This is a genomic window from Bilifractor sp. LCP21S3_A7 (genome assembly GCF_052118825.1).
In the GTDB taxonomy this organism is placed as follows: Bacteria; Bacillota; Clostridia; order Lachnospirales; family Lachnospiraceae; genus Bilifractor.
This window is the reverse complement of sequence record NZ_JBQKGL010000007.1, coordinates 115,343-173,013: the sequence shown is the minus strand read 5'-3', so window position 1 is coordinate 173,013 and position 57,671 is coordinate 115,343. Positions and strand designations below refer to the sequence as shown.

Annotated in this window: 47 protein-coding genes, 1 tRNA gene and 1 riboswitch (2 of these 49 running past the window's edge); of the genes, 6 read left to right on the top strand and 42 right to left on the bottom strand. The window is 52.1% G+C overall.

All coding sequences use genetic code 11. The features are described 5' to 3' along the window. Positions 1-44: transfer RNA gene (locus ACTQ1O_RS08380), tRNA-Ser, on the top strand (it extends 44 nt beyond the left edge of the window). A 294-nt stretch (positions 45-338) separates the two neighbouring features. On the opposite strand, the gene ACTQ1O_RS08375 is transcribed toward ACTQ1O_RS08380, so the two are convergent. The 4 genes from ACTQ1O_RS08375 to ACTQ1O_RS08360 all read right to left on the bottom strand — a co-directional run bounded on the left by ACTQ1O_RS08375 (position 339) and on the right by ACTQ1O_RS08360 (position 5,432). Then, positions 339-1,535 carry a substrate-binding domain-containing protein gene (locus tag ACTQ1O_RS08375; protein ID WP_441475750.1) on the bottom strand — a complete coding sequence of 399 codons (1,197 nt, stop codon included), beginning with the start codon at positions 1,533-1,535 and terminating at the stop codon, positions 339-341. A 371-nt stretch (positions 1,536-1,906) separates the two neighbouring features. Next, positions 1,907-2,917: an ABC transporter permease gene (locus tag ACTQ1O_RS08370; protein WP_441486885.1), complete on the bottom strand. Its 1,011-nt coding sequence runs from the start codon at positions 2,915-2,917 to the stop codon at positions 1,907-1,909. A 2-nt stretch (positions 2,918-2,919) separates the two neighbouring features. Beyond that, complete coding sequence (locus ACTQ1O_RS08365; RefSeq protein WP_441486884.1) at positions 2,920-3,906, bottom strand: ABC transporter permease; 987 nt, start codon at positions 3,904-3,906, stop codon at positions 2,920-2,922. Continuing rightward, positions 3,906-5,432 (bottom strand): sugar ABC transporter ATP-binding protein, encoded by a 1,527-nt coding sequence (locus ACTQ1O_RS08360; protein WP_441486883.1) that lies wholly within the window; start codon positions 5,430-5,432, stop codon positions 3,906-3,908. The genes ACTQ1O_RS08365 and ACTQ1O_RS08360 overlap by 1 nt, the downstream gene beginning before the upstream one ends. A 70-nt stretch (positions 5,433-5,502) precedes the next feature. Between ACTQ1O_RS08360 and ACTQ1O_RS08355 the strand changes: the two genes are divergently transcribed. Continuing rightward, entirely contained in the window at positions 5,503-7,194 is a 1,692-nt protein-coding gene (locus ACTQ1O_RS08355) for a response regulator transcription factor (RefSeq protein WP_441486882.1), read from the top strand. Further along, positions 7,191-9,044: a sensor histidine kinase gene (locus tag ACTQ1O_RS08350; RefSeq protein WP_441486881.1), complete on the top strand. Its 1,854-nt coding sequence runs from the start codon at positions 7,191-7,193 to the stop codon at positions 9,042-9,044. Before ACTQ1O_RS08355 ends, ACTQ1O_RS08350 begins: the two co-directional genes overlap by 4 nt. 93 nt (positions 9,045-9,137) lie before the next feature. Here the strand turns inward: ACTQ1O_RS08350 and ACTQ1O_RS08345 are convergent, their stop codons facing one another. From ACTQ1O_RS08345 to ACTQ1O_RS08320, 6 genes are all read right to left on the bottom strand, one after another. Then, positions 9,138-11,369, bottom strand: coding sequence for a hydantoinase/oxoprolinase family protein (locus ACTQ1O_RS08345; RefSeq protein ID WP_441486880.1), 2,232 nt, complete (start codon positions 11,367-11,369; stop codon positions 9,138-9,140). Between the two features lie 36 nt (positions 11,370-11,405). Continuing rightward, positions 11,406-13,190, bottom strand: coding sequence for an ASKHA domain-containing protein (locus tag ACTQ1O_RS08340; protein WP_441486879.1), 1,785 nt, complete (start codon positions 13,188-13,190; stop codon positions 11,406-11,408). A 253-nt stretch (positions 13,191-13,443) separates the two neighbouring features. Next, positions 13,444-14,085, bottom strand: coding sequence for a corrinoid protein (locus ACTQ1O_RS08335; RefSeq protein ID WP_441475743.1), 642 nt, complete (start codon positions 14,083-14,085; stop codon positions 13,444-13,446). A 206-nt stretch (positions 14,086-14,291) separates the two neighbouring features. Further along, a complete protein-coding gene (locus ACTQ1O_RS08330; RefSeq protein ID WP_441099635.1) occupies positions 14,292-15,101 on the bottom strand; it encodes a methyltetrahydrofolate cobalamin methyltransferase in 810 nt (269 codons plus the stop codon). A gap of 209 nt (positions 15,102-15,310) precedes the next feature. Then, positions 15,311-16,171, bottom strand: a complete 861-nt coding sequence (gene hisA, locus ACTQ1O_RS08325; RefSeq protein WP_441486878.1) for a phosphoribosylformimino-5-aminoimidazole carboxamide ribotide isomerase — start codon at positions 16,169-16,171, stop codon at positions 15,311-15,313. Beyond that, positions 16,129-16,434 (bottom strand): hypothetical protein, encoded by a 306-nt coding sequence (locus tag ACTQ1O_RS08320; protein ID WP_441486877.1) that lies wholly within the window; start codon positions 16,432-16,434, stop codon positions 16,129-16,131. The genes hisA and ACTQ1O_RS08320 overlap by 43 nt, the downstream gene beginning before the upstream one ends. An 85-nt stretch (positions 16,435-16,519) precedes the next feature. Here ACTQ1O_RS08320 and rd point away from each other — a divergent pair, with 85 nt between their 5' ends. Continuing rightward, complete coding sequence (rd, locus tag ACTQ1O_RS08315) at positions 16,520-16,681, top strand: rubredoxin (RefSeq protein WP_441099633.1); 162 nt, start codon at positions 16,520-16,522, stop codon at positions 16,679-16,681. Between the two features lie 543 nt (positions 16,682-17,224). Here the strand turns inward: rd and ACTQ1O_RS08310 are convergent. The 9 genes from ACTQ1O_RS08310 to ACTQ1O_RS08270 form a co-directional block, all read right to left on the bottom strand. Further along, positions 17,225-19,693, bottom strand: coding sequence for a hypothetical protein (locus ACTQ1O_RS08310; protein ID WP_441486876.1), 2,469 nt, complete (start codon positions 19,691-19,693; stop codon positions 17,225-17,227). Positions 19,694-19,752: 59 nt separating this feature from the next. Beyond that, a complete protein-coding gene (locus ACTQ1O_RS08305) occupies positions 19,753-20,919 on the bottom strand; it encodes a pseudouridine synthase (RefSeq protein ID WP_441486875.1) in 1,167 nt (388 codons plus the stop codon). 361 nt (positions 20,920-21,280) lie between these two features. Continuing rightward, positions 21,281-21,928: a rubrerythrin gene (gene rbr, locus ACTQ1O_RS08300; RefSeq protein WP_441099470.1), complete on the bottom strand. Its 648-nt coding sequence runs from the start codon at positions 21,926-21,928 to the stop codon at positions 21,281-21,283. A gap of 297 nt (positions 21,929-22,225) precedes the next feature. Continuing rightward, complete coding sequence (gene bsh, locus ACTQ1O_RS08295) at positions 22,226-23,215, bottom strand: choloylglycine hydrolase (protein ID WP_441486874.1); 990 nt, start codon at positions 23,213-23,215, stop codon at positions 22,226-22,228. A gap of 158 nt (positions 23,216-23,373) precedes the next feature. Then, on the bottom strand, positions 23,374-24,105 hold the full coding sequence (locus ACTQ1O_RS08290) for a response regulator (RefSeq protein WP_441486873.1): 732 nt from the start codon (positions 24,103-24,105) through the stop codon (positions 23,374-23,376). After that, positions 24,098-25,708, bottom strand: coding sequence for a sensor histidine kinase (locus ACTQ1O_RS08285; protein WP_441486872.1), 1,611 nt, complete (start codon positions 25,706-25,708; stop codon positions 24,098-24,100). The genes ACTQ1O_RS08290 and ACTQ1O_RS08285 overlap by 8 nt, the downstream gene beginning before the upstream one ends. 30 nt (positions 25,709-25,738) lie before the next feature. Next, the gene (locus ACTQ1O_RS08280; protein ID WP_441486871.1) at positions 25,739-25,861 is read right to left on the bottom strand and encodes a hypothetical protein; all 123 of its coding nucleotides are present in this window, start codon (positions 25,859-25,861) and stop codon (positions 25,739-25,741) included. A 215-nt stretch (positions 25,862-26,076) separates the two neighbouring features. Next, positions 26,077-26,724 (bottom strand): potassium channel family protein, encoded by a 648-nt coding sequence (locus tag ACTQ1O_RS08275; RefSeq protein WP_441486870.1) that lies wholly within the window; start codon positions 26,722-26,724, stop codon positions 26,077-26,079. A 39-nt stretch (positions 26,725-26,763) separates the two neighbouring features. After that, positions 26,764-28,101: a TrkH family potassium uptake protein gene (locus ACTQ1O_RS08270; RefSeq protein ID WP_441486905.1), complete on the bottom strand. Its 1,338-nt coding sequence runs from the start codon at positions 28,099-28,101 to the stop codon at positions 26,764-26,766. Positions 28,102-28,523: 422 nt separating this feature from the next. On the opposite strand from ACTQ1O_RS08270, the gene ACTQ1O_RS08265 reads away from it, so the two are divergent. Continuing rightward, entirely contained in the window at positions 28,524-29,726 is a 1,203-nt protein-coding gene (locus ACTQ1O_RS08265) for a cation:proton antiporter (protein WP_441486869.1), read from the top strand. Between the two features lie 253 nt (positions 29,727-29,979). Here the strand turns inward: ACTQ1O_RS08265 and ACTQ1O_RS08260 are convergent, their stop codons facing one another. From ACTQ1O_RS08260 to eutH, 6 genes are all read right to left on the bottom strand, one after another. After that, a complete protein-coding gene (locus ACTQ1O_RS08260; protein ID WP_441099463.1) occupies positions 29,980-30,216 on the bottom strand; it encodes a glutaredoxin family protein in 237 nt (78 codons plus the stop codon). 253 nt (positions 30,217-30,469) lie between these two features. Then, positions 30,470-31,909 (bottom strand): hypothetical protein, encoded by a 1,440-nt coding sequence (locus ACTQ1O_RS08255; RefSeq protein ID WP_441486868.1) that lies wholly within the window; start codon positions 31,907-31,909, stop codon positions 30,470-30,472. A 367-nt stretch (positions 31,910-32,276) separates the two neighbouring features. Further along, entirely contained in the window at positions 32,277-32,768 is a 492-nt protein-coding gene (locus ACTQ1O_RS08250; protein ID WP_441486867.1) for a EutP/PduV family microcompartment system protein, read from the bottom strand. Positions 32,769-32,772: 4 nt separating this feature from the next. Further along, positions 32,773-33,201, bottom strand: a complete 429-nt coding sequence (locus ACTQ1O_RS08245) for a BMC domain-containing protein (RefSeq protein ID WP_441486866.1) — start codon at positions 33,199-33,201, stop codon at positions 32,773-32,775. Between the two features lie 8 nt (positions 33,202-33,209). After that, positions 33,210-33,572, bottom strand: coding sequence for a BMC domain-containing protein (locus ACTQ1O_RS08240; protein ID WP_441099459.1), 363 nt, complete (start codon positions 33,570-33,572; stop codon positions 33,210-33,212). A 47-nt stretch (positions 33,573-33,619) separates the two neighbouring features. Then, positions 33,620-34,102: an ethanolamine utilization protein EutH gene (gene eutH / locus ACTQ1O_RS08235; RefSeq protein WP_441486865.1), complete on the bottom strand. Its 483-nt coding sequence runs from the start codon at positions 34,100-34,102 to the stop codon at positions 33,620-33,622. Positions 34,103-34,475: 373 nt separating this feature from the next. Between eutH and ACTQ1O_RS08230 the strand changes: the two genes are divergently transcribed. Further along, positions 34,476-35,858 (top strand): MATE family efflux transporter, encoded by a 1,383-nt coding sequence (locus tag ACTQ1O_RS08230; RefSeq protein WP_441486864.1) that lies wholly within the window; start codon positions 34,476-34,478, stop codon positions 35,856-35,858. A gap of 49 nt (positions 35,859-35,907) precedes the next feature. On the opposite strand, the gene ACTQ1O_RS08225 is transcribed toward ACTQ1O_RS08230, so the two are convergent. The 17 genes from ACTQ1O_RS08225 to ACTQ1O_RS08145 all read right to left on the bottom strand — a co-directional run. Continuing rightward, positions 35,908-36,816, bottom strand: a complete 909-nt coding sequence (locus ACTQ1O_RS08225; protein WP_441486863.1) for an aminotransferase class IV — start codon at positions 36,814-36,816, stop codon at positions 35,908-35,910. 417 nt (positions 36,817-37,233) lie between these two features. After that, entirely contained in the window at positions 37,234-38,898 is a 1,665-nt protein-coding gene (gene pabB, locus ACTQ1O_RS08220; protein WP_441486862.1) for an aminodeoxychorismate synthase component I, read from the bottom strand. 175 nt (positions 38,899-39,073) lie between these two features. Further along, the gene (locus ACTQ1O_RS08215) at positions 39,074-39,667 is read right to left on the bottom strand and encodes an anthranilate synthase component II (protein ID WP_441486861.1); all 594 of its coding nucleotides are present in this window, start codon (positions 39,665-39,667) and stop codon (positions 39,074-39,076) included. A 610-nt stretch (positions 39,668-40,277) separates the two neighbouring features. Beyond that, positions 40,278-42,458, bottom strand: coding sequence for an anaerobic carbon-monoxide dehydrogenase catalytic subunit (gene cooS, locus ACTQ1O_RS08210; RefSeq protein WP_441486860.1), 2,181 nt, complete (start codon positions 42,456-42,458; stop codon positions 40,278-40,280). Continuing rightward, positions 42,430-43,491, bottom strand: coding sequence for a TDT family transporter (locus ACTQ1O_RS08205; protein WP_441486859.1), 1,062 nt, complete (start codon positions 43,489-43,491; stop codon positions 42,430-42,432). The genes cooS and ACTQ1O_RS08205 overlap by 29 nt, the downstream gene beginning before the upstream one ends. A 598-nt stretch (positions 43,492-44,089) precedes the next feature. Further along, a complete protein-coding gene (locus ACTQ1O_RS08200) occupies positions 44,090-44,410 on the bottom strand; it encodes a DMT family transporter (RefSeq protein WP_441099433.1) in 321 nt (106 codons plus the stop codon). A gap of 168 nt (positions 44,411-44,578) precedes the next feature. Beyond that, positions 44,579-45,271: an energy-coupled thiamine transporter ThiT gene (locus ACTQ1O_RS08195; RefSeq protein WP_441486858.1), complete on the bottom strand. Its 693-nt coding sequence runs from the start codon at positions 45,269-45,271 to the stop codon at positions 44,579-44,581. A gap of 92 nt (positions 45,272-45,363) precedes the next feature. Next, a riboswitch (TPP riboswitch) is annotated at positions 45,364-45,465 on the bottom strand. 161 nt (positions 45,466-45,626) lie between these two features. Continuing rightward, complete coding sequence (locus ACTQ1O_RS08190; RefSeq protein WP_441486857.1) at positions 45,627-47,405, bottom strand: DUF438 domain-containing protein; 1,779 nt, start codon at positions 47,403-47,405, stop codon at positions 45,627-45,629. Between the two features lie 65 nt (positions 47,406-47,470). Beyond that, positions 47,471-48,124 (bottom strand): cupin domain-containing protein, encoded by a 654-nt coding sequence (locus tag ACTQ1O_RS08185; RefSeq protein ID WP_441486856.1) that lies wholly within the window; start codon positions 48,122-48,124, stop codon positions 47,471-47,473. Between the two features lie 288 nt (positions 48,125-48,412). Next, a complete protein-coding gene (locus ACTQ1O_RS08180) occupies positions 48,413-50,161 on the bottom strand; it encodes a hypothetical protein (RefSeq protein WP_441486855.1) in 1,749 nt (582 codons plus the stop codon). A 281-nt stretch (positions 50,162-50,442) separates the two neighbouring features. Beyond that, on the bottom strand, positions 50,443-51,372 hold the full coding sequence (locus tag ACTQ1O_RS08175) for an AAA family ATPase (RefSeq protein WP_441486854.1): 930 nt from the start codon (positions 51,370-51,372) through the stop codon (positions 50,443-50,445). A 321-nt stretch (positions 51,373-51,693) separates the two neighbouring features. Then, positions 51,694-53,241: a carbon starvation CstA family protein gene (locus ACTQ1O_RS08170; protein WP_441486853.1), complete on the bottom strand. Its 1,548-nt coding sequence runs from the start codon at positions 53,239-53,241 to the stop codon at positions 51,694-51,696. A gap of 420 nt (positions 53,242-53,661) precedes the next feature. Then, the gene (locus tag ACTQ1O_RS08165; protein ID WP_441486852.1) at positions 53,662-54,666 is read right to left on the bottom strand and encodes a hypothetical protein; all 1,005 of its coding nucleotides are present in this window, start codon (positions 54,664-54,666) and stop codon (positions 53,662-53,664) included. A gap of 268 nt (positions 54,667-54,934) precedes the next feature. Next, the gene (locus tag ACTQ1O_RS08160; RefSeq protein WP_441486851.1) at positions 54,935-55,912 is read right to left on the bottom strand and encodes an aldo/keto reductase; all 978 of its coding nucleotides are present in this window, start codon (positions 55,910-55,912) and stop codon (positions 54,935-54,937) included. Positions 55,913-56,176: 264 nt separating this feature from the next. Continuing rightward, positions 56,177-56,818: a trimeric intracellular cation channel family protein gene (locus ACTQ1O_RS08155; protein ID WP_441486850.1), complete on the bottom strand. Its 642-nt coding sequence runs from the start codon at positions 56,816-56,818 to the stop codon at positions 56,177-56,179. Between the two features lie 12 nt (positions 56,819-56,830). After that, entirely contained in the window at positions 56,831-57,226 is a 396-nt protein-coding gene (locus ACTQ1O_RS08150; protein ID WP_441099423.1) for a pyridoxamine 5'-phosphate oxidase family protein, read from the bottom strand. A 58-nt stretch (positions 57,227-57,284) separates the two neighbouring features. Continuing rightward, on the bottom strand, positions 57,285-57,671 hold the 3' end of the coding sequence (locus ACTQ1O_RS08145; RefSeq protein ID WP_441486849.1) for a flavin reductase. 1,404 nt of this gene lie beyond the right edge of the window; 387 of the gene's 1,791 nt are visible here — the last part of the coding sequence; its start codon lies beyond the right edge, outside the window; the stop codon is at positions 57,285-57,287.

Here is a 57,671-nt window from a genome sequence, read left to right as displayed (position 1 = left end):
TAGGTCGGGTAACCGGCGCAAGGGTTCAACTCCCTTCATCTCCGCTTCTTAAAAAGACCTGTCCGGTGATCCGGGCAGGTCTTTTTCATGTTCTGACAAACGCTTTCTCTTACTCTTCTTTTTTAACGTATTCGTGCTTTCGCCTGCTCTTCTTTGATATTCTTTTTAATGCTTACTTTTCCCATGCTGCTTCATTTTATTTGCTTTGCAAGAAGGTCACATACTTTTTCCGTTATGCCAGTGTTTCTGATCACCAAAAAACCGGCATCCTTTCGGATGCCGGTTACGTTTCTATGCCCTCTGTGCCGCGATTTGAATGCGACGCATCAGATTATGATTTAGTAAACCTCTGCCCACTCTTCGATGTTGCTCGGATCGAACTTGAACGGCTGTCCAAGGATAACCTCAGAAGCACCGTCAGCGTTTGCGGTAATCTCATACGGATTGCCGTCGTTCAGATCTCCTGCGGAGAAGGTGTCGCCTACAGCGCCGGTCATGGAGCCGTTAACCAGAGCTACGGATGCATATGCTGCCAGAGCGCCGAGGTCAATCGGGTTCCACAGGAACATGTACGGGCAGGAATGAGAATCATCGTCACCGATGTACTCTTTCATCTCAGACGGGAGTCCAAGTCCGGTAAGCTTTACCGAAGACTTCTGGTCCTGAAGAACCTTTGCTGCTGCAGCGATACCTACGGTTGTCGGGGAGCAGATAACCTTCAGATCCGGATATTTGGTCAGAAGAGCCTGTGTCTGGTCTGTGGACTTCTGAGCCTCATCATCGCCGTATGCGATCTCGTCAAGCTTCAGATCCGCATATTTGTCATCGGACTCAGCGATCTCTTTCATCGCGTCGATCCATGCGTTCTGGTTCGTAGCCTGGGAGGTAGCGGAAAGAATCGCGTACTCGCCGGATCCGCCGGAGATATCATAAACCGCGTCCATAAGAGCCTGCGCGATTTCCTTAACGCCGGCCTGGTTGCAGAATACAGAACGATAATCAGCGTCAACATCGGAGTCGAGGGTGCATACCTTGATTCCAGCGTCAGATGCCTGCTTCAGTGCCGCGTCAAGAGCGCTTGCGTCATTTGCCGCAACCGCGATGGAGCTTACGCCCTGTGAAATCAGAGACTGAATCACTGTGATCTGCGCATCAGCAGTGGCACTATCCGGATAAGATACGATGATCTGGTCATCAGAGCATCCCAGTGCCTTCAGTGCATCCTGGAATCCGGAAGCCTCTCTCTCGTTGAACGGGTTTCCTGCTGACTTCGGAACGAGTGCATAGGTGCCGGATACATCACCGACTCCGCCGGCTGCCCCGGATGTGGAGGCAACAGCCTCAGCACTGCCGGAGGAAGCAGCTGTGCTGCTTGCGGATGAAGTGCCTGCCGCAGATGATGTGCTTGCCGAGGAAGCAGAACTGCTTGAGGATGACTTGCTGCTGGTGGAAGTAGATGTGCTGCTTCCGCATCCCGCTAACAGTCCGGCTGCCATAGCGGCCGTCAGTACTACGCTAACTACCTGTTTTTTCATTGTTAAACCCTCCTGAATCATTCTGGTCTCATCGACCATTTGCTGTTTCCGGTCTCGCTGACCGGTTACCCCCATCAGAAACCTTCTGTGATTTCTGACTGTAGATTAAGTGTAACATCACCATTTTTTTCGTGAAATGGTAATATTTTTAGAAAAAAGGTACAATCTAACGATGCAGACTCCTTGAAATCGCAAACAGACCGCCTGTCGCAAAGCACCCGTATGAGACTTGTGCTGGAGCCCGCGAAAATAATCTGCCTTTGTGGCAGCCTGTCACGAAGCCCCGTATGAAACCGTCCTGTTGGTCCATATCATTCGGGCGCGGCTCCGGAGCTTGTCGCGAAGCGCGCATATGGGACCCGATACGATTCTCATTTCGCCGCAATCGTTTTTCTTTTGTTCTTTACCGACTGATTAATTCCCGGAACAAGGGCGGACACAATCAGCAGGATACCGATGATGACCAGAATCGTCTGGCCGCTCATGTTCAGCTGTCCGAGGGCGATACGGAGACATACGATAGTGAATCCCGCAATCGTCGCGCCGACGAGATTTCCCTTGCCTCCGGTGGTGGCGATGCCGCCGAATACGCACATTGCGATTACGTCCATCTCAAAGCCCTGTCCGGTTGTGGTATTGGCTCCGAAGGAGGTCGCAAGGAGGAACAGCGCACAGATACCTGCCATGGTACCTACCAGTGTAAAGCAGATCTGACGGATCTTCTGAACCGGAATTCCCGCGTACAGAGCCGCCGTGCGGTTGGATCCGACCGCGTACATCTTCCGTCCGAATGTTGTCCTGGACAGGATGAAGATAAAGATGACCGCCGTGATGATAATAAGGAAGAAGGCAATCGGGAACGGCCCGACCATGCCTCCGATTTTTGAGAATCCCATCGGATCTGACAGGGATACCGATCCGCCGCTGCCCATGGATACCTCAGCGATTCCGCGGAAGATGATCTGGGTGCCGAGCGTGATGATCATGGTCGGCAGCTCCTGGAAATGTGTCGCGATCACTCCGTTCAGGCTGCCGCAGAGGAATCCGACGCCGATGCAGACGATGATCTGCACGATCAGAGGCGCTCCCGCGCGGTTTGCGAAGCAGGCCATCGTTCCGGCCAGACACACGATGGCTCCGACGGAAATATCGATTTCAGCGATGACAAGGATGAATCCCATCGCGTACATCATAAACAGTTCCGACAGATATTTCGGCATCTCACGGAGAACATTGGAAAAAGTAAAGCTCTTGGAGACAATCGATCCGAAAATCAATACTGCGATAAAAATAACGATCAGGCCACTCTCCCAGCTTAAGACTTTGCTCTTAATACTGGTCTTCGGGGTGGCATCTATGGTTCTTCCTGATTTTCCTGCCATGATTACATCTCCCTTCTTTCCAGTGCGGCTCTGTCCATCGTGCGCTGTGTCAGTACGTTAATGAGAACAACGGCCAGTACCACGACACCCTTGATCAGGTTCTGCCAGATGGAATCCAGGCCGACCAGCGGAAGTGCCTTTGCGAGCACCGCGTAGAACAGGGCTCCGAGGAAGGTTCCCACGACTGACCCGCGGCCGCCGTTCATGGATGTGCCGCCGATGACGCAGGCCGCGATAACATCCATTTCTTTTCCGTACTGCATGTTCGGCTGTGCGGAAGCATAGATGGATACCGAGAGGGCACCGGCAATTCCTGCCAGAAGACCCATCATCGTGTAGACCTGAATCAGAACGCGGTCTACATTAATACCGGACACCCGCGCGGCATCGGCATTGGAGCCGACCGCATAGATGCGGCGCCCAAAGGTCGTCCATTTCATGACGACGAAGAAGATAACATAGGCGATAATCAGAACAATGTACGGGCCGACCGATCCATCCTTTCCGAACTCGGCGAATTTTGCCACGTCCGCTCCGGATGCCCACTGGTTGTTGGATACCACATAAGCGAGTCCGCGCCAGATATACATGAAGCCCATCGTACAGATAATCGGTGCCAGATGTCCCTTTGAAATGATCAGTCCGTTCAGGAAACCACAGGCAATGCCGATCAGTGCGGCCAGCAGGAACAGAACGAATGTATTGGTGAATCCCGCTCTCTTCTGCAGCATTCCGATGATCATTCCGGTGAAGGCAAGCGTTGAAGTAATCGAGATATCGATGCCGGCGGTAAGCATGACACACAGCATACCGAGCGCCATCAGCATGGTCAGCGCATTATTTCGGAAGATCTGTCCGATGTTCGTCGGCGTCAGGAATGTGCCCCGGCTGAGAATCTGAACAATAACCAGCATCACAATGAGGATCAGCAGCAGGCTGACTTCACGGGAACCGGTGATGATTTTCCATAATGATTTTTTCTGATTCATTATTTAACTGCCTCCTTCCCGGTAGTCCTGCTGTTTTCCATGGAGAGTTCCAGAAGGCTTTCCTGAGAAGCCTCATTGATATCCAGGCATCCGGTAATCCGTCCCTTGCACATCGTGTAGATCCGGTCGCTCATACCCAGAATCTCCGCCATCTCGGAGGAGATCAGAAGAATCGCATATCCCTTCTTCGCCAGATCTCCCATGATGCTGTAAATCTCTGCCTTCGCGCCGACATCCACGCCCTTGGTCGGCTCATCCATGATCAGCACCTTCATATTATCCTGAACAAGTGCCTTCGCAACCACGACCTTCTGCTGATTTCCGCCGGACAGGCTGCTGCCCGGATCAAAGATCGTCACTGCCTTTGTATCAACCTCTTCCAGGTACTTCTTCGCGAGCTCCCGCTCCTTCGATTCGTTCTTTACCTTGAACGGTCCCTTTGCAAGCTCATCCTGCACTGGAAGAATGACGTTGTCCCCAAGCCCCCAGCTGAGGATCAGACCCTGTTTCTGGCGATCCTCCGGGAGAAGGACGATTCCTTCCTTCATCGCATCCGCAGGATTCTTGATATGGACCTCTTTTCCATTGACAAATACCTTGCCGGCATCCGGCTTTGTGATGCCGCATACCGCTTCCATGGTCTCTGTACGTCCCGCGCCGACCAGACCGGTCAGTCCCACAATCTCTCCGGCATGAATATTCAGAGATACATCCTTGAAATATCCCGTACGGCTCATTCCCTCAATGCGGAATACCTCGTCACCGATTTTTACCTCCGGCTTCGGATACATATCAGAAATCTCACGTCCGACCATCGCCTTGATCAGATCCGCCTCGGTGATCTTGTCTACATCATAGGTTCCGATGTACTGGGAATCACGGAATACGGTAACTCTTGAAGCGAGACGGTACATGTCCTCCATGCGGTGCGAGATGAAGATAATGGAAACTCCTTCTTCTCTGAGCTGGTCCACGATCCGGTACAGCTTCTCGGACTCGTTCGCAGTCAGTGCCGCCGTCGGCTCATCGAGAATGATGATCTTGGCGTTTGTGGAAAGTGCCTTGGCAATCTCAACCATCTGCTGCTGAGCTACCGAAAGCGTGCCCATCTCATCGCTCGGCTTAAAATCTGCATCGAGACGGTCGAGAAGCCTTTTCGCCTCCTGATTCATCTGCCTCCACTGGATCATCCCGTGCTTGATAAATTCATGACCGATAAAAATGTTCTCAGTAACACTCAGCGTCGGGTAAGTCGTCGGATGCTGATAAACAGCAGCAATACCCGCCGACAAAGCATCCTTCGGTCCTTTGAAATGTACCTCCTTGCCGTTCAGGTACATGTGGCCCTCTTCTGCCGCGTGAACACCTGTGATAACCTTGATGAACGTAGATTTGCCCGCTCCGTTCTCTCCCATCAGAGCATGTACTTCTCCGCGGCGCAGCTGAAACTGCACGTTATTCAGCGCTTTCACACCGGGGAAAATCTTGGTAATACCTTTAAGTTCCAGAATCAAATCCTCTGACACGCTCTTGTCCTCCTTTCCATATGAAAGAAGTATAGCATCGGACCAGTGTACGCTTTAAGAGGAATTTTTTATGGAATCGGGTAATATTTTTTCCGAATCTGATTCATTCCGTGCTATCATATGTTTGTATATTGTTGATTTAAACGAAAACACGAACAAAAAACCACACTCTTGCGTTTTTCAGGGAGGTATCACCATTAAACTTCTGATTGTAGACGACGAAAATCTGACCCGCACGGGACTGACCTCCTCCATCGACTGGATCCGGCTCGGCATCGACGAGGTCTATGTCGCCGGAGACGGTCTGGAGGGGCTCCATCAGGCCTCAATTCACAAACCGGAAATCATCCTGAGTGATGTGCGGATGCCCCGGATGTCCGGAATTGAAATGATGGAACGAATTCATACGCTCATGCCGGACACGGTCTTCATTTTCATGAGCGGTTATACCGACAAGGAATATCTGAAGGCAGCCATTCGCCTTCAGGCTGTGAATTATGTGGAAAAACCGCTGGATATCAGCGAGGTGGAAGAGACGGTCAGGGCCTCCATCGAGCGCTATCACATCATTGAGCAGACCAAAAACGCTGAGAGCATCACAGATTCCATTTCCGCCGCCCATCTGGCGCTCTGCCTGACGATGCCATACCCTTCTTCGCGCAAATCCGTGGAGGATCTGAGCCGGAAGTACTGTATGCGCTACGGGTCTGTTGATCTCTTTCACGCGGCCTTTACCGTCCTTCTGCAGACAGACGAACAGGTTGACCTGAGTCCCGATTTTTTCTCCCGTCTTCAGAGACTGCTCCATGATTTCGCGCGGCAGCTTCATCTTCATGTGATCGCCGCCGAGAAGAAGCCGAACCTGTTCGTCTTCCATCTGTTCCGTAAAAACTCATTCACCCAGAATACGGTCCGGACGGTCACAGATTTCCTCTCCTGCCATATCGAAACGGACAACTGGTATCTGTCTGCCGGACAGATCGTAGGCGGAATTCAGAAGCTTTACAATTCCTACAGTTCCGCCGCCATCCGTCTCCAGAGCAGTTTCTTCTATAATAATAGGACCGTTCTCTGCAGCGATCCGGAATCAGTTTTCCCCTCCCGGGAAAACCCGGAGACAATCTACGAGGAGCTGACCACGGCTCTGAGGAATCCCTCCCGCGTCACTCTGGAGGAACTCATGGATAAGCTGTACCAGGCAATCTACGAAAATCCCTCCCTGATCCGGGGAAATATCCAGACCCTGTACTACCGGCTTCTTGATGCTGTCTTCACACAGAGAAGGCAGCGCCAGCTCCCGGGCTCCGGCACCCAGAACAGCTTTGACAACACCCTGGATTCCCTCAACCGCTGTTTTTCATATCCGGAACTCCACGACATGCTGAAGAAGACCATCAACGATTTTCTGAACGATGTGGAGAACTATGTGCCGATGAATTCCTCGGTCTATCTGATCAAGGAATATATCAGCCGCCACTACAGCAACCCGATGCTTTCCACAAAGGAAATCAGCGGGTATGCGTCTCTGTCCGCATCCTACGCATGCACAGTGTTCAAGAACGAGACCGGGCAGACCCTCAACCAGTATCTTACGGAATTCCGTCTGGAGAGGGCGAAGGAGCTTCTCGCAGATCCCCGGAACAATATATCCGACATTGCCACGCGCGTCGGATATAACGACAGCAACTACTTTGGAAAGGCTTTCAAGAAATATTCCGGTCAGTCCCCATCTGAGTACCGGGAGAGCAGGTGTTCCCTTTGAAGAAAGAGCGCAAAAAAAATACCAGATTTTCTCATCTCTACGGAGATCTGAAAATCCAGTACAAATTATTTCTGACGATTATGCTTGCGGTGGCGATTCCGATGATCGTCGCGGGGATTTTTTTCTCCACGAGGCTGTATCAGCTGATCACCTCCGACACTCTCCGTCAGGAGCAGATTGAGACCGCCGCGTCCGCCCCTCTGCTTCAGCAGCGGATACGCAGCGTCATTGATGTCTACGATCAGATCAAAACCAACCGGTTCTACACCAGTGTATTTTCAGAGACGATCGATACCTCTGTCCCGGATGCCCTGACCTCGGAGGATGCCGCCGCCTTCTCGAGCGGTCTCTCCAGATATCTCTCTTCAAACGGTGTGTCGGCAATCCGGATCTATGTCGATCTCCCGAAGGACAGCCGCGTTTTCTCTGCGGGAAACAGTGTCTTCGCCTCTATGCACGACATAACGGCAACCTACTGGTACGGAATTTTCTACAGCACACACCCATCGGAGCTGTTCTGCCCACCGCTGTACCTTGGTGTCTCTGAGAAAAACGACCTGGGAGACTGCGCCTATATTCACCCGGCCTCTGTCAGGGATTCTTCCGGAACCATTACAAAGTGCTATGTTGCCTGCTATTTCCACTCCGATACCCTCCGGAAGATTCTGAGCGGGCATCCGACACCGGAGGGAGGCGTCTCCTATATCACAAATGAAAGAGACGCCATGGTCACAACCACGAATTCCAGGCTTTCCGGCATCTATTATATGAATTACAGCAGCATCCAGAATAATCTGATGAGTTCAAATGGGTTCCTGGAAAAAAAGGTTCTCGGCGAGACAGTCTATGTCTCATACTATTATCTTCCCGCGGCGGACTGGTTTCTGGTGAACATCACGCCATCCGCACCTCTCCGCCGGACGACCATGATGTACTGGCTGAAGCTTGTCACAATCTGGTCCGCGACTGCCGTCATCGCTATTTTTCTCGCCTACTTCCTGTCCCGCTCCTTCACGGACCGGATCAGTGCCGTCAGCCGGCAGATGAGCCGGGTTAAGAACGGGCTGCCAGTCCCTATGAATTCTCCGACCGAGAATGACGAAATCGGTGACCTGGTCGACTCCTACAACTACATGGCAAGGCAGATCAACAATCTGATGGAGAAACAGCAGAAGCAGTCCGAGGAACTCCGGATCGCCGAGTTCCGCTCTCTGCAGGCGCAGATCAATCCACATTTTCTGTACAACACCATGGAAATGATCAACTGGATGGCGCAGCAGGGCCGCACAAAGGAAATCAATCAGGCTGTCCGCGATCTTTCCAGATTTTACCGCCTTACGCTCAGCCGCAAGGATTCCATCGGCATCCTGGAGGAGGAGATCGAACATGCTTCGATCTATGTGCGCCTTCAGAACATGCGCTTCGACAACGGCATCGACTTCGTCGTGGACGTGCCGGATTCCATGATGGAAAATCGGATTCCCCGGCTGACCCTTCAGCCGATTGTCGAGAACAGCATCCTGCACGGCATTCTCGAAAAGGAAAGCCGGAAGGGAACGATCGTACTGACCGGATGGATCGAAAACGGAACCCTGATTCTGCTCCTCTCGGATGACGGCATCGGCATCCCGCCGGAGAAGATCGGTGATCTGCTCACTGGAAAAATACAATCCTCCGGTAAGGGAAACCAGATCGCCATCTTCAACACACACCGCCGTCTGCAGATTCTCTACGGCGAGGACTACGGCCTCCGCTATTCCAGTACTCTGGGCCAGGGAACCGAGGTTGAAATCCGGATCCCCGCATACACCGACCCGGATCAGCTGCCTCCCAAGACCGGAAAAAGCTGATCTGTAGTTTTTAAATGCTCCTGCCTGTACCACACCTGGCAGACTCACTATTTATCTGCTTTAATCCATTAAAGCCAGGTAACGCGACATAATTTACGATCTCCCTGAAACCCGGAACCGCCCGGAGGCGACGGCCTCCACCACCGTTTCAAAAAAAACTTCCGGGCCGACCGCCGATGACGTCCGTATCTGCCGCTTCAGAATCCGGATCTCCGGATTCTCTCCGGCTCCCTGACGGCGCGCATCCTCCGCCGCCAGCTTTCTTGCGGTTTTCTCCGCATATTTCTCCGCATCCTCATAATGTTCAAATTTATGTTTTCCCTTACCATCGGTCACCGAGAACCCGTCTGGAACCGCGCCCTGATAATCCGCCTTCACATGAATGCTGACTCTCGCGGAAACCTTTCCGGCAATCGCCCCAAGCGCATTCGCAACGCCGGCGAAAGGATGAATGACTGCTCTCGTCCCGAGATATTCTGCAACGGCCGGAAGAAAGATATGCACCGGCGCGCCGACACCGATGATCGGCAGGTCCGTATGAATTCTCATTCCCGCCCAGTCCTCTGCGTCGCCTTTCCTCGCTTCCTCAAACGACCAGTCGATCAGCCTCTTCACCCCGTCCTGCTCCAGGTAACGCCGCTGCCCCGGATGCTGCTGTGCCATCAGAATCTCCACGATTCTGCGGTACATCTTCTTCTCTACCAGGCGATATACCTCGTCCGCCACGGCCTCCTCCGGCCTCGTCTCTGCAGACTTTCCGGTCTCAGCTGTCTTTCTGACATCCGCTGCCTCCTCCGGCCCCGTCTCTACAAGCTTTCCCGTCTCCGCTGACTTTTTTTCATCTCCTGCATCAGCGCCGTGATCCCGCACCGGATATGCGGTCTTCCCGTGCCCTGACATTCGATAATATTCCGGATCCGTATTCTGGATGAGGAAACGCACTGCCTCGCGAACCGCTCTTGCAGAATCTTCTCCGTACAGATCGATGTCCCCCTTCAGAACCATCATATCCGTCGGGGTCAGGCCGCTGCGCATGATCACGCCTTCCGCCTCAAGCCGCTCCGTTCCCGGCTTGTACACGCTTTCTCCGGCAGCTTCCGCAAAATCCTCCAGGATCAGCGGTCCGTTCCGCAGAGCCTCGCAGATGCGGATCTCCTCCGGCGTATACCGGTCCCGAAGATCCGGATCAGCCAGAATATTATTCTGCAGCACCAGAAATTCATGAAGCATCCGCGTGTGTTTTTTGCCGGATTCCGCCAGCGCCTGAAGCCTGTGGATGATCTGCTCCTTCTGTGCCGGAAACATCTGCACCAGAGCTGAAAGCGGTATCACCCGCTCCTTCCCAAGGAGAATGCGGCCGTTTTCAAACAAAACCTCGCTGTCTCCCCCGAGCAGAGTTGTATCAACATACAGCCCCTTGACCGTGGTCCGCCACTGCCCGATCGATATTCCCTGATCCGCCAGCACAGGCTCTCCTTCACGGATCAGCGCAATATCCGTCGTTGTACCGCCCATGTCCACGAGAATCCCGTCCGGCTCTCCCGAGATCACACTCCCGCCGACCGCACTCGCAGCCGGTCCTGACAGCAGCGTTTCCACCGGTCTCTCACACGCGACGGCCTCTGCCATCTGATTTCCATTTCCCGCGACAATCGCGATCGGCATCTTCAGGTTCCGTTCCGCCAGCGCCTTGCGGACAGCATCTAAGAAATCTGTAATGATCGGTATCAGTCGTGCATTCAGAAGTGTACCTGCGCCTCTTCGCAGCACATCCACATCATGGAACATATTCCATGCTGTCGTAACCTGAAATCCCTCTTTCTTCAGGATTTTTTCCGCTTCCTGCTCAAATCGTCCGCCGTTTGCGTCCGGATAGATCTGCGTGATTCCCACCGCCCGGCAGCCCCGGAACCACTCCGGTCCCTTCTCCTTCAGTTCCTCCCAGTCCGGATCCTCCGGTTTCTCAAATAAATGCTCCGGCTTCCCATCAATGAAGACCAGCTCCTTCAGATCCCGGAATCCGTAGGATCCATATACCTGGTCCAGATTGCTCATCGATTCCGGATTCATGCCAATCATCAGGCACTTCGCCCTTCCTCCCTTATTCTCCAGACAGGCATTTGTCGCGAGCGTCGTGGAAAGCGCCAGAAGCTCTGCCTGGTGGATATAGCTCTGATCCATGCTGTCCAATGCCTTGAGAATGCACACCTCCAGATGGTCCTTCGTCGTCGACGTCTTCCCCGATCCGAGCACCTTCCCGTTTTCCATGTCATATACAACGATATCCGTATAGGTTCCGCCGGTATCAATTCCTATTCCGATCATATTATAAAAAATTCCTTCTCCGTGTTTCACACGGCCTCATTCGTCTTCAACCGCGCGCTCGAACTCCAGCTTGTCTACAAAAACGTCCTGAAAGCTGCTCTCTGAGGCAAGCTCAATAAACTCAGTTTCCTCTGACAGCCTGCAGGCATACTCAAACTCTCCCCGGTTCACCGCCGCAAGCTTTGCGCCCTCTCCGGCGGCATTCCCCACCGCCGTGATTCTGTCCCGCAGCTCATAGGGTATCATTCCGATCTCACAGGCACTCCCGGAATCCATATAGTTTCCGAAGGCTCCCGCAAGAAAAACGTGCCGGATCTCTCCGATCCTCTTTCCCAGTTTTTCCGTCAGAATCTGTATTCCTGCCGCAATCGCTCCCTTGGCCAGCTGAACCTCCCTCACGTCCTTCTGTGTCAGATAGATCTCTTCGCCGTCTGCGCTGTCCTCGCCTCTGACGAGCAGAAAAGCAGGCTGTCCATGAACCGTAATCAGCCTGTCCTTCAGCCTGCATGCCAGAGGATCCTCCAGGTCCTCCGGATCACGAAAAGCGCCGTAATTATTGATAAAGCCATGGCGGATCAGAAAGGCAAGCGCGTCGATCAGACCGGAACCACAGATGCCGACAGGCTTCACATCTCCGACGACCTCCAGAGAAAAACCATCGTCCGACTCCCGCAGATGGCTTACTGCACCGTCTGCTCCCCGCATGCCGCACTCAATTTTCGCGCCTTCAAAGGCAGGTCCGGCAGCCGTAGAGGTCGTAAGCATTTTTTTCTGATCTCCCAGAACCATCTCTCCATTGGTCCCGATATCCACCATCAGAGTCAGCTCCTCCAGCCGGTCAAAGGCCGCCGATACCATACAGCCAATCGTATCCGCTCCGACAAATCCCGCAATATTCGGAAGAAGAAGGACAACTCCCTGTTTCTCATGAATGCTGTCCGCGCGCCTCATGTCCCGGCTGATCAGGAAACGCTTCCCGCTGTCTTCATTCGCTGAAAGCTCATTCTCAAGCTCAAATACCGGGATTTCCACAGCCTTTTCCCCCATTGAACAGCGGGGTCCGAACTTCAGTCCCGTTTCCTCCGCCGTCAGAATCATTCCCTTCCGCACTGCCGGAATATAGGGAGCGTGCACCAGACTGTCCGGAGATATTCCGAGAAAGAGATGATGCATGCAGGTATTTCCAACCACAGCCGCCTGCAGAATATCCTCTGCCTGAACTCCCGCGCTTCCCGCCGCCTCACGGATCAGATCGTTCATGGCTTTCACAATGCATGTCCTCAGCTCCCGACTCCCCTCTTCTCCATGTTCCAGCACATAATTCGCTCTGGAGATCACATCAGCGCCAAAGGCATGCTGCGGATTCATCCGGCTGGCAACGGAAAGCGTCCGTCCGGTATGTCCGTCCAGAAGGTATCCTACAACCGTCGTCGTGCCGATATCAAATGCCATCAGGAAAAACGGAATATCGGATTCTTCTCTCCCTGCGGTTTTTTCCTCTGCCTGATCCTTCCCCGGAAAAACTCCCGGCTCCACCGGTACCTTCCTGGTCAGTCCCTCGGACAGTATTTTCCGGACCTTTTCCTGATACATCGTATCTACCGTCATGCTGCTGTCGATCCGGGTCTGACATGCCAGAACCACTCCGGTTCTCTTTCCCTTCAGGATATCCACTCTGCATTTTCCGCACTTGCCGCAGCCGCCGCAGGGCGCGTCCGGCTCCAGACCCGCCATTCTCTCCGCCTCCAGAATGGTCATTCCCGCATCGGCCTCTATTTCCCTGTTCTGCGGCCGAAAACATATTCTGTATTTTTCTGCCATCAACCATCACCTCTTATAAAAAAATCTGCCGGTATCCCCCGGCCAGCCTGCTTGTACGGATCCTTACAGATCTTTACAGATCTTAATATCTGACACAACGAGATAAAACACGCTGCGCGAGTTTTATCTCGCTATCGCGACGCTCGCCGCACACGAATACTTCGCATTCGGCTGCGGCTCACTGTTTGCGTAAAAAAAGCCGGCGCATACAAGCTTCCCCATGCGCCGGCCCCATATACCTGTTCTTATGAAATTATTCTGCGCCAACCAGCTTCTTCGCAAGCTCAGCAGCCGATGCAGCATCCTCGGAATATCCGTCTGCGCCGATCTCGTCCGCGAATTCCTGCGTAATCGGAGCACCGCCGACCATAACCTTGATGTTGCTGCGGAACGGAGCACCGTTAAGTGCGGCAACAGTATCTCTCAGCGATGGCATTGTGGTTGTCAGCAGGGCAGACAGCGCAACAATCTTTGTATCCGGATTCTCATTGACTGCCTCGATGATCTTGTCGATCTGCACGTCAACACCCAGATCAATTACTGTAAATCCGGCGGACTCGATCATCATCGCAACAAGGTTCTTGCCGATGTCATGAAGGTCGCCGGCTACCGTAGCAATGATGACCTTACCGAGCTTTCCTGCCGCTCCTGTTGCAAGATGCGGTTTCAGAACCTCTACGCCTGCCTTCATTGCTTTTGCAGCTACCAGCATCTCCGGAACGAAGATCTCATTGTTCTTGAACTTCTCTCCGACGATACCCATGGTATCGATCATACCCTTCTGCAGAATGTCGTTCGGATCAATTCCCTCATCCAGAGCAGCCTGAACTGCAGCCGGAACCTTCTTGGAACGTCCATGCTCAACCAGATTAGCAACTTCTTCAATACTTCCCATTGTAAAATCCTCCGCTTTTAAATAATTTATTTATATTCATTCCGCAATCACAGATCCCCTTTTCCGCAAGAATGTCTGTGAAATGAATATCATTTTGTGGTGCCCCTCCTGAGGGCATGTGCGTGTAATCCGTTTCTTATGGCAGTTTTTCCAACATTTCTGCCGCCTGTACATCCTCTTGAGGCAATATGCGTTTAACCCGTTTCTTATGCCTTCGGCTTCGGTCCGTACAGTCCGTCACGGAATCCTTCAATATACTCCATGCAGTACTCATCGTTGCCGAGAAGCGCCTCGGTTGCGAAGATAACTCCCAGAAGATCCCGGTTCGTCGGATCGAAGATCGCGCTGTCAAGTCCTGCCTTCATGGCCAGAACCGTAAATCCGATATTGACAAGCTTTCTTGCCGGGAGATTGAAGGAAATATTACTTACAGCGCCGGTAATATGAATGCTCGGATACTCGCTGCGAATCGTCTGCATAACGCTCTCCACCATACCGATTCCATCCTCGGATGTGCAAAGCATCTCGATCAGCGGATCGATATGGATGCGGCTTGGAGCAATGTTGTATTTCTTCGCCTCATCCATGATATGATGGAAGACTCTGAGTCTGTCATCCGCCGTCTTGGGAATTCCTGTATCATCACTGCACAGTGCGATAACTTCCCATTTCGTATCGGCAATCGCCGGGAAGAGAATGTCAATCTTGTCGCCTTCTCCGGAAACGGAATTGATGATTCCGGGCTTCTTGCAGTATGGGAATATCTCCTTCAGGACTCTGGGGCTCGGACTGTCAACCGCAATCGGAACATCCGTAACTTCCTGAATGCAGTCGATCATCCATTTCAGTGTCTCTACCTCCTCCGCTTCCGGAACGGACGCGCAGCAGTCAATATAATCTGCTCTCGCATTCGCCTGAATCAGCGCACGGCGCTTGATTTCATCTGCGTCACGATTCTTGATCGCTTCCGCGACTGCGGGAATCGATCCGTTGATCTTCTCTCCGATAATTATCATTGTAATACCCTCCTAAATATGCTGTCCAATCATCGCGTGTTCCTTTCCGCCAGAGCGCGCAGATGAGTATAGATTTAGTATAGCATTCTATTGTTCAATGTATACAATGAATTAAAAATACGCGTAAAAATTTATGCTATATTGTCGGCGTTTTTTGTAAGCCTTTGCACAACTTCATGCGTTTTATCTCATTATCTCCGGTTTTTCCGTCATTCTGACGCTGTATCTTTTCCACATGTACGGAGTTCCCCACATGTACGAAGAACCCTCTCAAAATTCATACTGCCTCCGAACAGATCCAGAGCGCTTCCAATCGTCACATTGATACGATCCTTTCCCTCCTGTTTCAACCAGCGAAGATCCTCAAAGCTTCCCACGCCCCCCGCATAGGTAATGGGAAAAATCCTTTTCGTTCCATCTCCATGCGGATTCGGAATACCCCCGGAAATTTTCTCCGATGCCTTCGCAAGAATATCCACCAGCTCCCGTTCGACTCCCATCGCCCTGCCCTCGACATCCGCCGCATGAATCAGGAACTCATCGCAGTTCTTTGCAAATTCGCAAAGAGAATCAATGGTCACTTCCACGTCCGTAAATTTCTGCCAGCGGTCCGTCACGATATAATACCTGCCGTCCTTTTTCCGGCAGCTGAGATCCAGGACAAGATGTTCCTTTCCCGCGGCAGACACCAGTCGTCCGAGCCGGTCCATGGAAACATTTCCGTCACGAAAGACATAGGATGTAACGATGACATGACTCGCTCCCTTTTCCAGAAAACAAGCCGCATTTTCGGCATTGACACCGCCTCCGATCTGCAGTCCTCCCGGCCATGCCGCGAGCGCGGCCTCCGCCTGTCTCAGTGTCGCCTGGTAGTACTCTGAGGACGGCGGGTTCAGCAGAATAATGTGCCCGTTCCGAAGTCCGTACTGCCGGTACAGTCTCGCGTAGAATGCGGCATCCTGTTCGGATACAAAATTCTCCGCGGCGAAATCCCCCGCATCCTTCAGCGTCCCTCCTACAATCTGCTTCACTTTTCCATTGTGTATGTCGATGCACGGCCGAAATTCCATGAGAATACTTCCTTTCCTGTCACTGTAGTTTTGTTGATGACCCCCTGAGACAATGTCGTTTTTCGGCTTAACCTCTGAGACATTTTAGCTTTGCGGCTGAGCCCCCTCAGACATTTTAGCTTTGCGGCTGAGCCCCCTTCAGACCGATATGCCGTCACCCTTCTATTTTCTGTACCTTCAAAATCCGCCGGGCAGTTACTGTCCACATGAAATATCCGTTTTGCCTTGTCAAACCTAACTCCTTCATAATATAATGCAATCATGATCCAGAAACGTTCTTCGCCGGATTTCCGGAAGGAATTTTTCACAAATCAACTTATTCAAATTACAGAAGGGATGGTAATAGCTATGCAAAAGTATGAATGTGGTCCTTGTGGATATGTATATGATCCTGCAGAAGGAGATCCGGATAACGGAATCGCTCCCGGAACAGCATTTGAGGATCTCCCCGATGACTGGGTATGCCCGATCTGCGGCGCCGGCAAGGAGGACTTCTCCCCGGTTGACTGATATCGCTCCGGCGAACCAGTCAGATATATATCATGACATTGGAAAAGCCATTTCAGGTCTTGTCCGGATCTCCGGACACCTGAGACGGCTTCTTTTTTTATGTATAAGCTCTTCGAAAACGCAGACAGGCTCGTCACACGAAAAGCGTGTGTAAGAGACTGAATGCGATTTCGAAGGCAACAGGTATGAGCACGTAGTGACGCGCAAGCGGCACGGAAGTGCGAGTACCTGTTGGATTGCGAGAGTGCGAAGCACGGAGCAATCCGTAGCTTATACATATCACGGTCTGAACAGCTCTTCGAAAACGCAGACAGGCTCGTCACACGAAAAGCGTGTGTAAGAGACTGTATGCGATTTCGAAGGCAACAGGTATGAGGATGAAGCGCGAACGCGCGAAATCCGAATACCTGTTGGATTGCGAGAGTGCGAAGCACGGAGCAATCCGTAGCTTATACATATCACGGTCTGAACAACTCTTCGAAAACGCAAACAGGCTCGTCACACGCAAAGCGTGTGTAAGAGACTGTATGCGAATAGTCTTACTCAGGCGGCGATATAGCTCAGGAACTGATACGAATTCTTCTTGAAAAGCGCATCCGCATCATCTGTAGCTACCGCCTTTGCCTTCCCGCTCGTTTTATCATAAATCCAGATATTATACTCGTCATACCCGATCACATAATATACACTGCTGTCCGAAACCCTTGCGAGCACCGGATAACCCTTTGAAAGCTGATAGTACAGCTCCTCACGCGTACATCCCGACAGATTCAGCACAGTATATCCGGACCCGAGCAGATTTCCAAGCGCGTCCGAATCATAGGCAAGCTCCAGGAACCCCTCCGGAATCGTCGCGGTATCAATCGTATAGGAAGACGGCCAGTCTCCTCTCACCCACACATATCTCTGTGCGCTGTCGAGCACCAGTCCCGACACACCATCCGCCGCCGCGATTGCCCGGTTTACGCTGCTGTATATTCCCTGCAGCGTTCCAAACCCATATACAGAATACAGGTTCTGATCCGTCTCCGGCCACTCCAGAATGGTCTCGGCCCCCGCTTTTGTATAGAGAATCTCCGCACTCTTCTGTGTGATTTTTTCAGCGGAACCATTTCCGAGAGTGAGCACCTTCTCCTGCCCTGTGCGGCTGTCGGTCGTTGTGCTGATTCCTACGCCTGTGTCTTCCTGTCCATTCTTTACGATGCGGTCCGTTCCCGCATCCCGGTAGGTACCGTCGGACAATGCAGACAGCCTGAGTGCGAGTGCGTCATGCTCCTCTGACACCGCGGTGACATACTGATTCTCCTTCTGGTAATCCTTCTTGACCGTTCCGTTGATGTCCTCAATGACAAGACGATACATTCCACATGTAATTGTGCCGTCACTTCCGGTAATCACATCCTCATCCTTAACCAGCCCGTACACATAATCATTGTCCACAAAGCCGCAGGAAACAATGGCCTCCCCATCCGGCGCCGGGATCTGCAGTGACTTTCCACTCTCCAGATCGAGCATTGTCGCCGTCTTCGAGCCGCCTGTATTGTCACTGTCAAGCCATGCGACCACCTGCTGCGAATCCGACGACGCGAATCCGCTTCTGTCAATCGTATCCTGCACCACATCGTACGACCCGTCCGCAAGATTAATCTTGCACAGCTCCGTCCCCAGAAACAGATACAGTTCATCCTTGCTGCTCACATAGGAAAGCCGGGAAATATTTCGTTCCAGCACATCGTAGCTCTGATTCAGAGGAATAAACATCCTCTCCTCTGAAATATCCGTGTTCGCCGAATACGTAAATACGGCGGCCCCCATCCGTCCCTCATGCGCTCCGGACGGCATATAGCCGTACAGCACAAAAGTGACGTCCCCGTTTTCCGACACATTTTCTATTGCGAAGTCATGCTGCTCATTTTCCGTGCGGTCATCAAAAGTATAGCTCCCGTTTGCTTTTTCACGGAAGGAAAAAAGACAGCTCAACGCTCCGGTTTCCGTATTATACGACCAGAGATCACCGTTTTCCGCAAAAACAGCAATATTTCCCGTCTCACTGGACGCATAGGATATGCTGCTGTCCTGAACGCCGAGCAAAAGCCCGCTGTCTGTCAGAACCGGAAGGCTGCTGTCGAAGATCAGCGCTGCCGTCCTCTTGAAGTTCAGCAGTGAGATATTTGTCGTGCCGTCCGCGTATTTCATGCGGTAGAAATCTTTTACCTTATAGTACTCCGTCTCACCCTCGCTGTCCTTCGAACTGATGATGTAATCCGCTTCCATGCTGACCGTAGTCGTATTGCACTCGCAGATTACCGGCACAGCCTCCGTTACCATAGACGGCGAGAGGTCTCCCCAGGTAACGGTATCCGTATCGGATGTAATATCCACATCCGTAAAATCTCCTGAGGTACCGCTGTCGTCTGTTTCCAGATAGCCCGCAAGTGTGTCCTGATTACTCTTGTCCAGACACATTGTCCCAAAATCACTGACAAATTTCAGATAGCCGCTGAAATCAATGCCGCTGCCCTGCACAAGTCTTGTGTAATACCGGACATCATCACCGCTCTTCAGCTTCAGATCGATGCAGAGCATATATTCCTGGCCTGACCGGAGGTTCGAATTTGCCGTAAAAGAAGCAGTGACCGAACCATCCTCTCCAGTCTTCTGATCCGTGATTTCTCCGTTCTCCACCAGACTCTCATCCGCGATGGACGAAATCTCATAACTTACTCCCGTTATCTCCGATTCCTTCGGATCTATACGGAACGACAGTTTCTTCGAAGATGGAAGCGGAGTGACCGAGTCCCTCTCCGAAGTTTCCTGCAGATTCCCGCGCACCCCGAACATCTCGTTCACATCCGTCCCGTCAATCTCCATGAAGACGACCGGAAGCGTCGGCCCCGTCGCCTCCTCTGTATTCTCCGGCTCCTGCCTGCGGTTGATCTGCAGCGAAAACATAATCACGCCCGCCACGAAAATCACCAGCAGTATTAAAAAAACACGAATAGCTTTCTTCATAAATCCTGCGATGCTCCCCTGAATTTCATTTTTTTACATATATCGCATACGACAGCAGATCAGATCTCCTCCAGCCGATTCTCCCCAAAGTTCTTGAAATTCTCCCCCTCCGGCAGTGCCCGGATCTCTGTCCGGGCTTTGCTCCACGGATCGGTAAAGATCAGACGGAACGCACACAGAGCCGGAAAATTTCCATGCTCTCCCCATCGTTTTTTTGTGTGTTCCACCTCCCGGAAGCTCTCAACACCGTATTTCCGGTCTCCCACGATCGGCATTCCCGCGTGAGAAAGCTGCAGCCGGATCTGATGATGCCTGCCCGTGCCAAGATCAATCTCCAGCAGTGCCTTCTTCGTGCCGGACTCATAAACGTCAGCCGGGCTCTCCGGTGCCCCCTTTCTTGTCCCGGGATCATCACCGGCATGATCAGTTCCGTCCTTCCCGGAGAACCGCTCCTGCCCGTGACTTTCGCCACTCCGGGATGCCATACTTCTTCCGCAGTCCAACTCCTGCCCGCGATTTGTTCCTGCCTGAGTCGCCACGGAAATCTTCAGAATTCTGTACTTCAGAACTGCCCTCTGCGCCCCCGGTACACTCTCTCCGACAATCTCGGACCGGTTGCTTCTGCCGTCGAAGAGCATGAAATCTGAAAGCTGATGCCATTGCCCGTCAAGCGGCCCGATCCCGTCATCTATTCCGATGTCACCGGCCGGATCCATCCCCTCATCCATTACAATGTCGCTGTCCGGGCAGGTCCTGTCATCTGTCCCGGCCTCTCCAGCCATATCGATCCTGCCGGAAGAGCCCCTCCCCTTCGTCAGGTATACAACCGCCAGATACTCCTTGCGGATCTCGTGATTTCTCAGCATCTCCGAGAGCTTCGCCGCAGCCTTCGGATTTTTCGCAAAGAGAACGATCCCTTCCACAGGCTGGTCGAGACGATTGATCACCGCCAGATACGGAGCCCGGGACGGCCGTGTCTTCCCCTGTATGCGTCTCTCCTTGCGCTGTCTGGCCGCAAGCTCATTCAGAAGCTCATTCATCAGATCCATCTGTCCCAGTTTCCCCGACTGCGTCGCCATGCCGGCAGGTTTTCTTACCGCTATATAATTTTCCGTTTCTCTGAGAATTCTGATCATCCGGTACCTCTGCCCCGCCGTCTCAGTCGTCCGATCCTGAGTCTCATCCGCTTCCGTTAACAAAATCTGCGCTTTGATTGCTTCATCCATCAGAACCTGCGTATTGTTCCCTTTAGTTCCCTTCAGTTACCATAAGTAACTGCCATGGATTGAATTATACACCAAGATATCCCGCCTTATCTACACAAAAACCCCTGCCGGTAATATAAATTTACAATTCCTCCCACCGGCAGCGCCGGTTCCCACATCATATTTCCGGAATACCCTCCGTACATGCAAGAAAAAACAACAGCGGGGTGGCAAACGCTCTCATTTGCCATCCCGCTGAATCAGACATTCGTAAAAGGTACCTGATATACGTCCATCTGACCTCTCCCACGAGCGATCCCATGGAAGACGTCAGCCGGTAAAACCAATAACATACGAATGCACCAGATATTAAGCAGAAAAATCAATAGTTCTCTTCATGAACCTCAAAGAAGGACTGCGGATGATTGCATACCGGACAAACCTCCGGAGCTTCTGTTCCCACAACGATATGTCCGCAGTTTCTGCACTCCCAGACCTTGACCTCGCTCTTCTTGAAGACCTCTTTCATCTCTACGTTGTGAAGCAGCTTGCGGTAGCGCTCCTCGTGTGTCTTCTCAATCGCGGCAACCCCGCGGAACTTCTCGGCCAACTCATGGAAGCCTTCCTCGTCGGCATCCTTTGCCATACGCACATACATATCGGTCCACTCATAATTCTCGCCAAGAGCACCGGACAGCAGATTCTCTTCTGTGTCGCCGAGCATACCGAGTTCCTTGAACCAGAGCTTTGCATGCTCTTTCTCGTTGTCTGCTGTTTTCAGGAAAAGTGCCGCAATCTGCTCAAATCCCTGCTTCTTCGCAACGGAAGCAAAGAATGTGTATTTGTTGCGCGCCTGTGACTCACCGGAGAAAGCCTCCAGCAGATTCTTTTCCGTCTTGGTACCGGCATAAGGATTCTTCTTTTCTTCATCCACCGGCTCAAATACATTCTTCTGATGACACTTCGGGCACTCCTCCGGAGCCTGATCTCCCTCGTAGATATACCCACAAACCTTACATTTGAACTTCATAACACGCCTCCTGTCTGATTGCGTCTCAGTCGTCAGGCAGTCAGGCAGACTCCGCTTTTACCGCTGAAATCCGCTTCTCTTCTGCCGCCGTCTCTTCCGATCCGCTCCTCTTCTGATTGCTCCTGTATGATTCTTTCCTGATTTGTACTGTCTGAGCTTTTGTGATAATTCCATCCTATCCATCACAATATTCAGCACGTAACTGTATTATACCCGATATTGTCATGATAAGTCCAGCCATAATATTGCCGATTCGCAGTGCTGTAGTTGTCATGCCACAGTTGTCAGCATTATCTTTTAATTCTGCATCCGGATCTGCTGTCCCTTTATGAGTTCGTACGAGGTGAGACTGCTCCCGTCAAGATCTGTGTGATGCATGTCAACCGCCGTGATCTGACTGTTCTCATACGTCGTGTAATAATAGATTCCTTTGTCCATATTGCAGCAGGAGCTGTAGATCGTGTACTCGCAGACCGGGTTCCCGTCCTTGTCCGTCGCAAGACGGCAGCATCCCTTCTGCTGCTCGACAGACCCGAGGATCTTGAAAAACTGGCTGATACTTGCGGATTCATCCTCCGCCTTCAGGGAATTCATCTTTGTAAATGCGACCTTTACAAATCTTGAGGCCGAGGAAAGATCTCCCGGAATTCCCATTCCGCCCATGCCGCGGCTGTACGCGTTCAGCTCCACGCCCGGGATCAGCTTCTGCTCCGGAAGCCCGGCGGATGCGTTCATATAATCTGCGAGATGTGTCATCTGATAATCAAAGGTCGGATTATTGGTCATCACCCCTACCGGGTTATCGTAGATCTGCGCGCCCCGCGCCGTCTGTTCGAATACCACGCACTCCTTCTGATCGGCGACAATCCAGTGAAGCGGTGAAGGCGGAAGCTCTGCCGCAAAAGCGTCATCGGTCAGGTTGATTCTTGAAAGACACTTTCTGGCTTCCTCCACACTTCCGCACTGACCCAGAATCCATGAAATGAATTCAAAGGAAGCGACATTGTCCTTTCCCTCCTCCGGCTTTCTGTAATCCGCGTTTCCGGGAAAGTTCAGACCTGCCATCGACAGTCCCTTTTCATTCATTGCATCATAATATAGCGGGTAATCTCCAACCACATATGCCATGCCGATCATTGCAAGGTGGTTTGGTATAGGGGCCAGATGACGGAACACAAGTTCCTTGTTTCTCGGTGTGACCGTTACCGATTCATGATAGGAATACTCCAGATCAAGATTTCTTCCAAAATAATGATCCTTACCTGTATATGTTGCCGCTGTACACATAATCTGTCCTTTCTGCAGTTCTCACTGCAATGCTGAACTCAGTTGATGTCCGTTCTTTCGGTTTCCTATACACTATACTTCATTTTCCAGACACTGTCCTGTGATTTTCTGTTTTTTCACGTAATTTTTTTATATTTTCTCATTTTTATCCAACGGAACTACCCGGTCTGCCGGTTCTTTCCCCTTCCGTCTTCTTCTGCCTTCAGCATCCGGTATCCGATGCCGATGTGCGTCTGAATAAAATGCTGCGAGCCCTCCTTATCCTCCAGCTTTTTTCGCAGATTTGCCATAAATACCCGCAGAGACGCCATTTCGCTCTCCGCGGATTCTCCCCAGATCGCCTTCGTGATATAGGAATAGGTCAGAACCTTTCCCTCATTGTGCGCGAGCAGAGAGATCAGCTTGTATTCAATCGGCGTCAGGTGGAGCTCCCTTCCGTCCAGAGTCACCGTCTCCGCCGGAAAATCGATGACCAGTCCCCCGTTTGTGAACACCGGCGTCGGTTCCGCCGCCTGCTTCAGAAACGGCAGACGTCTCAGTGAGACGCGCAGTCTTGCCAGAAGCTCCTCCACTGAAAACGGTTTTGTCAGATAATCGTCCGCCCCCGCGTCGAGTGCCTCGATCTTGTCGGTCTCCTCGCTTCTCGCGCTGATCACAATGATCGGAAGCGCGGACCAGGTCCGCACTTTTCGGATTACATCTACGCCATCCATGTCCGGCAGTCCCAGATCCAGAAAAATAACATCCGGGCTGCGGGTGGCCGCCTGCATGACCGCGGTCTGTCCGTTCCCGGCTGTCACCGAATCGTACCCGTACATTTTCAGAGCCGTCGTAATCAGGTTCTGCACAGAGGGATCATCCTCTACCACAAGAATCGTTGCCTTAGACATCCGTCCGAACCTCCTCCGCCGGTATTGTAAACCGGAAAATACTGCCGTGCGGAACATTCTCCTCATACCAGATCTTCCCGCCGTGTGCCTGCACAATTTCCCTGCAAAGGGCAAGACCGAGGCCGAGACTTCTGCTGCTGTCCGCCACTGTCTTTTTGCCGCTGTAGAACATGTCAAAGATATGCGGCCGGTCTGTCTCAGACACACCAGCCCCGTTATCCTCCACTGAAATCTGAATCATATCCCCCTTCCGTTCCGTGCAGATCCGGATCTCCGAACCCGGCGGCGTATACTTCACGGCGTTATTCACCAGATTGACCAGTACCTGGATAATCAGGTGCGCGTCCATTTTTCCAAGCAGCACCTCCGACGACTGCTCTGTGGAAAACCGATGCTCGGAAAGCTTCCGGCTGCAATGCCTCCGCGCCTCTTCAATTACCTCGCTGACGAATTCCGCGGAGGTATGAATTCTGGTCTGATCATCCTTCAGCCGCGTAATGGACAGCAGATTCTCCACCAGATCCTCCAGCCACATGGAATCCTCATATATATTGGAATAAAGATTTTTCCTCGATGCATCATCCAGCCTGTCCCCATCGGACAGCAGAAGGCTCGCTGTGCCTGAAATCGATGTCAGAGGGGTCCTCAGGTCATGGGAGATCGAGCGCAGAAGATTTGCGCGAAGCTGTTCGTTTTTCGCCACCAGCCTTGCCTGTTCCTTTTCCTGCTCGTTCCGCTTATTCTCCAGAGCAATCGCGGCTTCTCCGAGTATCGCCGTCACCATGCTCTCCTCATAGGTGTCCAGCTCATCTTCCCGGACATCAATTCCCATGACGCCGTACACCGTCTGATTCAGGCGGATTGTCAGGTACACACAGGACGCTTCCGGAACAGAATCCGTACCTCTCCCGGTTTTTTCGCCATGTTCAAACGCCAGTTCTGCCGCAGCCTTCTCTTGTTCGGCAGCAAAACCTGGTTCCCCGGAATTGTCCGACAGGAACATGGCGGGTTTCCCGTCAACGCTCCCCCTGTCTCTGTACAGAAGCACATTCCTGTGGAGAAGCCTCACAAGCTGCTTCGCTGTGATCTCCTTGATCTCGTCCTGACTCCTGCACTTTTCCACCAGCTGATTCGTCTCGTACAGAACACTGACCCGAAATGCCATGCGCGCGGAATTCCTCGCCTGCGTCCGCAGTCTGGCGGCCATTACACCGGTCAGCAGAGCGATCAGCAGCATCACACCGAAGGAAACAGTATAGCGGTTGTCATAGGCGTGAAGCGTGAATTCCGGAGCCGTAAACAGAAAATTATAGATCACGACGCTTAGGCCGGCAGCACAGACACTGTAGATCCAGTTTGCCGTGCGCACCGAAATCAGAAAAACAAAGAAGATATAGAGCACCACGATATTTGATTCCACGCCGTTCAACAGCTTGAACCACCAGCAGATCACGGAGCATAGTCCCAGCATCGCGGCAGAAAATAAGATCTCCCGGATTCTTTCCCGCGTGCTCACCCTGTCGTTTATCGACGATATCGCGGTTTCAACCGGTATTTTTTCTCTCTCCTTTGCTCCGGCTTTCCTGACCTGTCCATTCTCCATACAGATTCCGCAGCCCCTTCCAAATCATCATCATTTACTGTCCGTATTCTTATTATGGTAGTATTTCTCTATCAGTTCGTCAAATGAAGATATGAGGTGATCACCCACAATCGCAAGCACCGCAAGGAACGCTATTAATAACAATATCTTCATAACGATCCCTCCTTCCGATCTGTCTCACTTTCCCCGGCATCTCCGCTGTCGTCGGTCTTTATATGAGCCCCATATGCCGTATCGCAGTTATTGCAATTCCGCTGTCCTCCTGTCTTTACGTGAGCCGCATATGCCGTATCGCAGTTATTGCAATTCCGCTGTCCTCCTGTTTTTACGTGAGCCGCATATGCTGTCCCGCCGTCACGCCAGCTTTCTCAGATCCGGAAGCATTTCTGCATATCCTTGTTCTTCCCGAGCACCAGAAGATTTTCTTCTGCTGTCAGAACCGTCTCGGATGTGATATTCATGTCAATCCTCTCATCGGCCTTTATGGCAAGGATATTAATCCGGTAACGTTTCCGGATATTCAGCTCCCCGACCGACTTCCCGACCCAGTTATCGGGAACGGACACCTCGAAGATGGCACAGTCATCATCCATGGCAAAATAATCAAAAACGTGATCCGAGCTGTACCGGATGGCCGCCCATCTCGCAATCTGCTGTTCCGGAAAAACAACCCCGTCTGCCCCGTTCCGCTTCAGGAATTTCGCCTGAACCTCGCTGGCGGCCCTGGCCACCACAAGCTTTCCGCCGAGCTCCTTCACCAGTGATGTCGTCTCCAGGGAATCCTGAAAACAGTCCCCGATCGCCACAAAGCACAGATCATAATTCCGGATTCCCAGCGACTTCAGAAACTCCTCGTCTGTGCTGTCTCCGATCCTGGCATTGGTCACATAGGGCATGATCTCATTGACACGCTTTTCATTGCGGTCGACTGCCATGACCTCGTGATTCATCTCCCGGAGCTTCATCGCGATATTTTTTCCGAAACGGCCGAGTCCGATCAGTAAAATTGACTTCATCTGCATCTCTCCTCCTCCATATTCCCCAAAAGCAGGGCTTCATCCCACTGTGATCCGTTCCTCCGGAAGTCTCCCGTTGTTCATTCCCTTCTCTGACACTGTCGCAAAGATCAGCGTCAGTCCTCCGACTCTTCCGAAATACATCAGGAAAGTCAGAATTCCCCTCGATACCAGCGACAGTCCCGGTGTGATTCCCATGGTCAGACCCACCGTTCCGATCGCGGACGCCGTCTCAAACAGGCAGTCCAGAAGAGGCAGTCCTTCAATCCTGCTGATCACCATGCCTCCGAGAGCAAAGAGCATGGTATAGAGCAGAAGGATGGCGCCGGCACTCCGGATTGCGTCCAGTGGTATTCTTCTGCCGAAAATTTCCGCGTCCTTGCGCTGTCGGAACACCGCGGCGGCAGACGCCAGAAGAACCGCTGCCGTCGTTGTCTTCATTCCTCCCGCCGTCGATGCCGGCGAGCCGCCGATCAGCATCAGAATGATTAAAACGAAGATCCCTGCCTCACTCATTTTTGTCAGATCCGCGGTATTGAACCCGGCGGTCCTGGGTGTCACAGACTGAAAAAACGAAAGCAGTACGCGCTCGCCTGCCGGTCCCTCCGTAAATTCGCCGAAATAAAAGTAAATGGCCGGTACCAGTATGAGCGTCATCGTCATCGTCAGAATCACCTTGCTCTGCAGACGGAACCGCTTCACGTGAAAACCGTTGATGGCCACATCCATCCACGTCAGAAAACCGATGCCGCCCACGATAATAAGTGTCATAATCGTGATATTAATCAACGGATTTGCGGCGAAATGCGTCAGTGATCCGTATTTTCCGCTCTCCCCCATCAGGTCAAATCCGGCATTGCAGAACGCCGACACCGAATGAAAAACCGCGTACCAGATTCCCTTTCCCGCGCCGAATCTACGGATAAATACCGGCATCATCACCGCCGCTCCGATCCCCTCACAGACGAAGGTGGTCTCCAGGATAAACCTCGTAAATTTCACAATCCCGCTGATCTGCGGAGCGGAGATCGATTCCTGCATGATGTTTCTCTGAATCAGACCAATCTTTTTGCCGGATACAAGCGCCAGTGCGATCGCCACCGTAAATACACCAAGACCGCCTACCTGAATCAGTGTCAGAATCACAGCCTGACCGAAAAAACTCCAGAACGTCGCCGTGTCCTGCACGACCAGCCCTGTCACACACACCGCAGAAACCGCCGTAAACAGCGAATCCGCGAATCCCGCAGATCCTGCGCCACGCGAGGAAAAAGGAAGCATCAAAAGCAGCGTTCCCGCAATGATTACCATCAGAAATCCGAGTATGATCACCTGTACCGGCTTCAGGTGCTCCAGCTTGTTTACTAGTTGTCTCATCATATCAGGCATCTCTTTTCCAAAATCAAAGGACATCGCAGTATCTCTTATCCGATCCGAAATCACATGGCATTGTATTATCTCTTACCCGATCCGAAATCACATGGCATTGTATTATCTCTTATCCGATCCGGAATCGCATGGCATTGCATTATCTCTTTATCAGGATTATCAGGATAAGCAAAGACATCACATTAACCTTTTTATATTTATATTATCCGGAAATTATCATAAAGACAGTGTTAATGTTGCCGGTCTGGTATTAAGATTTTATTAAGATAACACGTGCTCAGACGGCTTTGTAAAAACACGTGCTCAGACGGCTTTAAAAAAAATACTGCGAAGACGTTTTATTTGTTGTATAATAAAGTGTGAAATTTTTATCAATTTTATAAAATATTATTAGGAGTTGGGGTGTTTAAATGGATACGCTAAGTATTTTAAAGGACATAGCTATTATTATTATCGCAGCCAAGTTTCTGGGCCTCATTGCACGAAAACTCAAGGCGCCTCAGGTCGCGGGCGAGATCATCGCCGGTCTTCTCATCGGGCCAAGTGTCTTCAATATCGTTCAGACCAATGATTTCCTAACCGGAATGGCTGAAATCGGCGTCATCCTTCTGATGTTCAACGCCGGCCTCGAGACCGACCTCGATCAGCTGAAGAAATCCGGCATAAAAGCGACCCTCATCGCCTGTGCCGGAGTCGCAGTTCCAATGGCACTCGGAACCCTTCTCTTCATGTGCTTCTACGGTTTTTCCGCACCGGGCACCGAGAACTTCACCCGCGGCCTGTTCATCGGAACGATTCTTGCCGCGACCTCTGTCAGCATTACGGTACAGGCGCTGCGGGAGCTCGGCAAGCTTTCAACCGAAGTCGGAACCACGATCATGAGCGCGGCGATCATCGATGACGTCATCGGTATCCTCGTCCTCACCGCTGTTATCAGTCTCAAGAACCCGAAGGCAAATATCGGACTCGTTGCACTGAAGACACTTCTGTTCTTTGTGTTTGCCCTGATCGCTGGGTATCTCGTTTACCAGCTCATGAAAAAAATCGACAGCCGGTACCCGCACACCCGCCGGATTCCGATCATCGGACTCGCCCTCGCCTTTGCACTCTCCTATGTTGCCGACAAATACTTCGGCGTGGCCGACATCACCGGCGCATACTGCGCAGGTGTCATTCTCTGTTCTCTGAATGACGCGGAATATATCGGACGGAAGATGGACATCAATTCCTATATGATCTTCGGACCGGTTTTCTTCGCAAGCATAGGTCTTCAGACCAATCTGAGACAGCTGGACACCACCATCCTCCTGTTCTCCGCCGCATTTGTAGTGGTCGGTCTGGTAGGAAAGATCATCGGCTGCGGCGCCATCGCGCGGGTCTGCGGATTCAGCGGCCCGGACAGCCTGAAGATCGGCGTAGGCATGATGACCCGCGGCGAGGTCGCCCTGATCGTCGCGCAGCGAGGTCTCAAGGCAGGAATGATGGACAGCCGCTATTTTACCTCGGTCATCCTTCTGATCATCATCAGTTCGATCATCACTCCGATCGCTCTGAAGGCGCTGTACGCAAAATCCGAAAAGACAGAGACTCCACAGCCGGAAAAGACCGCCTGAAAACGCACTCTGAAAATCAGGCGGGCGAAGGTTTCCGGAAAAACAATCTGAATAAACGGCTCAACGAGATAAAACACGCTGCGCGAGTTTTATCTCGCTATCGCGACGCTCGCCGCACACGAATACTTCGCATTCGGCTGCGGCTCACTGTTCGCGTAAAAAAACAGCCCATATCACAGGGGAACAATGTTTCCCCCTGCGGTAAGGGCTGTTTTTACCGTTTCATAAATAATAACCTTTTTGCCTTTCTGCCTTACATCGGATGATCCGCCAGATACTGAATGATGTCCATGCTCTCATACAGCGGTTTTCCATCGATGAACAGGCACGGAACCTGATCCATGCCGCCGTCGCGTATGAGACGCGCATGGTTCTCCGGATCCTCCAGGATATCCCTGTAGACCACATCAGTTCTTCCGTTTTCGCGGATCCATCCCATCACTCTCTGACAGTACGGGCAGGTATCCTTCTTGTAAAGTTCAAGTACCATCCTTTCTCTCCCTTCTGTTGTTTTCTGTTGTCCTCTTTTTCCTGCATCTCCAGTCTTACACATTCCTGTCCATTTTTCCAGTGGCCAATCACAGAATCGCCGCTGCCGTCTTCCTGCTCCAAACTTTCACCGGGCATTTCCCCTGCGCATAATCACTGCATAACCGCTGCTGCCTTCTGATCCCCACACGCACCGGGCATTTTCCCTGCGCATAATCACTGCGTAACCGCTGCTGTCTTCCTGATCCAAACTCTCACTGACCATTTTTTCTTCGCGCAATCATAGAGACCATCTCATGCTCGTCTCCCTCTACCGAAATAATATTCAGCGGAGAGAGCCTGGAATAGATACCGGCGAGGTGTCCCGCATACAGGTACATCCCCGTCATGTTCGCGAAGCTGTGCACCCGCGGGCTCTTCTGCCCTTTCGCCTGCTCCTGCCAGGGATTGTCCGTGTAATCTGTATCCGTGTAGTCTGCATTCAGCGTCCGGTACGGGCTCACATACTCCTGAATCACATACCCTTTTCCTGCGCGGTCCCTCAGCAATTTCTGCCACTGTTCATCCGTAAAATTGCCGCTGTAATAAATTCCGTGCGCGCCGTAGGAATCCTCCGGCTTCAGAATCCATCTGCGGCGTCTTCCGCCCTCATCTGACCACGTCGTATGCAGGAATTTTTCCACATGCAGAAGCTCTGGTACGAGATCTGCCGTGTACGGAATATGCTCTTCGACATACCGGTTCTCCTCCTCCGTCAGGAACGCTTTTGTGCGGTCGAGATGGAGAACCTTGAACAGGATCTTGTCGTGAACGACCTGCGTGCAGAAGTCACCGATCAGACAGACTCTGCGGTCCCTCACCGCATCCAGAAACGGCCGGATCTCCTCCCGATGCTCCAGGATATCACTCGTCACCGCCCGCCGGTAAATCGCGTCCACGCGAAATCCCTCCGGCGTATACAGGTGCTCGCCGTCATAGGTAAGGCTGCGAATCTCCGCCACACATGAGCGGCTGCCTCTCTTGCGGAAGGCTTCGGCAAATCGCTCCAGCTCCGCCGAAGCAATGCTTTTTTCAAGGAAATCCACAATGGCCACCTGCGGATGCTCCGGATAACGTCCCGTCTCCTTCACCAGATCGAGGAACACCTGTGCCCATGAATCAAAAAGCTCAAACTCCTGCTGCTCGTACTTCTCCGAAAAGCACCGGTACATCAGGGTTTTGCGGTAAGCCTCTGTCATAATCCGGTTTTCGTTCATCGCGCTGCTGCCATCCGCGTTGAACTCGCAGAACTTAAAGTCCCCCGTCTTCTCGTCAAAAAACATATCCAGTCTGCACACCGGGAGCAGAACGGAATACTCCGGTCTCCTGCAGATCATTTCCTCCAGCTCCTTCGGAAAGCCGAAAAGCTTCCGGTAATCCGGATCATCGAGGTATTCCCTGATCACCTTCACCAGGATCTTCCAGGCCGTCTCTCCTGCCTCACGGATCTTCAGAAAGCCCTCCTCTGTGAATAACTTGGGAAAATACAGCATCTTGACCGGTACGCCCCGGTACCTCGCGTCTGACTGCTGAATTTCTTCATTTTCTTCCTGCCCGGACTTATCATGTCCTTTGATGTCTTGATAATAGAAATGCTCCGCCAGCTCCTGAAGCGTCAAAGCATGCTCTTCGCTTCTGTCTGATTCTGCAGTCACTGTTTCTCACCCTCTTCCCATGCACATGATATAAATTGAGGATAATACAAACATTTCTAAAAAGCAAACACCGCTTTGCCTCTGCCCTCCGTATACCTGCAATTTCGCAGCTCCGTTCGAGAGGTGCAGGCGAAGCACAGATCCTAAACTCCTGCACATGTCAGTGCATCACTGCGGGATTTTCTTTCTACATAAACGAGATAAAACACGCTGCGCGAGTTTTATCTCGCTATCGCGACGCTCGCCGCACACGAATACTTCGCATTCGGCTGCGGCTCACTGTTCGCGTAAATAAAAAAGGCGTCTCCCTCACGGAAAACGTCTGCTGAATCCTGCAACACCTATCCTACACCTTACAGCCCTGATTTCATTCCCAATCAGCCAGCCCTCTTCTCTGTTTGTCCATGGCCTCATCCAGACTCATCTTCCTGACCGGCAGACTTAAATACTCCTTAAGCTCCTTCAGCCCGTCACCGTTCATGTTGTTGATGCAGAAAATTTTCTCACAGCAGCAATTCTGAAGCCACTGCCTCACCATCGGCACATTTGCGTACGGAGAGTCGATCTTCGTGATGATCCCGATGAGAGGCCTGTTCAGAAATGCATTGCAATTCGGCGTAAAAAGCGAGAACGGTTCATCCGCGGCCACTACAATCGCGACGACATCCGCCTCGAAGGAGAAGCAGGCCAGTCCGACGCCGACTTCCTTCGATTCCGCGTATTCGCCCGGCGTATCGATTACAGAATCGCCGGCATATGTGTACTGCGTCTTCTTATATACAATCTCCTCTCCCTTCAGAACCTGGGAGAGCGTTGTCTTCCCGGCCTCACTGCGGCCCATCAGAAACAGTTTTCTCATTGCTTCAGCTTTCCTCTATATCACAGACGTGAAAATGCAGATCATCCCTGAAAAAAGAACGGACGTTCTCGAGTGCCGTCCGTACTTCCTCCCTGCTGCCCAGTATAATCACGGTACCGTTAAACCGGTCCATAAAACCGATTTCCACTTGCGCCGATTTCAGTGAAATATCCGCGGCCGGAACCGTGCATTCCCAGGGTGTAAACTTCATGATACCGATGGTCTCTCCCGTGTGATCTTCACCGGCGTGCACACCGATGTGCAGCCCGAGATTCCGATAGACCTCACGCACAGATGTTCCGATCACATGTGCCATCGTCATGTCTCTGCCCGGAGTCCGTACGCGCACAATCCTCAGCTGTTTGTTTTTGTCTCTTCTTTTCTGGCTGCTGATCCACTTCAGGAGTTCTTCAGCCGTCATTCTGTCAGCCATAGACACTCCTATCGTTTCGTGACTGGGCAGACGACATAATGCAGCTCATCACGAAAATAATCAACGACAGCCGTGATCGCGGCTGTAACACCCGCAATATCGCCCGACACGATCAGTGTCCCCGTGAAACGGTCTGCAAAGCCCAGATAGACATCGCCGCTTTTGACAGCAATATCAGACGCAATGACTGCAGACTCCGGCGGCGTCATATTCATGATGCCGATCGCTGATGAGCTGTAGTTAATGGCCGGATTCATGCCAAGCTTCTGATATATGATCGGGGAAGGGCTGCCCATAATGTGCGCAAGGGTAATTTCCTTGCCAGCCACTGTCTCCTGTACAATTCGAATCTGTTCATCACGGTTGTCCATCTGTTTCCTCCAACATTATCGAGATAAAACGCGCCCCGGTTTTGCCGTCAGCCTTCATCTTTTCGATAGTGATTCAGACTGCGCGTGAGCGCAGCCTGATCACAGTCATCCATTATGTTATATACCTGCTGCGCTGCTTCACGCAAGATCCGCCCAGTTTGCAGGATACACAAAATATGCGTAGCGGCATGTCCCCGGTATTGCCATCTATCAAACAGCGGGAACATAATACCAGTGATCTGCTCAAATACAGCAATTGCAGTCAGGGCAGCGATCACGACGGTAACGCCGATCCCGAAGCGGTTGAATCCGCGGATCATACGACCGGGATGGAACCACAGACCGCCGACGATGCAGCCAATCGGAATAGTGATCATACCTGCGAGCACACCTGCTCCGAGGTAACCTCTGTCCTTCTTATCAATGATACCAAGTGCGACCGGAATTGTAAATACAATCGTAGGTCCCATCATAGTTCCCAGTATCAAGCCGGCGAATTTTCCGATTGCTTCATCTCCCGCCAGCTGCATTGCCAGGGGATCGGATCTTCAACTGTTGAAGATGGGTTTATTACATTGATAAGTTTTTGTCAAGCATTGCATTTTGTATAATTTTATCACCTAATTTTGTATATTTTGCCGGATATTCGTCCAAACAGCACTGGTTATTAAATCGCGGTCCTGATAAGATAAGATGTACAGAAATACACGTATACGCTCACATCTTCTGTTAAAGACGGTGAAGATTCTCCTCACCAAACAGCAATGATTTACTTCACAAAACAGCGACGATTCGCTTCAAGATAAAGCTACGGCAAAACAGAAGGTTTATCACTCATGCTGCGTCAAAGATGTGGCAGCAATGATGCAGCACAAAAATATTAACAACGAGGTTTTTTCATAAATGTCATCATCTGATTCCAAAGCAATTACCCAAAACAAAAGAACCGCCAGAAACGAGATCGATATGATCCACGGCGGCCTGGCAGGGAAAATCATGCTCTTCGCGCTCCCGATCGCTGCTGCGAGCATTCTGCAGCAGCTCTTCAATTCCGCGGATTCCGCGGTCATCGGACAGTTTTCCTCTCCTGAAGCACTGGCTGCCGTCGGTCTCAACGCGGAACCCATCGGCATCATCCTCGGCCTGATCACCGGTCTCTCCGTCGGCGTCAATGTCCTGATCGCCCGATACATCGGAATGAACCGCCGGAAAGAAATTCCGGCGGCTATTCACACTTCCATGCTCTTCAGTCTCATTGTCGGCGTCATCCTGATGATCTGCGGACTCGTGGCCGCCCGGCCGCTCCTGATCCTGATATCCACTCCGGACAATATCCTCGATCTCGGCGTCCGCTATCTTCAGATCTACATGCTCGGAAGTCCGTTCATTGTGATTTACAACTTCGCAAGCGCCATTCTGCGGGCTAAGGGTGACACCAGAAGACCCCTTTATGCTCTGATTTCCGCGGGAATACTGAATGTCATACTGAATCTTTTCTTTGTTATTGTGTGCCGCTTAAATGTAACCGGTGTCGCTCTCGCGACGGACATCTCCAATGCCCTGAGTGCCGCCCTCACGGTTTCCTTCCTGATGAAGGAAACCGATGAATTCCATCTTTCCCTGCGCAATCTCCGGCTGAAGGGAGAAAATGTAAAGCGACTCCTGGCCATCGGCCTGCCGGCAGGTATACAGGAGGCAGTATTCTGCGTCTCAAATGTATTTATCCAGGCTGCCATCAATGGCTTCGGATCCGACGCCATCGCAGGAAGCGCCGCCGCCCTGAACTTTGAGTACTTCGGATACTTTGCCGTAGCCGCCTTCACGCAGGCCGCCACCACCTTCATCAGCCAGAACCACGCCGCCGGACAGAAGAAACGCTGCGGGAAGATTTTCCTGTACTGTCTCATCTTCGGAGCCCTGGCCGGCGCCGTGCTCAGCGTTCCGATCGCGCTCTCCGGGACCTTCTTCATGCGGATTTTCTCCTCAAAAGAGGCCGTCCTGATGTACGCCATCCGCCGGAACCGCCTGGTTCTCCTCTGGGAGTACCTCGTCACCCTGTATGAGATTCCTGCAGCCGTTCTCCGCGGAAGAGGTCATTCTCTGCTCCCCTCCGTCGAGATTCTGTGCGGCACCATCCTGTTCCGGCTGATCTGGCTGTTTACCGTTTTCGCACGCCACCCGGTTTACGAAGTCCTCTGCCTCGTCTGGCCGGTCTCCTGGCTTCTGACGGCCGCAGCCCTGTATATATCAATTCTGATCATGAAGAAACTGAATCTTTACGACTGACTGTTTCCTTATCCTGTCTGTCCGCTTCCATTTCGCGGCTGATCGCTTCCTATTCGCGGCTGACCGCTTCCATTTCGCGGCTCACTGTTTCTATATCCCGGAGGAAGAAAGCACGCAGTACTTCAGCGGCTTTCCTGTCCGGAAAACGAAATCTTCCAAGAGACTGCACCGGCATGATTCCCATCAGAGAATTGGTGATGAACATGCCGGTGAATTTTTTCAGATCTTCCGTCCGCACCACCTGTTCCCGGAATTCCAGACAGTCCCCTTCCTTCGGACCCAGCGTCCATTTTTTCCCCGGATCAAGCAGATAGCTCCGTATCGTTCCCTTCAAAAGCCCGCTTATTACCGGCGGAGTCACTACTTCATTTCCCCTCGTAAAAAAAACATTGCTTACGGATCCCTCGCAGATCTCGCCCTTTGTATTCAAAAAAACTGCTTCATCATATCCCATCTTCCGGATCTGCCGGTGTACCAGAATATTGTCCCCGCAATTCAATGTCTTATAGTAGGTGAATGGCGAGGTCTCATTTCGGAAAACCGGGCTGAAACGCAGCCGGAGTCCCTCCCGGAACTGCCGGTCCGTATAGGGATTCTCCCGGGTGCTGAACAGCAGATTCTCCTCCGTCACAGTAATTTTCAGCACCCCTCTTTCCCATATCCGCCCTTTCTCAAGTCCCGACAGATATTCGTGCAGCACCTCCGTCAGCCAGGCTTCCATCCCACTTTTTTCGCCGTTTCCGCACCATTCCCCGCTGCCACGTTCTTCCCCTCTTCCACGCTCTTCCTTCCATTTCAGATACGCTCTGTTTTCAATATGCAGGTCACGAAGTCCGCCTGCCAGCCTGCGGATATGCAGATCCTCCAGCATTGCCGTCCCATGGATTATTGCAATTGTCTCGAATAATCCCATTCCGAAGAAAAAGCCGTCATCCACCTTACATCTGATCTCTTCCATCTCACACCTCTGTTTCCGATTCTTTCTGTCTGAACTGTACCGCATTTCTCCCCGTCCAGAGCTCTTCCTGCTCTCCTGTTGCCGCGCAGACCGCCTCAGGCAGCGCCGCCTGCTATCTTATTCCCTTATTCTCTCATTCTTTTACTGTATAAGTCCAGTCGCAATGTTCTTGGCCCACGGGGAGCTTGCTCACCAGTGGGCAAGAACATTAGCGACGACAACAGGTATGAGCATGGAGCGGTGCAAAGCAACGTGGGAATGCTCATATGCGCGGGCAGTGAGCCACATCCGCTCACACAAAGTGTGAAGCGGTGGGGCGAACGCCGCGACAGACCGACGAAGTCGGTCACCTGTTAGCGGCACGGAAGCTGCGAAGCAGCGAAGTGACGCGGGGACTTATACAGTCTGTGACTCTGTTTACAGCATGTGGTTTACCGCACGAATCGCCTCGAGCAGTGCCGCCGCTTTCTGATTTGTCTCCTCATATTCGAATTCCGGATCCGAATCCACGGTAATTCCCCCGCCGACTCCGATGCTGCAGCAGCCATTTCGACAGACCGCCGTCCGGATCACGATATTAAAATCACAGTTCCCGTCCAATCCCAGATAGCCGATGACTCCTGTATACAGTCCCCTGCTGCTGTTCTCCTGTTCATCGATGATTTCCATCGCACGACGCTTCGGTGCGCCTGTGATTGACCCGCCCGGAAAAGCCGCATCGAGCAGATCCACCGCGCTGCAATCCGGTCTCAGCCTCCCCGTTACATCCGAGATAAGATGATGCACCGTTGCGAAGCTTTCGATGTAATACATGCGCGGCACCTTCACAGATCCCGGCACACACACCCGGTTCAGGTCATTCCGCTCCAGATCCACGATCATCAGCAGCTCACTTTTGTCCTTCTCCGACTCCGCAAGCTCCTCCCTCAGTCTCTGATCCTCCTCAGGCGTATCCCCTCTTTTCCGCGTTCCCTTGATCGGACTGGTCTCCACGGCTCCATCCCGAACCCGCAGGAAGCGCTCCGGGGAGGCGCACACAATCTCATACTCTCCGAAGGACAGGAATGCGCCGAACGGCGACGGATTATGCTTCCGCAGATACCGGAACATCTGATACGGATCCCCGATGTGTTCCGCTGTAATCCTGCGAGTCATATTCATGACGTAGATATCTCCTGCCCTCATATACTCGATCAGCCTACGGATTGTCTCTTCGTAATCCTCTTCTCCGTAATCAGAGGAAAAAATCACTTCTCCGGTGTCTTCTCCGGCATCCGTCCTTTCCGAATCACCGGTTATGACCGCTTTTTCCCTCTCCTCCATCCTGTCCGGCTCATTCCGCACAATCCGTTTGTCATTCGTAACGTTCTCCGCACAAACGCACGCTGTTTCCCCGACCCACATCCGGACTTTCTCCCGATAATCACCAATTCCGGCCAGATTTTCCCCGGTGCAGATCCAGATTCTGTTCTCCAGAAGATCTTCAACCAGATACAGATCATAAAAGACAAATCTCCCGTCGGGCAGACCTCCGTCAACGGAAAAATCATCGTTTTCATGCCGTCCCGGTATCTCCGCCCTTTTCCTTCCGTAATCATAACTTAACCAGCCAATGGCCCCTGTGGTCATGACCGGTCCGCCATCTCGCCGCTTCGAATCGGTTCCTCTCTCATCCTTCTTCCGCTCACTGCCGGATTCACAGCCTGCAAGCTTCCGCTCCCCGCCTCTTTCGCAGCCGGCTTCCTTTTGCTCACCACTTGTTCCGCAGCCGGCAGCCTTCCGCTCCCCGCCGATCCCGGATTCCCTGTTCTGTCTATCCCGGTTATTCTCGATATAATCCTTCAAAAAATCCAGCAGATCCCCCGGCCGCCTATCTCCATTCACAAAGAGCTCCCCTTCTCTTTCCTCCGCCTCAAGATAAGGATACAGGCCAAGGATCGAATATCTTCCGTCCGGTCCTTTCAGCGAGGAATCCAGAAATGCCCAGTCCGATCCGCTGATGCCATCTCTCCGGATGACATCAGCAAGCCGTTCCAGCGTCATCCCTTCTCCACACCACTCTTCCGTTATTATCCGTCTCATTGCATTCTCCCGTTCGCTTTCTCGTCTGTCATACGCCCTGCCGTATTATCTCTCAGCTTACATCGTCTATTCACGAATTCTGCCTTGCTTCTCTCCTCAACACAACGGTAGTTAATTTCTTCTCCTTTCATTCTTCCATTTCCCTCATCACTGCCGGCAAAGTTCCCGTCCGCTTTTATCCCCTGCTCGTCCTGCAGTCCCTGCATATTCGAAGAAAATTTTCCAGCAGCTCATGACCGTAGGCCGTCAGAACCGCCTCGGGGTGAAACTGAACACCGTAAACCGGGCAGTATTTGTGATGCATTGCCATAATTATTCCTTCCCCGTCCACCGCGTCAACCGCAAGCACTGGCGGGAGATTTTCTCCGGACACAATCAGTGAATGATAACGCGTCACCGCAAATTCATCCGGCAGACCCGAAAACAATCCCGTCCCGTTATTGTATGCAGGAAGAACCTTGCCATGCATCGGCGCTCTCCCGCGCCGGATCTCTGCTCCGTAAGTAAATCCAATGATCTGATGCCCCAGGCAGACTCCGAGTATCGGCACTCTGTCCTGAAATGTCCGGATCACCGCCACCGAAGGGTCCTCTTCGGAAGGAGATCCCGGTCCCGGCGAAATGACAATTCCCTCCAGATCCTTCATCCTCCCGATGCGATCCGGGGAAATCCGGTCTCTCCGGATCACCGTCACCGCCTCCCCGAGCTCCCGGAAATAACTTACCAGGTTGTATGTGTAGGAATCAAAGTTATCAATCATTGCAAGCATTTTTGTCCCCCTCAAATCCTGTGTGCTTCGCGAATGTTCTTGGCCCTCTGGTGAGCAGGCTCCCCGTGGGCCAAGAACATTGCCACTGGACTGGACCTGCCGTATAAGTCCCCGCGTCACTTCGCTGCTTCGCAGCTTTCGTGCCGCTAACAGGCATGAGCACTTTCGTGCCGCTTGCGCGTCACTTTGTGCTCATACCTGTTGTCGTCGCTAATGTTCTTGCCCACTGCTGAGCAGGCTCCCCGTGGGCCAAGAACATTGCCACTGGACTGGACCTGCCGTATAAGTCCCCGCGTCACTTCGCTGCTTCGCAGCTTTCGTGCCGCTAACAGGCATGAGCACTTTCGTGCCGCTTGCGCGTCACTTTGTGCTCATACCTGTTGTCGTCGCTAATGTTCTTGCCCACTGCTGAGCAAGCTCCCCGTGGGCCAAGAACATTGCGACTGGACTTATACACAAAAAAACCGGAGCAGAACGGGAGCGTCGTAATGACACTCCGCATTCTGTTCCGGCAGTATTCTTAAGCTGAGATAACGCCCAAGGCACACCAGTCAGTTTTTATAAAAATAGTACCATATCTTTACCATGCAGCCAAGGCCTTAGTTTTTACTTAGTCCCAGCCCAGCTTTTTTCTCTTCTCCTTCATATCCGCGACAATCTGCTCACCGAGCTTGACCGGATCCACATTTACCACCATGTGAGATCCGAGTGTTTCCTCGGTTCCCTGCTTCAGGAACTCAATTACATTCTTCGAACCGAAGATCTGCGCCTCAACACAATGGTAAGAGGAAATTCCCAGAAGACGGAAGGCCAGAGCCGCATCGATTCCCTTTTCATTGCTCCACTCAGGAGAAGTGAACGCATACGGCATATCCGGCAGTTTCTGGCCGAGCGCACCCGCAATGCCTGCCATGATGGCACTCGATCTCGTGTTGTCGATACACTCTCCCACATGCCACACCGGCGGAAGATCCGGCTCAAGGAAACCGCGGAGTTTTTCTCCCGCAAGCCTGTTTGCATCCTTCGCGCAGTAGCCGAGCTTCATCAGCGGATACGATGCACATCCGTTCGTGAGGATGATTACATTATTCTCAATCAGCACCTTCGCCACATCCGCGATGCACCGTTCATACGGCACCTTCGGGTTATTGCAGCCGACCATGTTGACGATTCCGAGAATCCGTCCGTCCTTCAGCGCCTCCGCGATCGGTCCGAAGCCTCCGAAACGGCGGCCCAGATATTCGGCGGAAAAACCGACTTCCGCGGTGACCTCATACGGCGGAATGTAGACCGGAATACCCTTCCTGTCCTCGAAACTCTCGATTCCGCGCAGGACGATCTTCCGCGCCAGCTCCTTCGCCTCACCGATGTTGGAATGATGACGGTCGAACTCCATTCTCTCGGCACCGGGCAGACGCGCGGAAGCACTCGTCGTCACAACCGTCGTGCGGTAACATTTTGCGACATCCATGATCGCCGGGAACACATCCTGAACATCTGCCACCCAGAGATCCAGCGCTCCGGTCATCAGGACCAGCTCCGCGGAAACCGCGTTGGACAGCGGAATAACGCCGTCATAGCGGTACATCGCGGAAAGTCCGCTGCAGCAGATTCCGTAGAAACGGATTCCCTTCGCACCCTTTTCCTTCGCAAGGTTAATCATTTCCTCTGTCTGGCCGCATTTCACAATTTCCTTTACCAGAAGCGGCAGATGACCGTGAACCGCAATGTTCACGTACCCTTTCTCCAGTGCTCCGATATTCACCTTCGAGGTCACACGGTCGCCGATACCGAACAGAGAATCGGTCGCGATCGACGCTCCCGCCACACCGGTGAAACAGAAGGCGAGTCCGCAGCGCAGGAAATGCTCCATCGTGCTTCTCCAGTCTCCGTCAGTTCCCACCGCCGTCTTGTGGTACGCTTCAAAAACCTCATGATAGGCGCTGATCGGCATGATATCCAGATCCTTCCAGAGCTTTACGCGCTCAGGCGGAGCACAGACCTCCGCTGTCTTGTATACGTGAGCCGGATCCGGGCTGGAAAGATCATCCAGCAGAGCCTTTGCCAGATCGTATGCGACATCCTTCACCTCACGGCCTTCTGTCGGAATCCCGAAGCCCTTCGCCGTGGTCAGAATCTTCTGCTCACCCAGGAGCGGCGTGTCCAGCTTGCCCTCTGCGGCCCACATCAGCTCAAGCATCAGCTCTCTCGCGTGCATGCCATGCTGCGCGGCTCCGGCCGCCGCCGCACGCAGAAGATTCCGCGCGACAATCAGATCGGCGTCCGCCCCGCAGACACCCTTCTTCGCCTTCTGTGTGATACGGCACGGTCCCATATTGCAGATCTTGCAGCAGATGCCGGCCATACCAAAATTACACTGCGGCTGCTGTTTATCGAACCGGTCGAAAGTTGTGTCAATACCCAGCTGCTCCGAGCGCAGAAGCATCTCACGGATTGCCGGGTCCGGTGTCTTGTCAATCTGATCCTGCTTGGACGGGAAGGTCTTGCGGTATGCGGTTACGGCATTCATATAGTCCCGGATAAACGCGTTCTCATCTTCCTCTGTGTCGACACATGCCGCGCCCTCCACAGAATGGTGCCCCATTCCCTCGTCTGCATGAATCTTCTCTTTTCCGTCATGCACAGATTCCGGATCTCTTCCTTCCTCTACTGCGCGGTACTCCGCGTCTATTTTTTCCGGATCATGCGCGGATGCTTTCTGAATCACGACCGGGATTCCATTTTCATCAAACCCAATCAGATTACGATGTGTGTGAATATGTTCGAGCATGCTTCTGATATCCTCCTCTTTTTTCCTCCTGCGGCATCATTGGCTGCCGCAATCTGCCTGTGCCGGCAGCTGCTATCTGTTCTTTTCCGGACAAAAACACAAAATACCTGAAAAAAACAATACCCAGCAAAATCCCGGCAATTATACATTCTACATCTGCCAGTACCAAAAATACAGACACAATATCATTTCCCCGTCCCGGCACAAATCCGGAAATTTTTTTCCCCCAGTCCCCCGCACGAAGCGCGTTCCATGTCAGCCGGGTTCCGATTGCGGTATTGATGAACGGAAACGTAAATCCCGAAAATGACGGATAAAATGTTCCCCCGATGTATCGGAATACCTGTACCACTCCGAGCACATAGAAGGCGCTGGAGAACAGAAAGATCACCAGAAATACAGCAGGATCCTTTGTCTCAAAGGACTGATGATATCCCACCAGGCACAGGCTGAACGGCGCCGCACAGATCGCCGTCAGAGGCGCAAGCGGCTTCTCCGCAGGGAGCTTACGATAACGGACCGCCATCAGGATCATCACTACCGACGTCGCTGCCAGACCGTAAACCGTCAGCACTCTGCCGAGCGCCTGCATCCCGAAAGCAGGGCTCGTCGCCGCAGCCGCCACAATGCCCACATAAACCAGAAACCAGGTCATGTATACGTTTTTCAGCTGAAAATAACGCACAAAGGACGCTGTAAACCACACGATCAGCACCGCGTGAAGCACCAGCGCCGCCCACCAGACTGACACACCAACCGGAACGCTGACACTCTTCAGACTGACTGCGAGGAACATCAGTCCCATGGAAAAAGTCCCCGCAGCGCCGGCTATGGCAGGATTCTTCATATCCCGGCGCAAATCGTCCGGATACAGAAGAGCCTTCAGAACCAGCAGCACCAGAAGCGCCACGGATACCAGCTCCATGAGAATCCACACAAGATTCGAATAGCTCTTCAGAAAATTCCCAAATGCCGCAAAACCCAGCATCACTCCTGCTATCGGAACCGGCACTCTCCTGATCATGCTCTTCATGCGTCCCTTCCTCCAGAAAAAATACGCCTGCCGCTCATTATGTTACGAAACCACAGCCGGAGCTTCTCCTGACGCCAGCCCACAGCCGCAGTTCCTCATAACACCACTTCACTGCCGCAGTTCCTCATAATACCGACTCTCAGCCACGTTTTTGCATTACATTTCTGTATTCATTATATTTCCTATCAACTAAATATGTTTTTGAATTATACAGGAACATTCCGGAAATGTCAACGAAAAAGAAATCTCATTCCTGCTGCCTTCGAAACGAGATAAAACACGCTGCGCGAGTTTTATCTCGCTATCGCGACGCTCGCCGCACACGAATACTTCGCATTCGGCTGCGGCTCACTATTCGCGTAAATCACGGCCAGTCTCTTACACACGCTTCGCGTGTAACGATCCTGTCTGCGTTTTTGATGAGCTGATGCGATACCTGGCCATATGTTCAGAATCCTCAAGCGAACAAGGAAGGCCGCCACGCAACAGTTTGCGCAGCGGCCTTCTTCTACATATCTGCCGTATCGTATTATATATTTTCAGCATTCTATATCTGCCATATTTTATATCTGCAGTATTCCATATCTGCCGTATCCCACTATCTGGTTCCCCAGACGTTTACAATCACACACCCGATGATAATCAGCACGATTCCAAAGACGCCGACACCGGTCAGCTTCTGCCGGAACAGCAGATAGCCGATGACATTTGTGGCGATCAGTCCCACTCCGCACCAGATTGCGTAGGCGACGCCCACGTTCATACGATCCATGACGTGAGAAAAGGTGTAGTAACACACACAATAACACGCGATACAGATAATTGACGGTAACGGCCGGGTAAAGTGATGCGTATACTTCAGGAGCGACGTTGCCGCCACCTCCGAAGCAATCAGTACTGTCAGCAGAAAAACAGTCATTTTGATTCCTCCTGCATGTTCACTTACACGGATGCTGTCTCATACTGTGACCGACCGGGAATTCCTGCGCTGCATCATCCACGGACATTCCGGCCTTCAGCGTCTCATACTGCCTGCGACCGTCCGAAAATTCCCGCACACGCGCCGTCTCAATGCCTCGACCGTGCCTTATGCCACGCTCTGTCTCGAATTACCTCCCGCAAGTGCCATCCCTCTGACCCTTATCATCGCCTTATTCACGGCCGGTATGAGAAGCAGCACAATGGTGAGGCCGCACTCCACGAAGATGTAGATCGCATTGTAGGCAAGGGAGTATCCGATCGCCGACATTCCGTATTCATTGCCATAGCTTCCAAAGAAAATGTAGCCTGAAAGAACCGCGAAGAAATACCTGCCGACCACTCCAAGCAGATAGCCCTTGATCAGTCCGTGCTTCGCCCCGGAAAACACACCGGACAGTCCGAGAGCCGTAAACGCAAACACATAATCCACCAGCATCTGCGGCAAAGAAATAATATAGGGATCGATGATCAGCTGGAGAAGACCGTAGGCAAGACCTGCAAACAGCCCTGTTCCAAGGCCGTACCAATATCCCACAAGCGATATCAGCAGCATGGAAAAGAAGGTTATGCTGCCGCCCATCGGCAGATGAAACAGCTTAATCATGGATGCGACCGTCGCAAGCGCGATTGCCATCGCCGAGAATACAAGCTTTCTTGTGCCGAGCACACCCTTCTGATCCGGTTTCCGGATCAGGCAGACCAGAAGCAATGCCAGGATGATCACGGCAATTACTGCAATGTAGCCGACCTGCGTCAGCTGGTATACTCCGTCACTTCCAAGAGTAGCAAATACAGACATAATATAATCCTCCTCACAGTTGTCTGCGGGAGGATTTCACTTTTCAAAGTTACGGAACTCTCAGAAACATTCATTTCTTTGATCACACAGCCTGCATTCAGACTCAGCTTCCCTACGCCGGCATTAACCGGATCAGGTCATCAGGGTCAGCCGCATGCACGGCACTCTCAGCTTCCGCTCCCCCAGCAGTTTTTCTTTGTATTTACAGTATAGCAGATAAAGCAAAACCGTCAATTCATTTTCCTGCTGATTCACCGGTCTCGCAGTCCTTGCTTTCATAATTGCCTTACGGTTCCGTCACATTCAGCAGCCTTACGTTGCCTGATGCTCTGGCATTCATTGTTCCCCTGCTGATTCAGTGACCCGCGAAGTGCTCCTTCGCGAATTCCATATCCTGCACCAGCTCCGCAGCCCCAAGATAATTGCCCTTCCGGTCTCTTACGGCAAGATAGTTCACCAGCATGGTTCTTCCGTTTTTCTCCATCCATACCGGTACACTGTCCCTGCTTCCGTCCCGGAAGCTGTCCAGAATACTGCGGACCATGGGCTCTACCTTTGGCGGATGGCAGGAAAAGACCTCCCGGTCAATGGCCATTCCCGCGCGCTTGAAGACCTTCGGTCCCTCATTGAAGTAGCGGTTGATGTTGTCCGCATCAATAAAACTGATCTCCATCGGTATGGTGTTCAGCAGTGCTGTAAGCTGCGGAACCGTCATATGTCCGCCCGGCATCACAACCTCGCCCTGGGAGAGACCAGGCTTTTCTGCCTTTTTCTCTGCGTCCAGAGCCTGCTCCGCTTCTTCCCAGTCCGTAAAGGACTGACCGAGGATCTCCGTATAATCTCCGGAGTCCCGGTACACCGAATACCAGTCATCCGCCGTGAAATTCACCGCGCAGATCGGAAAGAGAATATTTTTTTCTTTGTAAATCATTTCCTCCGCCCGGTCAAGCACCGCCGACAGCCGGCCGTACCAGTCGTCGTCGTGATCTTCATCCTTTGACAGCGCACTGATCTCGTCGCGGATCTCATCATCCACGGTCCACATGACATCTGACGGGCCGGAGATATCATAACGCACCTTCAGATGCGGATAGAGCAGATCTCCTTTCTTCGCGTAGTGAACTGCAATCTCGCGAAGCTGTGACATAAGCCTGTCGTCCGCATTCTTTCCGGCGACAGCCTCACGCGCACGGAGAAGAAGCGCCTCGATTGCCTGATTCTCCCTCTCAAAGAGATTCAGCGGATGGCCCGGAACCGACGCGAGCGAAGCCGCCAGCTCTTTGCGGTCGCCCGGATCCGCAGCTGCCGTTGAGGTCATCTCCGCTATACGAGAGAAGTCTGCTGTCCTCTGCTCAGCGACAGAAGCACCGGCTCTCTTCTTCTCTACAGCAGAGGAACCTCCTGTCGCCCCTGCTGCAACAGAGGAATCTCCGGCCTTCCCTGCTGCAACAGAGGAGTCTCCGGTCTTCTTCATAAGAGAATCCTCTACCGCCTTCTCCGCATTGGCGATCTTCTCTTCTCTTGTCGCACCGTGGAAAAGCGCGGAATGTACATCGCAGAGCTTCTGCACCTCCTCAAGAGGAGTCCCGGATTTCAGAAGATCCTGCTCCGCTCTCATGATTTCGGAGGCATCAACATCACGGAAATTTTTCACAAAATCGGCTCTTACCGCTTCAAGGTCCTCACCGCTGCCGAGTCTTCTCAGGTAGCTCTTGAGAAGTTCGTTGCGCTCCTCAGTCATGCCGCCTTCTGTCTGCGTCGCCTCCCGGCTCACACTGCCGCCATCTGCCTGTACCGCCGCCCGGCTCACGCTGTCACCGGCTGCCTGCGCCGCCTCCCGGCTCACACTGTCACCGGCTGCCTGTGCGTCCCTTGCTTCCTCCCAGGGCATTTTCAGCTCCGGCATTTCTCCCTCGATTTCAAAGCCGTGCGTCATGAGTGCCATGACCACATCCATCATCGAGATATTTTTCATCTTCGCGCCCTTCGGAATCGTCATGACTCTTCCGACAGAACCGAGCATTCCCTTTTTCGTGATCTCCCGGAATCCGACGCCGGAAAGGATGTCTCTCAGCTCCGGGTACTCCTGCACCAGTTCATACACAGATTTGTTAAAGTCAATCTTCTTTGCCATATCTCTGCTTACTCCAATACTCATATATATGTACAAGTTCAGACTCAGTTGTCAGTAAACGTCGGTCAGTCAAGTGTCAGCAGCAATGCCATCTTGAACTTTTCCGAGGCCTTCACAAAATGACGTCCTCCCTTAGCAAAATGAAAGTTCTCGCCGGCTTTGATTTTGTGCTCTTTTCCCTCATATCCGATGATTCCCTCTCCGTCCAGCGCAAAAACAATCGCTTCTCCCGGAGCCGCGTGCTCGGAAAGACCCGTTCCCTTATCAAACGACATCACTACAAATTTCATTTTATCGTTGTGGACAACATCCATATTCACAATTCTGCCCGCCTGATAAGGAACCACCTCTGCCAGCTGAAATACCTCACCCGCCTTAATTGTATTGTTCATAATATCCTCCTTCTGAATTAAAATCTCCGTGTAAACCACGCCCTTCTGCGTGCGCATTCCCATCGGGGTATCTGTCAGAGTCACGATAGCCCCGCCGGCATTCAGTTCCCTGATAAATCCGTCTCTTCCATATACTTCCATGCTTCCATCCGCCACCAGAATCAGCTTATAGCTGGAATAAATTTCAGCACTGATATCTGTGCCGGCAGCCAATGAAAAGTACGTGATGGAATTGGTACCGCTGTACACTTCCCTTGAGATGGTGCATCCCGGAACCGGATTGTTATCTTTTGCAATAGAAAAAACGTCTCCAACTTTTTCTTTCATTTTCTTCACCGCCCTTTCCGATACAACACGAGCATACACAAAGGAATCAAAAAAATCCGTATCCCAGGATACGGATCAAACATTTTTCTCTTTACCAAAACAAATGTTTCGAAACATATTTATCAAAAAAGAGATAAAACACGCTGCGCGAGTTTTATCTCGCTATTGCGACGCTCGCGTAAATAAATGCCGACTTATATCCCTGTTGCTTTAGCTACGGGGATATAAGACGGCAATTATTTTTCTGAAAGGTATCAGATACCTATGCTATTAAAACCGGATTTATCTTCACAGATTCCTCAGACAGGTCTGCAGCATACTTCCAACCGTATCCGCGAAAAGATCAAGCTTCCGGATCCTCGCGAAATGCCTGCCGTAGATACGCTGCACTGCCGGAAGGCTTTTTTCATCGCCGGTAAAAACGCACAGAACGGTAATGCCCTGCATCCTTGCCCGATGCACCTCCGCGGCGGTATCCTCCACGCCGGTTGTGCCAGCATAATCCTTATATGAACCGGACGAAGTCCGCACCTTAATGGCGTCGTTCGGCTTCCCGTCAGACAGGACAATCAGCAGCCGGTGATCGGCATCATTTTTTTCGATCATTCCCGCGGCAAGGCGGATCGCCAGACCGTCCCGGTTGGCCCCCGTCGTAAAATACCGGAAGATGTTACGGTTCTTCTTCACTTCATGGTAATCACGGAACAGGTTTACAACGGTATATCCATTCATCGAGCAAAACGAATACACTCTGACCGGGATTCCGCATCGCGTAAGACTCTCCGCGATCATATAGCCCTGCGCCGCGACAACCGGCTGCCGGTGTACCTGCGAGGTAGACGCGTCCAGCAGGAGATCGACCGAAAGATTGCCGCTGTCCCCGGGAAGTACCTTCCGGAAGATACGGTCGTCATCCAGCTCAAGCCCGCGCCAGATCAAAGACGCATCGAGCCTCCCCGAATTCGACTTCACCACCTGATTGTCCATGTGCATCAGCATGGAATTCCGGATCCGATTCGTCAGGCGGAGAATTTCCATGCGGTATTTCGCGACATTCTCCTGAAATGCCTCCTCATTTTCCTTCGCCTGCTCCACCGCCTGCTTCCGCATTTTTCCCGCAAAACCGCTCTTCAGCATCTCATCGTCATACGCGCCGTCCGTGAAATGAAGATGAACATCCGTATGATTTCCCGTGCAGTACTCCTTCTCCAGCCGGCGCACGATCTTCTGATCATAGAGAGGTTTCCCGAAATAATTTGTGATATACTCCTTTAAACCCTCGTCGGTCTGTGCAGAATACTTCGCAAAAGCGACGCTCAGACGGCTCTGGTCCAGAACCTCGCTCCCGTATTCCGACAGATGCTCGCCGTATCCGAAGGCGAGCCGGCGGATCGGTCCCATATTCCCGGCCTCTCTCCTCTGTTTTCTCCTCAGGAAAAACAAAGAAAACGGATTTACACTGCTCTTCGGTACCGGCTTCGTCGATCCCGGCCGCCGGTATGTAAAGTACGTCTCCAGAGTGTCGGCAATCCTGTCGATCACCTGATCCGTATCCAGGTCCCCGCTCACCTCGATGTCATTCAGAAGCTTCACATCTACGACATCCGGAAGTCCCTCGTTCTCGCCCAGGACTCTCCGGAAGTGCCCGTGCATCACAGCCAGTACTCTCTGCCCCGCAGAGTCCTCCAGCGCGAAGCTTCCCTCCAGCGATTTCAGCTGACGCTTCGCGTACTCCCGTCTCAGATAAGGAAAAACAGGCCTCACATCCTTTTCCTTCTCGAAGGTACAATTCTCCATCGCGATCCAGAAAAGGCTCTCATAAGCCGTCTGGTCAATCTTCTCGTGAAAGGTGTTGTAGAATCTCTCCAGCTTCTCCCAGTCATAGTGCTTATGTACCGCGCCGACGATACTGTTCCAGTACAGATCGGCGTGCCCCTCGCTGTCGAAGACACGGAATCCGGGCTCAATACTATAATTCTCCGCTCCGTTCCAGATCAGATTCGCGGCGCGTTTCTTTTCAAATTCCGAGATTTCCATACCCTTTCCTCATATAATCTGACAGACGGAGCAAGCCGCCTGCAGATCTCTTCCCGTCAAATTCCAACACAAGCTGCCTGAAGATCCGTTCCCGTCAGATTCCGACACACGCGGAACATAATTTCCTGTCCGCACCGATGATCTGCGACCTGACCTGTCAGCGTCACGGAAGATGCGAAGCAGCTTTCATGACGCTGGGACTTATACCGTATGTGGCACGATGTACCGTATGGTCGTTACTGTCTAAGTCAACGTGCTGCCCGCTGCGCAGGCAGCTGTACTCAGTCGCAAAAGATTTTATCTCTCCCGAGATCTCCCGGGAAACGCACGGTAATCATATCCCTGACGAGCTGCCGCTCATAGTCATCGAAGCATTTGTTGACGATGCCCAGCTCGATGGCGTCGATAACGCCAAGACCGTGACGGATCAGATTGATCGATGCCATCAGCCCTCGCAGATCCAGCGCCTTTGTGGAAATCTCGCCTCCCTCACACTTTCTGCGAATGTCATGGAACAGCTGCGAGAACTGCTCCGCGTACTCCTCCCGGATATCCGGGTACTTGTCGCGAATCAATTTTTTCAGATTCTCCTCACTGATGACAGGCATCTGAATGATCAGGAACCGCGAGGCGAGTGCCTCATTGACCTCACGGGTTCCGGCGTACCCGTAGTTCATGGTCCCGATAAACCGCGAAGCCTCATTCAGGCAGATGCGGTCGTATCCCGGAACATCGATGACCCGGCGGAAATCCAGAACGGCGTGAAGAACAGCCAGCGATTCATTTTTCGCCATATTGATCTCATCAAGAACGCCGAAACCGCCCTCCTCTGCCACCCGCAGAATCGGTCCCTTCCGCAGGCGAACCGCGCCGTTCTCAAACGTATCCGTTCCGATCAGAGAAGCGGCGTCTGTATTGATATAAAGAGAAATATCCCACTCCGGTCTCCCGAAAACCGCGGCCAGATCCTGCGCCAGAACGTTTTTTCCGGTAGCCTTCGGACCGGACAGGAGCAGATGCTCGCCGACCAGCAGCGCGGACAATGCCTTTTCCCACACATCCGCTCCGTAGTAATGGTACATCGGATCCGGTATCCTCCGTTCCATTCCCGGATTCAGCTTATAGTAAGAACGGAAGGATTCGACCTCCGAAAGTATCCGGTCCGAAATCCCCTCCTTTTTCAAAAAACTGATCATTTCCGTATCACCCATCTGATTGATGCTCCTTCTTTTTTCCTATTCCAGCTCACTCTCCACGCGCAGCTTACAAGATACATGAAAATCCACAGCCGCCGCGTGAATACCACCGCATAAATACACCACCTAATAAATACACCAACGGATGACTGCCGCCGCGTGAATCCCTCAGAATAAATACACCGCCGCATGAATGCCGCTGCGATAATTATATCAAAAAGGAGACAGCCCGCACAGATGGCTGATGGCTGTCCCCCTCCTGTCATATTCAGTTGTCACGCACAGCAGCTTGCAGATTCGCCCATTCCGTCCATCCGGAACAGCCCGTATTCCAGTTTATGCTGCTGCTCTCTTGCCAGCTTTCTTTTTGCCATTCATTAGAATAACAACAAGATAAACAATTGTAAATGCCGCCGCAACTCCGTATGCCGCCGGCCACGGAAGATGGAAGCCGATCTTTGCGTTCAGAATGAACGAGGATGTAACGAATGCATAGAACGCCGCCGGAATCAGAGGCATCCACACGAACTTTGCTTTTTTGTTGACACACATCCACGCGCCGATGCCGGCAAGTGCAAACAGAGATATCATCTGGTTGGACCATGCGAAATATCTCCAAAGAATGTTGAAGCCGTTCGCATCGAACTTTGCCCATACAAGGATGACTGCAACCAGAGCAAATACCGGAATTGCCAGTCCGATACGCTTTGCGTTGCTGTCCTGTTTCAGATGGAAGGTATCGGAAAGAGTCAGACGCAGGGCACGCAGAGCGGTATCGCCGGAAGTGATCGGAAGTACAATAACTCCGATCAGAGCGATGATTCCACCTACCGGACCAAGAGCGTTCTTGCAGAGCACACCTACCACTGAGGTCGCGCTGATCTTTGTAAGCTCGCCGTTGACCATTCCGAAGAATGACCAAACGCCGTCAACCTGCTGCATGGTAACGCCGCCGTTTGCCGCGCCAAGGTTGATCATAGCCATTGCGCCGGCTGCCCAGCACATCGCGATGAATCCCTCTACAACCATCATGTTGTAGAAGGTCATGCGGCCTTCCTTCTCGCTCTCAATGGTACGGGAGATCAATGCGGTCTGTGTCGAATGGAATCCGGACAGAATACCGCAGGCAACCGTAACGAAGAAGATCGGGATGAAATGACCGGCACTGAAGTAAGAAGCATAATCAAATCCCGCGCCGTTCACCGCTGTATTCCAGCTGCCCCACAGCTCTGTCAGCGGATAGCTTCTCGCGAAAATCGCAATGAAGATACCAACTGCAGAAAATACCAGAATCATACCGAAAATCGGGTAAATCCGTCCGATAATTTTATCGATCGGGAATACCGTGGCAATCAGATAGTAAACAAAGATTATCGCATACACAATCCAGGTTGTCGGATCGGTCGGAGCGCCGCTCCATCCGAAAATCTGTGTTGTGGCGATGTCGCCCGGCGTGTAGATGAATACCGCGCCGACCAGAAGCAGCAGCAGGCAGATGAATACATCATACAGCCAGAACACAGCCTTATTTGTGTAGTTCTTCACAAAATCCGGCATCTGGGTACCGCCGTCACGGGTGCAGATCATACCGGAAAAATAATCGTGCATCGAACCGCCGATGACGTTTCCGATCGGGATCGCCAGGAAGGCAATCGGTCCGAACAAAATACCCTGAATCGGTCCCAGAATCGGGCCGGTTCCGGCGATATTCAGAAGGTTAATTAAAGAATTTCTCCAGGTCTTCATTGGAACGTAATCTACACCGTCCTGTTTTGCGTAAGCCGGTGTCTCACGGTCATCCGGACCGAAGACTGTCTCGCAAAGCTTTCCGTAGAGCGCACCGCCTACGAAAAGGATTACGAGACCAATGATAAATGTGATCATAGCGTATCTCCTTTTCCTCCCACGGTCCGCTGATCCTTAACGCCGTGGGATATATAATTATTTTTTATTATACCTGTTTTCACCAAAAAATAATCATTTTTTTATAGTTTTTTTATTTTCGCTAATTTTTTTGCCTGAAACCGGTTATTTCTGATGTTTTTTTGGCCATCCTGTCAGGATCCATATAAAGTCCGAAAATTTTATGGATCTTGTTTCTCTATTATAAAATTTTTTATCTTGAAAGCTTTTTCTCTGCAATAATTTGCATACAATCAGCCCCGAAAACGATTAATTACACACAATCGTCCCCGGGGCTGCACAATGCAAACATCCTTATATTTACCTATATCGCCGTACCACACCGGAAATCCCGCCGGTCAAAAAATCATCGAAAAACCACCGGCCGAAATCACCGTACTCTCACCGATAATTGCTGACAAGGAAAAGAGGCTTGATCTGCACGACCTCTTCATAGTCCTGTCTGTCCAGCTGTACGGTGTGATCCATCTGCTTCAGGTCCTCCTTCAGAACCGCCAGAGCGCCGTCCAGATCAGCAGCCCGCTCCTCCTTCAGGATGCGGATCATCCGGTCACAGACAGCCGGATGGCAATAGCAGGCAGGAAGCGGAAAACCCGGATAGCTGTTGATGTGATGCTGCATATGGTCAAGTGCCTTTTCCCACGCCCGTTCCGCCGATCTCCGGTTCCTGCCCGGCGTGGGAAGGATTCTGCTGTTCACCATCATCAGAACCGCTGCCGCGCCGATCAGAATCAGCATGATTGCGGTCATTTTCGGGAGCCCGGCACGAAGACCGGCCAGGGAACCGACAATGCAGCAGATGCCCGCGGCAAGGATCACCGCAGCCAGGGCCTGCCAGCCCGGACGGATCAGATCACAGCTTCTCTTGATCCTGGCTCTTGCGATCAGCTCCTTGTAAAGCGCCGGTCTCTTATTCAGAATTTCCTTCGCGTTTTCCAGCTTCCGCGCCGCGCGTGCCGCTTCTCCCTCCAGAACGACCGAATCCAGCCTCCGACGTTTCTCCTCCTTTTCCCTATCTGCCGCCTCACTTCCGGGCTTTTTCAGAGAAATCTCCGGGTGGGTTCGTTCCAGCTCCGTGAGCATCTCATCGGCTTCATTCAGGTACCGGAAACTGCACTGCTTCTCCTTTCCATCATCGTAACGGACTACGAGATACAGAATCGGCGTGAGAAACGCCTTCCCACTGCCCTTGCTGACCGCCACCCTTTTGAACACATGGGTCACCTGAGAATACGGCACATAAAACCTTCTCGGAGTCAGCCATCCTCCGACGTAAATCGCCTTCTCTCCCAGACCGCACTGATCAAACCTCCTGCTCTTCCTGCGGTCCGCCCGGATTTCCTCCGGATCAATTGTTACTGTGCTCAGTGGCTTTGGTCCACGCATTTTCTATCCCTCTCATCCTCCATCACCCAAACCGCACAAAACATTCCCGATGTTTCATTACATACGGCGGTAACAGACTTGCTTCTTCTCACATCACCTGATCCGCTCAACGCAGACGGTCTGTATCTGATAAAATTTTTATATTTTATCAGGCGGTCTGTATCTGATATAGCTTTTGTATTTTGAAAATTGCAGCCCAAACCGGATTCTCACGGAACGATCTGCAGCGAACCCCGTTTGTCGCACTGTTTAGAAGCATCACAAGGAATCAGACATCCTTACGTCTCAGATCCAGGTACAGAACCTCATCCTCCGTGAGATCGATGTGAAGCGCTTCTATGTTCTCCTGCATTCTCGATATTTTCCGGGTGCTTACTACGGCAAAGGCATTGATCTTCTGCCGGAAGATCCACGCCATCGCGATCTGAGGCACGGTGCAGTGCTTTCTCTCCGCCAGCTTCTCACATCTGCGGAGCCGCTCCAGGTTATCCGGACACCAGTAACCCTTCATCGCCACCGTATCCATAATTTCCCCCGCCTTCTCCGGCGCGTCCGCATGTACCCTTCCCGAGAAAAGACCGCGCCCAAGGCTGGAATACGCGATGACAGGCATCTGTGTTCTGCGGTACCAGCTTCGCGCCTCCTCATTTGACGGACCGGAAATCGTAACGCAGCCGCCGCCCCACGGATCCGCCACCTGATCTGCCAGCCCAAAATTCGGGCTGGAGACAGAAAACGGAACCAGGCCATGCTTATAAGCGTACTCATTCGCTTCCTCTATTCTCCGGTGCGTCCAGTTCGATCCTCCGAAAACTCCGATCTTCCCCTCCGCCTTCAAGCCGTTCATGATCTCCACAATCACGCCGGCCTCCACATCCGGATCGTCCCGGTGCAGCAGGTAGATATCAATATAATCCGTGCACAGATACCGGCTTGATTTCTCAAAATCCTTCCGGATCTCCCTCTCGTTGATCCTCTTCCTTCCGCCCGGGCCGGGATGCCCGCACTTGCTCAGAAGAACAATCCGGTCACGATTTCCTCTGTCGGAAATCCATTTTCCCAGAGATTTCTCCGAATCCATATACTGCCGCGCCGTATCAAAAGCATTCACTCCCGCATCAAAAACCGCGTCGAGAAGCGCGTTATTGTCCAGCCCTTTCAAAAAGGTATCACCGGCTGTTCCAAAAAAAATCCTCGAAACTTTCTTACTTATACCGGGAATATCCCCATACATCATCTCTGCCATCTCTGAGCCCCGCTCCTTCGATGCCCTGAAAATCTGTTCTGCAGAAAAATCTGTTCTGCAGAAAAATCTTTCATCAGAAAATTCCATCTACATTACGTTATTACATTGCCGCCATGCCGCTTCCTCGCTCCGCTCTCATATGCTCTATCTGCGGCGCTGCAAATTCACACGGCCATGCCATTCTGTCCGCTTCCTCACCCCGGTCACATATCCTCTATCTGCGGCACTGCAAATATACACGGCCTTGTCATTCTGTCCGCTTCCTCACCCGGAAATTCTCGGAAGGTCCCAGCGAAAATGTGCCGCCAGGTAGCGAAGCAGTACAATAATCCCGAAGCTGATCATCATCGCCATGCTGAAATCGATCCAGCGCGGAAGAAGATAGGCAGCCACAGCACCGGCTACAGAAGCCAGCGCATATACATGCCGCACAAAGACATAGGGCTTTTTCCCCGCAAACAGATCCCGGAGTATTCCTCCCCCGATCCCGGTAACCACCCCGAGAAAAACGGAAAGGAAGAGATTCGTCTGCGCCAGAGACCGTCCCGCCGAGACACCATCAATCGTAAACGCTGCCAATCCCAGGGTATCCGAGATCAGCAGCGCCCGCTCATAAATGTTCTTCAGCCGTTCCAGATGAAGCCGTCGCCTCTGAAGCTTTAATACGGCGAAGACAACGCCTGCAGTCGCAAAGGAAAGAATGATATAGACCGGATCCCGGAACACCACCGGCGGGAGATTCCCGATCGTAAGATCACGGATAAAGCCCCCTCCGGCCGCTGTCGTCAAAGCCAGAATCATGATACCGAAGAGATCCAGTCCCTGCTGAATCGCCGTCATCGCCCCCGAAATCGCAAAGGCGCACGTTCCCAGCAGGTCCATGACATAGATAAAATCCCTTGCCATCTGTCATGAAAATCAGAATGTTACCGTTACCGGATCTTCAGTAAAGCTGCAGATCGACGCGGCTGCATTCTTCAGATAAAAAACAGCGGTATTGCCGTCTCCGGCCGCATACATATCCTTCAGCTCCGGATTTGCGTCAAGCATCGCCTGCTGCGCCTCTATCCTCTCGTCATAAACCGCCTCCGCATTCAGGCGGATCCACTTGCCCTTGGCCATTCCACTGATTGCGATATGCGGATGCGCCAGCAGCTGCTTCGCCACGTTCTTCTTCAGTCCGGTCTGAATATACAGCTTTCCCTCAAAGATATTCTGCGCCCCGAAGGGACGCACCTGAGGATTTCCCTCATCATCCACGGTCGCCAGATACCAGGTTCCGGCATTCTTTAAAAATTCGAATACTTCTTCCATTCTGTACCTCTCTTTTGCCTGGAATCAATCTGTTATGTTTCCGTACGGATTATTCGATTTATCCGATCGGTTCAAAATCCGCAGCTCCGTGCTTGCAGATCGGGCAGATGAAGTCCGGCGGGAGCTCCTCTCCCTCATAGACATAGCCGCAGACGGTACATACCCAGCCCTTCTTGCCTTCGGTCTTCGGCTTCGGCTTTACATTCTTCTGATAGTAGGTATAGGTCATCGTATCCTTGTCAGACAGCACACGGGCCTCCGAAACAGTGCAGATGAACATACCGTGCGTATCCAGATCCACATAAGACTCCACTTCCAGAGACATCACCGCGTTAATATAGCGGGGCAGAATCCGCAGTCCATTGTCGGAGCGGAACTCCTCAACTCCCTCAAACTTGTCGGCAGCCCGTCCGCTCTGGAATCCGTAACGCTCAAAAACGGAGAA

Coding starts and splice junctions, on each gene's coding strand:
- ACTQ1O_RS08375 (WP_441475750.1), bottom strand. CDS start 1,535: ATGAAAAAACAGGTAGTTAGCGTAGTACTGACGGCCGCTATGGCAGCC.
- ACTQ1O_RS08370 (WP_441486885.1), bottom strand. CDS start 2,917: ATGGCAGGAAAATCAGGAAGAACCATAGATGCCACCCCGAAGACCAGT.
- ACTQ1O_RS08365 (WP_441486884.1), bottom strand. CDS start 3,906: ATGAATCAGAAAAAATCATTATGGAAAATCATCACCGGTTCCCGTGAA.
- ACTQ1O_RS08355 (WP_441486882.1), top strand. CDS start 5,503: ATGGAATCGGGTAATATTTTTTCCGAATCTGATTCATTCCGTGCTATC.
- ACTQ1O_RS08345 (WP_441486880.1), bottom strand. CDS start 11,369: ATGATCGGAATAGGAATTGATACCGGCGGAACCTATACGGATATCGTT.
- ACTQ1O_RS08340 (WP_441486879.1), bottom strand. CDS start 13,190: ATGGCAGAAAAATACAGAATATGTTTTCGGCCGCAGAACAGGGAAATA.
- ACTQ1O_RS08335 (WP_441475743.1), bottom strand. CDS start 14,085: ATGGGAAGTATTGAAGAAGTTGCTAATCTGGTTGAGCATGGACGTTCC.
- ACTQ1O_RS08330 (WP_441099635.1), bottom strand. CDS start 15,101: ATGATAATTATCGGAGAGAAGATCAACGGATCGATTCCCGCAGTCGCG.
- hisA (WP_441486878.1), bottom strand. CDS start 16,171: ATGGAATTTCGGCCGTGCATCGACATACACAATGGAAAAGTGAAGCAG.
- ACTQ1O_RS08320 (WP_441486877.1), bottom strand. CDS start 16,434: ATGATTGCATTATATTATGAAGGAGTTAGGTTTGACAAGGCAAAACGG.
- rd (WP_441099633.1), top strand. CDS start 16,520: ATGCAAAAGTATGAATGTGGTCCTTGTGGATATGTATATGATCCTGCA.
- ACTQ1O_RS08310 (WP_441486876.1), bottom strand. CDS start 19,693: ATGAAGAAAGCTATTCGTGTTTTTTTAATACTGCTGGTGATTTTCGTG.
- ACTQ1O_RS08305 (WP_441486875.1), bottom strand. CDS start 20,919: ATGGATGAAGCAATCAAAGCGCAGATTTTGTTAACGGAAGCGGATGAG.
- rbr (WP_441099470.1), bottom strand. CDS start 21,928: ATGAAGTTCAAATGTAAGGTTTGTGGGTATATCTACGAGGGAGATCAG.
- bsh (WP_441486874.1), bottom strand. CDS start 23,215: ATGTGTACAGCGGCAACATATACAGGTAAGGATCATTATTTTGGAAGA.
- ACTQ1O_RS08290 (WP_441486873.1), bottom strand. CDS start 24,105: ATGTCTAAGGCAACGATTCTTGTGGTAGAGGATGATCCCTCTGTGCAG.
- ACTQ1O_RS08285 (WP_441486872.1), bottom strand. CDS start 25,708: ATGGAGAATGGACAGGTCAGGAAAGCCGGAGCAAAGGAGAGAGAAAAA.
- ACTQ1O_RS08280 (WP_441486871.1), bottom strand. CDS start 25,861: ATGAAGATATTGTTATTAATAGCGTTCCTTGCGGTGCTTGCGATTGTG.
- ACTQ1O_RS08275 (WP_441486870.1), bottom strand. CDS start 26,724: ATGAAGTCAATTTTACTGATCGGACTCGGCCGTTTCGGAAAAAATATC.
- ACTQ1O_RS08270 (WP_441486905.1), bottom strand. CDS start 28,101: ATGAGACAACTAGTAAACAAGCTGGAGCACCTGAAGCCGGTACAGGTG.
- ACTQ1O_RS08265 (WP_441486869.1), top strand. CDS start 28,524: ATGGATACGCTAAGTATTTTAAAGGACATAGCTATTATTATTATCGCA.
- ACTQ1O_RS08260 (WP_441099463.1), bottom strand. CDS start 30,216: ATGGTACTTGAACTTTACAAGAAGGATACCTGCCCGTACTGTCAGAGA.
- ACTQ1O_RS08250 (WP_441486867.1), bottom strand. CDS start 32,768: ATGAGAAAACTGTTTCTGATGGGCCGCAGTGAGGCCGGGAAGACAACG.
- ACTQ1O_RS08245 (WP_441486866.1), bottom strand. CDS start 33,201: ATGGCTGACAGAATGACGGCTGAAGAACTCCTGAAGTGGATCAGCAGC.
- ACTQ1O_RS08240 (WP_441099459.1), bottom strand. CDS start 33,572: ATGGACAACCGTGATGAACAGATTCGAATTGTACAGGAGACAGTGGCT.
- eutH (WP_441486865.1), bottom strand. CDS start 34,102: ATGCAGCTGGCGGGAGATGAAGCAATCGGAAAATTCGCCGGCTTGATA.
- ACTQ1O_RS08230 (WP_441486864.1), top strand. CDS start 34,476: ATGTCATCATCTGATTCCAAAGCAATTACCCAAAACAAAAGAACCGCC.
- ACTQ1O_RS08225 (WP_441486863.1), bottom strand. CDS start 36,816: ATGGAAGAGATCAGATGTAAGGTGGATGACGGCTTTTTCTTCGGAATG.
- pabB (WP_441486862.1), bottom strand. CDS start 38,898: ATGAGACGGATAATAACGGAAGAGTGGTGTGGAGAAGGGATGACGCTG.
- ACTQ1O_RS08215 (WP_441486861.1), bottom strand. CDS start 39,667: ATGCTTGCAATGATTGATAACTTTGATTCCTACACATACAACCTGGTA.
- cooS (WP_441486860.1), bottom strand. CDS start 42,458: ATGCTCGAACATATTCACACACATCGTAATCTGATTGGGTTTGATGAA.
- ACTQ1O_RS08205 (WP_441486859.1), bottom strand. CDS start 43,491: ATGAAGAGCATGATCAGGAGAGTGCCGGTTCCGATAGCAGGAGTGATG.
- ACTQ1O_RS08200 (WP_441099433.1), bottom strand. CDS start 44,410: ATGACTGTTTTTCTGCTGACAGTACTGATTGCTTCGGAGGTGGCGGCA.
- ACTQ1O_RS08195 (WP_441486858.1), bottom strand. CDS start 45,271: ATGTCTGTATTTGCTACTCTTGGAAGTGACGGAGTATACCAGCTGACG.
- ACTQ1O_RS08190 (WP_441486857.1), bottom strand. CDS start 47,405: ATGGCAAAGAAGATTGACTTTAACAAATCTGTGTATGAACTGGTGCAG.
- ACTQ1O_RS08185 (WP_441486856.1), bottom strand. CDS start 48,124: ATGAAAGAAAAAGTTGGAGACGTTTTTTCTATTGCAAAAGATAACAAT.
- ACTQ1O_RS08180 (WP_441486855.1), bottom strand. CDS start 50,161: ATGGAAATCTCGGAATTTGAAAAGAAACGCGCCGCGAATCTGATCTGG.
- ACTQ1O_RS08175 (WP_441486854.1), bottom strand. CDS start 51,372: ATGGGTGATACGGAAATGATCAGTTTTTTGAAAAAGGAGGGGATTTCG.
- ACTQ1O_RS08170 (WP_441486853.1), bottom strand. CDS start 53,241: ATGATCACATTTATCATTGGTCTCGTAATCCTTTTCGTAGGCGGTGCG.
- ACTQ1O_RS08165 (WP_441486852.1), bottom strand. CDS start 54,666: ATGCGTGGACCAAAGCCACTGAGCACAGTAACAATTGATCCGGAGGAA.
- ACTQ1O_RS08160 (WP_441486851.1), bottom strand. CDS start 55,912: ATGGCAGAGATGATGTATGGGGATATTCCCGGTATAAGTAAGAAAGTT.
- ACTQ1O_RS08155 (WP_441486850.1), bottom strand. CDS start 56,818: ATGGCAAGGGATTTTATCTATGTCATGGACCTGCTGGGAACGTGCGCC.
- ACTQ1O_RS08150 (WP_441099423.1), bottom strand. CDS start 57,226: ATGGAAGAAGTATTCGAATTTTTAAAGAATGCCGGAACCTGGTATCTG.